This window comes from Blastococcus sp. SYSU DS0619 (genome assembly GCF_054051035.1).
Genome location: NZ_JBJHAM010000007.1, coordinates 57,098 through 112,134, shown reverse-complemented (window position 1 = coordinate 112,134; position 55,037 = coordinate 57,098). Strand labels below are relative to the sequence as shown.

At 75.8% G+C, this 55,037-nt stretch carries 55 protein-coding genes, 1 pseudogene and 1 riboswitch (2 of these 57 running past the window's edge); of the genes and pseudogenes, 27 read left to right on the top strand and 29 right to left on the bottom strand.

The genetic code is table 11. The features are described 5' to 3' along the window. On the bottom strand, positions 1 to 1,003 hold the 5' portion of the coding sequence (locus ACI79T_RS11215) for an AAA family ATPase (RefSeq protein ID WP_456610142.1). It extends 35 nt beyond the left edge of the window; 1,003 of the gene's 1,038 nt are visible here — the first part of the coding sequence; the start codon lies at positions 1,001 to 1,003; its stop codon lies off the left edge, out of view. Positions 1,004 to 1,056: 53 nt separating this feature from the next. Further along, complete coding sequence (locus tag ACI79T_RS11210; RefSeq protein WP_456610141.1) at positions 1,057 to 1,776, bottom strand: DUF5666 domain-containing protein; 720 nt, start codon at positions 1,774 to 1,776, stop codon at positions 1,057 to 1,059. Between the two features lie 246 nt (positions 1,777 to 2,022). On the opposite strand from ACI79T_RS11210, the gene ACI79T_RS11205 reads away from it, so the two are divergent. Further along, on the top strand, positions 2,023 to 2,613 hold the full coding sequence (locus ACI79T_RS11205) for an AAA family ATPase (RefSeq protein ID WP_456610140.1): 591 nt from the start codon (positions 2,023 to 2,025) through the stop codon (positions 2,611 to 2,613). Between the two features lie 109 nt (positions 2,614 to 2,722). Next, entirely contained in the window at positions 2,723 to 3,751 is a 1,029-nt protein-coding gene (locus tag ACI79T_RS11200) for an LLM class flavin-dependent oxidoreductase (protein ID WP_456610139.1), read from the top strand. 58 nt (positions 3,752 to 3,809) lie between these two features. Here ACI79T_RS11200 and ACI79T_RS11195 read toward each other — a convergent pair whose 3' ends face one another. Beyond that, positions 3,810 to 4,028 carry a hypothetical protein gene (locus ACI79T_RS11195; protein WP_456610138.1) on the bottom strand — a complete coding sequence of 73 codons (219 nt, stop codon included), beginning with the start codon at positions 4,026 to 4,028 and terminating at the stop codon, positions 3,810 to 3,812. Between the two features lie 145 nt (positions 4,029 to 4,173). Here ACI79T_RS11195 and ACI79T_RS11190 point away from each other — a divergent pair, with 145 nt between their 5' ends. After that, positions 4,174 to 5,007: an HpcH/HpaI aldolase/citrate lyase family protein gene (locus ACI79T_RS11190; RefSeq protein WP_456610137.1), complete on the top strand. Its 834-nt coding sequence runs from the start codon at positions 4,174 to 4,176 to the stop codon at positions 5,005 to 5,007. A 62-nt stretch (positions 5,008 to 5,069) separates the two neighbouring features. Next, positions 5,070 to 6,224 carry a hypothetical protein gene (locus ACI79T_RS11185; RefSeq protein WP_456610136.1) on the top strand — a complete coding sequence of 385 codons (1,155 nt, stop codon included), beginning with the start codon at positions 5,070 to 5,072 and terminating at the stop codon, positions 6,222 to 6,224. A 57-nt stretch (positions 6,225 to 6,281) separates the two neighbouring features. On the opposite strand, the gene ACI79T_RS11180 is transcribed toward ACI79T_RS11185, so the two are convergent. Both ACI79T_RS11180 and ACI79T_RS11175 read right to left on the bottom strand, forming a co-directional pair. Then, positions 6,282 to 6,746 carry a pyridoxamine 5'-phosphate oxidase family protein gene (locus ACI79T_RS11180; RefSeq protein WP_456610135.1) on the bottom strand — a complete coding sequence of 155 codons (465 nt, stop codon included), beginning with the start codon at positions 6,744 to 6,746 and terminating at the stop codon, positions 6,282 to 6,284. A 121-nt stretch (positions 6,747 to 6,867) separates the two neighbouring features. Continuing rightward, positions 6,868 to 8,499 carry a glycoside hydrolase family 13 protein gene (locus ACI79T_RS11175; RefSeq protein WP_456610134.1) on the bottom strand — a complete coding sequence of 544 codons (1,632 nt, stop codon included), beginning with the start codon at positions 8,497 to 8,499 and terminating at the stop codon, positions 6,868 to 6,870. A 181-nt stretch (positions 8,500 to 8,680) separates the two neighbouring features. Between ACI79T_RS11175 and ACI79T_RS11170 the strand changes: the two genes are divergently transcribed. The 4 genes from ACI79T_RS11170 (at position 8,681) to ACI79T_RS11155 (ending at position 13,720) form a co-directional block, all read left to right on the top strand. Then, positions 8,681 to 9,910 (top strand): saccharopine dehydrogenase family protein, encoded by a 1,230-nt coding sequence (locus tag ACI79T_RS11170; protein WP_456610133.1) that lies wholly within the window; start codon positions 8,681 to 8,683, stop codon positions 9,908 to 9,910. A gap of 49 nt (positions 9,911 to 9,959) precedes the next feature. Continuing rightward, complete coding sequence (locus tag ACI79T_RS11165; protein WP_456610132.1) at positions 9,960 to 10,556, top strand: DNA-directed RNA polymerase subunit alpha C-terminal domain-containing protein; 597 nt, start codon at positions 9,960 to 9,962, stop codon at positions 10,554 to 10,556. Positions 10,557 to 10,600: 44 nt separating this feature from the next. Then, positions 10,601 to 12,265, top strand: a complete 1,665-nt coding sequence (locus ACI79T_RS11160) for a bifunctional 3'-5' exonuclease/DNA polymerase (RefSeq protein ID WP_456610131.1) — start codon at positions 10,601 to 10,603, stop codon at positions 12,263 to 12,265. A gap of 168 nt (positions 12,266 to 12,433) precedes the next feature. Next, positions 12,434 to 12,579: riboswitch (cyclic di-AMP (ydaO/yuaA leader) on the top strand. Between the two features lie 271 nt (positions 12,580 to 12,850). After that, a complete protein-coding gene (locus tag ACI79T_RS11155) occupies positions 12,851 to 13,720 on the top strand; it encodes a hypothetical protein (protein ID WP_456610130.1) in 870 nt (289 codons plus the stop codon). Between the two features lie 56 nt (positions 13,721 to 13,776). Here ACI79T_RS11155 and ACI79T_RS11150 read toward each other — a convergent pair whose 3' ends face one another. Further along, positions 13,777 to 14,109, bottom strand: a complete 333-nt coding sequence (locus ACI79T_RS11150; RefSeq protein WP_456610129.1) for a hypothetical protein — start codon at positions 14,107 to 14,109, stop codon at positions 13,777 to 13,779. Positions 14,110 to 14,230: 121 nt separating this feature from the next. On the opposite strand from ACI79T_RS11150, the gene ACI79T_RS11145 reads away from it, so the two are divergent. Beyond that, on the top strand, positions 14,231 to 16,180 hold the full coding sequence (locus ACI79T_RS11145; RefSeq protein ID WP_456610128.1) for a protein kinase domain-containing protein: 1,950 nt from the start codon (positions 14,231 to 14,233) through the stop codon (positions 16,178 to 16,180). Positions 16,181 to 16,190: 10 nt separating this feature from the next. Here ACI79T_RS11145 and ACI79T_RS11140 read toward each other — a convergent pair whose 3' ends face one another. The 7 genes from ACI79T_RS11140 to ACI79T_RS11110 all read right to left on the bottom strand — a co-directional run bounded on the left by ACI79T_RS11140 (position 16,191) and on the right by ACI79T_RS11110 (position 22,887). Beyond that, positions 16,191 to 17,162 (bottom strand): NADPH:quinone oxidoreductase family protein, encoded by a 972-nt coding sequence (locus tag ACI79T_RS11140; RefSeq protein ID WP_456610127.1) that lies wholly within the window; start codon positions 17,160 to 17,162, stop codon positions 16,191 to 16,193. Positions 17,163 to 17,277: 115 nt separating this feature from the next. Continuing rightward, on the bottom strand, positions 17,278 to 17,433 hold the full coding sequence (locus tag ACI79T_RS11135; protein ID WP_456610126.1) for a hypothetical protein: 156 nt from the start codon (positions 17,431 to 17,433) through the stop codon (positions 17,278 to 17,280). A 59-nt stretch (positions 17,434 to 17,492) separates the two neighbouring features. Then, positions 17,493 to 18,956: a protein adenylyltransferase SelO gene (locus ACI79T_RS11130; protein ID WP_456610125.1), complete on the bottom strand. Its 1,464-nt coding sequence runs from the start codon at positions 18,954 to 18,956 to the stop codon at positions 17,493 to 17,495. Positions 18,957 to 19,038: 82 nt separating this feature from the next. Continuing rightward, the gene (locus ACI79T_RS11125) at positions 19,039 to 19,944 is read right to left on the bottom strand and encodes an acyl-CoA thioesterase (protein WP_456610124.1); all 906 of its coding nucleotides are present in this window, start codon (positions 19,942 to 19,944) and stop codon (positions 19,039 to 19,041) included. 109 nt (positions 19,945 to 20,053) lie between these two features. After that, positions 20,054 to 20,467 carry a WhiB family transcriptional regulator gene (locus tag ACI79T_RS11120; RefSeq protein WP_456610123.1) on the bottom strand — a complete coding sequence of 138 codons (414 nt, stop codon included), beginning with the start codon at positions 20,465 to 20,467 and terminating at the stop codon, positions 20,054 to 20,056. Positions 20,468 to 20,703: 236 nt separating this feature from the next. Next, entirely contained in the window at positions 20,704 to 20,994 is a 291-nt protein-coding gene (locus tag ACI79T_RS11115; RefSeq protein WP_456610122.1) for a hypothetical protein, read from the bottom strand. Positions 20,995 to 21,081: 87 nt separating this feature from the next. Beyond that, positions 21,082 to 22,887 (bottom strand): helicase-related protein, encoded by a 1,806-nt coding sequence (locus ACI79T_RS11110; protein WP_456610121.1) that lies wholly within the window; start codon positions 22,885 to 22,887, stop codon positions 21,082 to 21,084. Positions 22,888 to 23,053: 166 nt separating this feature from the next. Between ACI79T_RS11110 and ACI79T_RS11105 the strand changes: the two genes are divergently transcribed. Next, the gene (locus tag ACI79T_RS11105; protein ID WP_456610120.1) at positions 23,054 to 23,932 is read left to right on the top strand and encodes a mechanosensitive ion channel family protein; all 879 of its coding nucleotides are present in this window, start codon (positions 23,054 to 23,056) and stop codon (positions 23,930 to 23,932) included. A gap of 90 nt (positions 23,933 to 24,022) precedes the next feature. On the opposite strand, the gene ACI79T_RS11100 is transcribed toward ACI79T_RS11105, so the two are convergent. The 5 genes from ACI79T_RS11100 to ACI79T_RS11080 all read right to left on the bottom strand — a co-directional run bounded on the left by ACI79T_RS11100 (position 24,023) and on the right by ACI79T_RS11080 (position 28,981). Further along, the gene (locus tag ACI79T_RS11100; protein WP_456610119.1) at positions 24,023 to 26,218 is read right to left on the bottom strand and encodes an MMPL family transporter; all 2,196 of its coding nucleotides are present in this window, start codon (positions 26,216 to 26,218) and stop codon (positions 24,023 to 24,025) included. 6 nt (positions 26,219 to 26,224) lie between these two features. Further along, positions 26,225 to 26,824, bottom strand: a complete 600-nt coding sequence (locus ACI79T_RS11095; RefSeq protein WP_456610118.1) for a TetR/AcrR family transcriptional regulator — start codon at positions 26,822 to 26,824, stop codon at positions 26,225 to 26,227. A gap of 147 nt (positions 26,825 to 26,971) precedes the next feature. Next, entirely contained in the window at positions 26,972 to 27,361 is a 390-nt protein-coding gene (locus tag ACI79T_RS11090; RefSeq protein ID WP_456610117.1) for a universal stress protein, read from the bottom strand. 139 nt (positions 27,362 to 27,500) lie between these two features. After that, entirely contained in the window at positions 27,501 to 27,971 is a 471-nt protein-coding gene (locus ACI79T_RS11085) for a heme-degrading domain-containing protein (RefSeq protein ID WP_456610116.1), read from the bottom strand. Positions 27,972 to 28,117: 146 nt separating this feature from the next. Continuing rightward, positions 28,118 to 28,981, bottom strand: coding sequence for a polysaccharide deacetylase family protein (locus tag ACI79T_RS11080; protein ID WP_456610115.1), 864 nt, complete (start codon positions 28,979 to 28,981; stop codon positions 28,118 to 28,120). A 134-nt stretch (positions 28,982 to 29,115) separates the two neighbouring features. On the opposite strand from ACI79T_RS11080, the gene ACI79T_RS11075 reads away from it, so the two are divergent. Both ACI79T_RS11075 and ACI79T_RS11070 read left to right on the top strand, forming a co-directional pair. Beyond that, positions 29,116 to 30,615, top strand: coding sequence for a class I adenylate-forming enzyme family protein (locus ACI79T_RS11075; RefSeq protein ID WP_456610114.1), 1,500 nt, complete (start codon positions 29,116 to 29,118; stop codon positions 30,613 to 30,615). 61 nt (positions 30,616 to 30,676) lie between these two features. Further along, the gene (locus ACI79T_RS11070; RefSeq protein ID WP_456610113.1) at positions 30,677 to 31,657 is read left to right on the top strand and encodes a phosphotriesterase family protein; all 981 of its coding nucleotides are present in this window, start codon (positions 30,677 to 30,679) and stop codon (positions 31,655 to 31,657) included. Between the two features lie 54 nt (positions 31,658 to 31,711). Here the strand turns inward: ACI79T_RS11070 and ACI79T_RS11065 are convergent, their stop codons facing one another. Continuing rightward, a complete protein-coding gene (locus ACI79T_RS11065; RefSeq protein ID WP_456610112.1) occupies positions 31,712 to 32,650 on the bottom strand; it encodes a hypothetical protein in 939 nt (312 codons plus the stop codon). 188 nt (positions 32,651 to 32,838) lie between these two features. On the opposite strand from ACI79T_RS11065, the gene ACI79T_RS11060 reads away from it, so the two are divergent. The 4 genes and pseudogenes from ACI79T_RS11060 (at position 32,839) to ACI79T_RS11045 (ending at position 36,132) form a co-directional block, all read left to right on the top strand. Further along, positions 32,839 to 33,069 carry a hypothetical protein gene (locus ACI79T_RS11060; RefSeq protein WP_456610111.1) on the top strand — a complete coding sequence of 77 codons (231 nt, stop codon included), beginning with the start codon at positions 32,839 to 32,841 and terminating at the stop codon, positions 33,067 to 33,069. A gap of 54 nt (positions 33,070 to 33,123) precedes the next feature. Further along, positions 33,124 to 34,518, top strand: a complete 1,395-nt coding sequence (locus tag ACI79T_RS11055; RefSeq protein ID WP_456610110.1) for a thioredoxin family protein — start codon at positions 33,124 to 33,126, stop codon at positions 34,516 to 34,518. Continuing rightward, positions 34,515 to 35,033, top strand: a pseudogene (locus ACI79T_RS11050) (UGSC family (seleno)protein). Before ACI79T_RS11055 ends, ACI79T_RS11050 begins: the two are co-directional and overlap by 4 nt. A gap of 25 nt (positions 35,034 to 35,058) precedes the next feature. Further along, positions 35,059 to 36,132: a YihY/virulence factor BrkB family protein gene (locus ACI79T_RS11045; protein ID WP_456610109.1), complete on the top strand. Its 1,074-nt coding sequence runs from the start codon at positions 35,059 to 35,061 to the stop codon at positions 36,130 to 36,132. On the opposite strand, the gene ACI79T_RS11040 is transcribed toward ACI79T_RS11045, so the two are convergent. After that, positions 36,123 to 37,664, bottom strand: coding sequence for a DUF2252 family protein (locus tag ACI79T_RS11040; protein WP_456610108.1), 1,542 nt, complete (start codon positions 37,662 to 37,664; stop codon positions 36,123 to 36,125). The two genes, ACI79T_RS11045 and ACI79T_RS11040, sit on opposite strands and share 10 nt — an antisense overlap. Positions 37,665 to 37,824: 160 nt before the next feature. Here ACI79T_RS11040 and ggt point away from each other — a divergent pair, with 160 nt between their 5' ends. Then, positions 37,825 to 39,687 carry a gamma-glutamyltransferase gene (gene ggt / locus ACI79T_RS11035; RefSeq protein WP_456610107.1) on the top strand — a complete coding sequence of 621 codons (1,863 nt, stop codon included), beginning with the start codon at positions 37,825 to 37,827 and terminating at the stop codon, positions 39,685 to 39,687. Positions 39,688 to 39,690: 3 nt separating this feature from the next. Here the strand turns inward: ggt and ACI79T_RS11030 are convergent, their stop codons facing one another. Both ACI79T_RS11030 and ACI79T_RS11025 read right to left on the bottom strand, forming a co-directional pair. Beyond that, positions 39,691 to 40,554, bottom strand: a complete 864-nt coding sequence (locus ACI79T_RS11030; protein WP_456610106.1) for a siderophore-interacting protein — start codon at positions 40,552 to 40,554, stop codon at positions 39,691 to 39,693. A gap of 249 nt (positions 40,555 to 40,803) precedes the next feature. Beyond that, a complete protein-coding gene (locus tag ACI79T_RS11025; protein ID WP_456610105.1) occupies positions 40,804 to 41,379 on the bottom strand; it encodes a GAF domain-containing protein in 576 nt (191 codons plus the stop codon). A 205-nt stretch (positions 41,380 to 41,584) separates the two neighbouring features. Between ACI79T_RS11025 and ACI79T_RS11020 the strand changes: the two genes are divergently transcribed. The 5 genes from ACI79T_RS11020 (at position 41,585) to serA (ending at position 46,733) form a co-directional block, all read left to right on the top strand. Further along, complete coding sequence (locus tag ACI79T_RS11020) at positions 41,585 to 42,421, top strand: acyl-CoA thioesterase (protein ID WP_456610104.1); 837 nt, start codon at positions 41,585 to 41,587, stop codon at positions 42,419 to 42,421. A 126-nt stretch (positions 42,422 to 42,547) separates the two neighbouring features. Next, the gene (locus ACI79T_RS11015; RefSeq protein ID WP_456610103.1) at positions 42,548 to 43,576 is read left to right on the top strand and encodes an ATP-dependent 6-phosphofructokinase; all 1,029 of its coding nucleotides are present in this window, start codon (positions 42,548 to 42,550) and stop codon (positions 43,574 to 43,576) included. A 136-nt stretch (positions 43,577 to 43,712) separates the two neighbouring features. Next, positions 43,713 to 44,525, top strand: a complete 813-nt coding sequence (locus tag ACI79T_RS11010; protein WP_456610102.1) for a crotonase/enoyl-CoA hydratase family protein — start codon at positions 43,713 to 43,715, stop codon at positions 44,523 to 44,525. A gap of 67 nt (positions 44,526 to 44,592) precedes the next feature. Next, positions 44,593 to 45,417, top strand: coding sequence for a sulfite exporter TauE/SafE family protein (locus ACI79T_RS11005; RefSeq protein ID WP_456610101.1), 825 nt, complete (start codon positions 44,593 to 44,595; stop codon positions 45,415 to 45,417). A 107-nt stretch (positions 45,418 to 45,524) separates the two neighbouring features. Continuing rightward, entirely contained in the window at positions 45,525 to 46,733 is a 1,209-nt protein-coding gene (gene serA, locus ACI79T_RS11000; protein WP_456610100.1) for a phosphoglycerate dehydrogenase, read from the top strand. Positions 46,734 to 46,767: 34 nt separating this feature from the next. Here the strand turns inward: serA and ACI79T_RS10995 are convergent, their stop codons facing one another. The 4 genes from ACI79T_RS10995 to ACI79T_RS10980 are packed head-to-tail and all read right to left on the bottom strand — an operon-like array spanning position 46,768 to position 49,735. Further along, positions 46,768 to 47,277 (bottom strand): phosphohydrolase, encoded by a 510-nt coding sequence (locus ACI79T_RS10995; RefSeq protein WP_456610099.1) that lies wholly within the window; start codon positions 47,275 to 47,277, stop codon positions 46,768 to 46,770. A 10-nt stretch (positions 47,278 to 47,287) separates the two neighbouring features. Beyond that, positions 47,288 to 47,803: a hypothetical protein gene (locus ACI79T_RS10990; RefSeq protein ID WP_456610098.1), complete on the bottom strand. Its 516-nt coding sequence runs from the start codon at positions 47,801 to 47,803 to the stop codon at positions 47,288 to 47,290. Between the two features lie 16 nt (positions 47,804 to 47,819). Next, positions 47,820 to 48,710: a polysaccharide deacetylase family protein gene (locus tag ACI79T_RS10985; RefSeq protein ID WP_456610097.1), complete on the bottom strand. Its 891-nt coding sequence runs from the start codon at positions 48,708 to 48,710 to the stop codon at positions 47,820 to 47,822. After that, positions 48,707 to 49,735, bottom strand: coding sequence for an asparaginase (locus ACI79T_RS10980; RefSeq protein ID WP_456610096.1), 1,029 nt, complete (start codon positions 49,733 to 49,735; stop codon positions 48,707 to 48,709). The genes ACI79T_RS10985 and ACI79T_RS10980 overlap by 4 nt, the downstream gene beginning before the upstream one ends. Positions 49,736 to 49,881: 146 nt before the next feature. On the opposite strand from ACI79T_RS10980, the gene ACI79T_RS10975 reads away from it, so the two are divergent. Together ACI79T_RS10975 and ACI79T_RS10970 are read left to right on the top strand one after the other, a co-directional pair. Continuing rightward, a complete protein-coding gene (locus ACI79T_RS10975; RefSeq protein ID WP_456610095.1) occupies positions 49,882 to 50,496 on the top strand; it encodes a peroxidase-related enzyme in 615 nt (204 codons plus the stop codon). 20 nt (positions 50,497 to 50,516) lie between these two features. Then, a complete protein-coding gene (locus tag ACI79T_RS10970; protein ID WP_456610094.1) occupies positions 50,517 to 51,344 on the top strand; it encodes an SMP-30/gluconolactonase/LRE family protein in 828 nt (275 codons plus the stop codon). A gap of 22 nt (positions 51,345 to 51,366) precedes the next feature. Here the strand turns inward: ACI79T_RS10970 and ACI79T_RS10965 are convergent, their stop codons facing one another. Together ACI79T_RS10965 and ACI79T_RS10960 are read right to left on the bottom strand one after the other, a co-directional pair. Then, positions 51,367 to 52,296: a zinc-binding dehydrogenase gene (locus tag ACI79T_RS10965; protein WP_456610093.1), complete on the bottom strand. Its 930-nt coding sequence runs from the start codon at positions 52,294 to 52,296 to the stop codon at positions 51,367 to 51,369. An 82-nt stretch (positions 52,297 to 52,378) separates the two neighbouring features. Beyond that, on the bottom strand, positions 52,379 to 52,549 hold the full coding sequence (locus ACI79T_RS10960; RefSeq protein WP_456610092.1) for a hypothetical protein: 171 nt from the start codon (positions 52,547 to 52,549) through the stop codon (positions 52,379 to 52,381). Between the two features lie 105 nt (positions 52,550 to 52,654). Between ACI79T_RS10960 and ACI79T_RS10955 the strand changes: the two genes are divergently transcribed. From ACI79T_RS10955 to ACI79T_RS10945, 3 genes are read left to right on the top strand one after another with little or no spacing between them, the layout of a single operon-like run. Further along, positions 52,655 to 53,530 (top strand): patatin-like phospholipase family protein, encoded by an 876-nt coding sequence (locus ACI79T_RS10955; protein WP_456610091.1) that lies wholly within the window; start codon positions 52,655 to 52,657, stop codon positions 53,528 to 53,530. Position 53,531: 1 nt separating this feature from the next. Next, positions 53,532 to 54,593, top strand: coding sequence for a lysophospholipid acyltransferase family protein (locus ACI79T_RS10950; RefSeq protein ID WP_456610090.1), 1,062 nt, complete (start codon positions 53,532 to 53,534; stop codon positions 54,591 to 54,593). 58 nt (positions 54,594 to 54,651) lie between these two features. Then, positions 54,652 to 54,912, top strand: coding sequence for a hypothetical protein (locus ACI79T_RS10945; protein ID WP_456610089.1), 261 nt, complete (start codon positions 54,652 to 54,654; stop codon positions 54,910 to 54,912). Between the two features lie 13 nt (positions 54,913 to 54,925). Here ACI79T_RS10945 and ACI79T_RS10940 read toward each other — a convergent pair whose 3' ends face one another. After that, positions 54,926 to 55,037, bottom strand: the final stretch of a protein-coding gene (locus tag ACI79T_RS10940; RefSeq protein ID WP_456610088.1) for an MsnO8 family LLM class oxidoreductase. 878 nt of this gene lie beyond the right edge of the window; only the last 112 of its 990 coding nucleotides appear in the window; its start codon lies beyond the right edge, outside the window — the gene reads right to left on this strand; the stop codon is at positions 54,926 to 54,928.

Genomic DNA, 55,037 nt, shown 5'->3' with positions numbered 1-55,037 from the left:
CGGTGTGCTGGGAGGGGGCCACCGTCGGCTGCGGCATGGTGGCCAGCACCCGGCCGACGACCTCCTCCGCGGTCACGCCGTCGGCCAGCGCCTCGTAGGAGAGCACCAGCCGGTGGGCCAGGACGTCCACGGCGAGGTCGGCGACGTCCTCCGGGACGACGTAGTCGCGCCCGCGCAGCAGGGCCAGCGCACGCGCCGCGCGGACCAGGCCCAGGCTGCCGCGCGGCGAGGCGCCGACCCCGATCAGGCGCTCGAGCTCCGGCAGCCGCCACGTCGCCGGCTCGCGGGTCGCCATGACCAGGGCCACGGCGTACTCGGCGATGGCGTGGTGCACGAACACCGCCTCGGCGGCGTCCTGCAGCGCCACGAGCTGCCCGAGCGTCAGCGCCTGCTCGGCCCGCGGCGGGCGCACCGACATCCGGCGGACGATCTCCATCTCCTCCGACATCGTCGGGTGCGGCACGACCACCTTCATGAGGAAGCGGTCGCGCTGCGCCTCGGGCAGCGGGTAGACGCCCTCGCTCTCGATCGGGTTCTGCGTGGCCAGCACGAGGAACGGGTCGGGCAGCGGGTGGGTGACGCCGCCGATGGAGACCTGCCGCTCGGCCATGACCTCCAGCAGCGCCGACTGCACCTTGGCCGGCGCGCGGTTGATCTCGTCGGCCAGCACCAGGTTGGCGAACACCGGCCCGAGCTCGACGTCGAAGCGCTCCTGCGAGGGCCGGTAGACGCGGGTGCCGACGATGTCGCTCGGCACCAGGTCGGGGGTGAACTGCAGCCGCACAGAGCTGCCGCCGACCGTCCGGGCCAGCGTCTCGACGGCCAGGCTCTTCGCGACGCCGGGCACGCCCTCCAGCAGGCAGTGCCCGCGGGCCAGCAGCGCGACGGCGATCCGCTCGACCATCCGGTCCTGGCCGACGACGACCTTCTTCACCTCCATCAGGGCGTGCTCGAGCAGGGCGCCGGGCGCCGGGGGAGTGGGCAGGGAGCGGGTGTCGGACACGGGTCCTCCTGGGATCGTGGGAGTGCGGGGGTCGTGGGAGTGCGGGGGCGGGGTCAGGCGTCCTGGGTGGGCACCTCGGTCTCGGTCTCGGTCTCGGTGCCGGTGTCGCCGCCGGGCGCGGTCGGGGCGCGGCCGCCGGGGGCGCCGCCGCCGGCCGGGCGGATGGTCGCCGCGGTGGCCGTGCCGCCCTCGACGACGCCTTCGACCAGGACGGCGTCGCCCACCTGCAGGGCGTCGAGGCCGCCACCGGCGACGCGGGTCGCCGCGGTCACCGCGTAGGTGCGGGAGAACCCGTCGGAGCTCTCGACGGTCACGGAGGCGCTGTCCAGGGCGGTCACCGTGCCGCCCTGGACGGCGATGGTGAGCGTGCTGCCGTCGGGCTGCTGCACCTCGCGCTCCTCGTGCAGGGCCGACCACGGGGCGGTCGCCGTCCCCGTGGTGGTCTCCTCCTCCGGCGCGGCGGCGTCGTCGTCGGACTGGCCGGGAACGGTCGGGAGCTGCCTGGACGGCCGGTCCTGCGCCGCGCTCTGGTCCAGGGGGGCGGCGGCCGTCGCAACCGCCGCCGGCTGCGGCTCCGCCGGGGCGCCGAGGGCCGCGGCGGCGCCGGCCCCGATGCCGAGCACGGCGAGCGCGGCGGCGCCGGCCACCGCCCAGCGGCGGCGCCGGCCCGGCCGGGCGGCCGGCGCAGCGGGGGCGGCCGTCTCGTCGGCCGGTGGCGTGCCGGGGGAGCGCGGGGTGCGCGCGCCGTCCCGGTCGAAGACCCAGTCCTGCACGGGAGTGCTCCTCGTCTGCGGGCCGCGGCCGACCCCCTCGTGGGGCGCCGCGGCGTCGTCGTCGGGTCCCACCGTGGGTCCGCGGCCTGGGACTGCGCTGACGGTGAGGTGGGGGGCGGCTGTGAGTTCGCGCCGACCGCGTCCCGCCCGCCGGAGGACGCACAGCCGGTTCCCAGCTTCTGCACACGTCGGCGGGAGGGGCGGCGCGCACGGTGGGCCCGAGAAGCGGAGGAGGAGCGCATGGTGATGACACCGATACCGGTCCGGCCCGGCCCGGGACGCGGCAGCGCACCGGCTCCCGCGCGCGGCCTCGTCGTGATCGCGGGGCTGCCCGGCAGCGGCAAGACGACGCTGCTGCGCCGGCTGGTCGCCGCGGGGCGCGGGCCGGCCGGCCTGGACTCCGAGCAGGTCGCCGACCGGCTGCGGGAGGCCGGGGTCCGCGTCCCCTACCGGCTGCTGCGCCCGTGGGTGCACCTGGCGCACCGCCGGCGCGTGCTGCGCCGGATCGCCGGAGCGGCGCCCGTCGTCGTCCTCACCGACCCCTGGACCAGCCGGGTGTGGCGCGGGACGGTGCTGCGGGCGGCCCGCCGGGCCGGCCGGCCGGTGCGGCTGGTGCTCCTGGACGTGCCGCCCGAGGTGGCCGTGGGCGGTCAGCTGGCCCGCGGACGGCGGATCTCCGCCCGCCGCATGCGGCGGCACGCCGCACGGTGGGCGGAGCTGGTGCGGACCCTCGACCGCACGGGCGGCGGCCCGGCCGTCGCGCAGGTGTCCGTGGTCGACCGGGGGACGGCGGGCCGGCTCACCCTCCCCGAGCTCCTCGGCACGTCCGGCACCTGACGCGCCCGGCGCCGGCCGGCACCGGGGGGAATCACCTGGCCCGTCCGGCGTTGACTGCCGCGAGGACCGGTCGCCCGACCGCCCGCACCCGAATCCCTGGAGGACGGCCATGCACCTCGGCGTCGACAGCTTCGTCTCGGCCGTCACCGATCCCCGCACCGAGCGGGTGGTCGGCCCGCAGGAGCGGATGGCGCACCTGCTCGAGGAGATCGAGCTCGCCGACCGGGTCGGGCTGTACTCCTTCGGCATCGGCGAGCACCACCGCCCGGAGTACTACGACTCGGCGCCGCCGGTGATCCTCGCCGCCGCGGCCGCCCGCACCTCCCGCATCCGGCTGGGCAGCGCGGTCGCGGTGCTCAGCGCCGCGGACCCGGTCCGGGTGTTCCAGCAGTTCGCCACCCTCGACCTGATCAGCGGTGGCCGCATCGACCTGGTGGTCGGCCGGGGCTCGTTCACGGAGGCGTTCCCGCTCTTCGGCCTGAGCCTGGGCGACTACGACGAGCTGTTCACCGAGAAGCTCGACCTGCTGCTGCGCATCCGGGAGTCCGAGCACGTCACCTGGTCGGGGACGCACCGCCCCGCGCTCACCGGCCAGGGGGTCTACCCACGCCCGGTCCAGGACCCGCTGCCGATCTGGGTCGGGGTGGGCGGGACGCCGGAGTCGTTCGTCCGGGCCGGGCTGCTCGGCCTGCCGCTCATGGTGGCGATCATCGGCGGCGAGCCCCGGCAGTTCGCCCCGCTCATCGATCTCTACCGGCGGGCCGGTGCGCACGCCGGCCACGCGCCGGAGAAGCTGCAGGTGGGGCTGCACGTGTTCGGCTTCGTCGCCGACAGCACGCAGGCCGCCGCCGACACGATCTACCCCGGATGGCACGAGCTGTTCAGCAAGGTCTCCCGGGAGCGCGGCTTCGCCGCACCGACCCGGGCGCAGTTCGACGCGACCAGCGGGCCCGACGGCGCCTTCTTCATGGGTGATCCCGAGAGCGTCGCCGAGAAGCTGGTCCGGATCTCCGGGCAGCTCGGCGGCGTCGACCGCGTGTCGATCCAGATGACCAACCCGCGGCTGGCGCACGAGGACCTGCTGCGCGGCATCGAGCTGCTCGGCACCGAGGTCGTGCCGCGGGTGGCAGCGGGCTGAGCCGGGGCGACGGGCCCCGGCTCAGCCGCGCGCTGCCGGGAGGGTCAGGCCGGACGGGTCAGGCCAGCCCCTCGTTGTGCGGCTCGATGCTCGCCGAGGGGTCCACGCCCTCGTCGGCTGCCGGCTGGACGGGGCCCTCGCCGGGCTCGGACCCGGTGCCTGCCGCGGTGTTGCGGGAGGACCGCTCCGGGTCGGTCACGTCCGTCGTCGTCGGCGCCTGCCCGATCCGCTTCGCGGCCTCGCCGGTCCCCGTCTCCTCGAGTTCGCGCTCGGTCATGACCACTCCTCTCGTCGTCGGACGTGCTGGCGCGACCGCCGTACCCGGGAACGGTCGGCTGACGCACACGTCACATGATCGACATGGGTCCGGCGGAGCGCGCCGGGGGGTGCGGTGCGGCGATCCGTACGAGGATGGGGGAGTGGTGAATCGAAGGAAGGTCGGTCCCGAGGACGCGCGCTCCTGGCTGCTGGTGAACGGCGCCCGCACGGAGCTGTTCGACGTGGCGCACGAGTCGAGGGCGGATTCGGTGGTGCTCGACATCGAGGACGCCGTCGACCCCGCGCGCAAGGCGGAGGCACGCGAGGGCGTCGCCCGGTGGCTCTCCCAGGAGGGCCGCAGCGCCTGGGTGCGGATCAACGACCACTCCACGCCCTACTGGGCCGATGACATGGCCGGGCTGGCCGGGGTGCCGGGGCTGCTCGGCGTCATGCTCGCCAAGGCCGAGGCCGCCGAGCACGTGACCGAGACGTTCGACCGGCTCGGTGGCGCCACGCCCGTCCTGGCGCTGGTCGAGTCGGCCCTCGGCATCGAGGAGGCGGTGAACATCGCCCGCGCCCGCGGGGCCTTCCGGCTCGCGTTCGGCAGCGGCGACTACCGCCGCGACACCGGCACCAGCGCCGACGAGCTGGCCATGTCCTACCCGCGGACCCGCCTGGTGCTGGCCAGCCGCATCGGTGGACTCCCCGGTCCGATCGACGGGCCGACGGTGAGCAGCAGCCTCCCGGTGCTGCGGGAGCAGAGCGCCGTCACCGTCTCCCTCGGCCTGACCGGGAAGCTCTGCCTGGACATGGACCAGCTGCCGGTCATCAACGAGGTCATCAGCCCGGCGCCCTCCGACGTCGCCTGGGCGCGGGACTTCCTCGCCGACTTCGACGCCCGCGGGCAGGTGATCCGCGACGGCAGCGACCTGCCCCGGCTGGGGCGGGCGCGCAAGATCGAGCGCCTGGCCGGGATCTTCGGCGTCGAGCCCGTCTGACCTCCGGACGGCGATTGCCGTCGGGCACCCCGGGCGCCCACGGACGGACGAGGGAGGCGGGCATGGCCGGCGCGGACGGGCGGGACGGCGTCCTGCTGTCGCTCAACGTGGGGTCCTCGTCGCTCAAGGCGGCGGTGCGTGACCCGGAGCTGCGCCTGCACGTCGACCTCGCCGGTCTGGACGGGCCCGACGCCCGGCTGACCGTCACCGTGCCGGGCGTCGCGCCGGAGACGGCGGGGTGCCCGGGCGGGTGGCCGCGGGCGCTGGACGAGGTCGCCGGCGCCCTCGCCCGGCACGGTCTGCGCCCCACCGCCGTCGCGCACCGCATCGTGCACGGCAGCCCGGCCCTGGACTCGGCGCGCGTCGCCGACGACGCGCTGCTGGAGCGGCTGGGCGGGGAGGCCGACCGCGATCCGCTGCACCTGCCGCGCCAGCTGCAGGTGGTCGCCGACGCCCGGGCGCACTGGCCCCGCTGCGCGGAGGTGCTCGTCCCCGACGGCGGCTTCCACCGCGACCTGCCAGACGAGGCGACCACCCTGCCCCTGCCCGCGGCGGACCGGGCGGCCGGCCTGCGCCGCTGGGGGTTCCACGGGCTGGCCGTGCAGAGCGTCGTCGAGCTGGTCCCCGACCTGGGCGCCGGGGTCGTGGTGCACCTCGGCAGCGGGTGCAGCGTGACCGCCGTCGAGGACGGCCGGCCCCGGTCCACCACGATGGCCCTCAGCCCGGCCGGCGGCGTGCCCTCGCTGACCCGCAGCGGCGACCTCGACCCGGAGGTGGTGCTGCAGCTGCTCGCCGAGCATGACGGCTCGGTGCCGGCGGTGCGCGAGCTGCTCAACCGGCGCTCGGGGGTGGCGGGGCTGAGCGGCGGGAGCACCGACGTCCGGGTCCTGCTGGCCGACGACGGGGACGCCGCCGACCTGGCGCTGCGGGTGTTCGTCCGTCAGGTGGCCATGGCCGTCGGGGCAGCGGTGACCACGCTGGACGGGTGGGACACCGTCGTCTTCACCGGCGGGATCGGCCGGCACTCCACGGAGATCCGGGAGCGGGTGTGCGCCCGGCTGCTCCCGCTGCGGCCCGGCGCCGCGGCGGCGCCGGGCCCGCCCAGCGCGCGGCTGGCCGCCGCCGGGATCCGGGTGCTGGCCGTGCCCGTCGACGAGGAGGCGGTCATGGACCGGCTCGCCCGCGCGGCCCTCTCCGATCGGGGCGCCGGGCGTTGAACCGGCTCAGGTCCGGGTCCGGTCCCGCGGCCCCGGCAGGTCCGCCGGCGTCCGGGCTCACGCCTCCGTGGCGTGCCCGGGGAGCGCCGGGGCCGCGGGCGCCCGGGTGGCCGGCAGCCGCGTCCGCCAGCCGCGGAGCAGCCCGATCTGGACGGCGATGTAGCAGCGCCCCGGCCCGGACGGCGGGGTGAGGAGGCCCAGCCGGTCGTGCTCGAGGACGAGGGCGGGGTCGCTGACGACCCGGGACGGCCCGACCACGGTCACGCCCCACCCGGCGCCTGACCCGCCGTCGTAGGCGTCCACCCCCAGGGCGACCACCGTCCGGCGGACGGCGTCGACGACGCTGTTGCCGAGCCGGCCGGGGATCAGCACGCTGCCCTCGTGCAGGGCGAAGCTGACCGGCACGAGGGCCGGGAGGGCCCCGTCGGTGAAGCCGAGCCGCCCGATCGAGGCCGTACCGAGCAGGCGACGGCACTCCGCCTCGTCCAGGACGTCGACCTGGTCCTCATCGGTGGTGGGCACGGGCACTCCTCGTCGTGGGCGGGCCGGGACCCGGCCTCCCCACTGTCGGTCGCGCGCGACCGGTTGCCGCAGGGCCCTAGGTCCCGAACGGCGCGCCGCTCGTCCCGGACCCGCCCGCGGCTCAGCCCTCGGCGAGCCAGATCGCGGTGTGCGGCGGCAGCGCCACGGTGGCCGACGACCGGCGCACGCTGGTGTTCGAGGCCAGCAGCACGGTGCCGCGGGAGCGGACCAGCGAGGTCCCCGAGCCCATGTTGACCACGCACCGCACCACGCTGCCGTCCGGCGCGGTGCACCGCACCGTGAGGACGTCGCCCCGCGTGCTGACCGTCGCCTCGCCCGAGCCGAGCGCCGGGTGCGCCTCGCGCAGGGCGAGCGCCCGGCGGTAGAGGGTCAGCATGGAGCCGCCGTCGCGGGACTGGCGGGAGACCGCGTAGCGGTCCCACCCGTCGGGGATCGGCAGCCAGGGCTCGGCGTCGCCGGTGGAGAAGCCGACGCCGGCCGTGGGGTTCCAGGGCATCGGCACCCGGCAGCCGTCGCGGCCCGACCGCGCCCCACCGCTGCGGAAGAAGATCGGGTCGCGCTTGGCCGCGTCGGGGACGACGGCCTGCGGCAGGCCCAGCTCGTCGCCGGCGTAGACGTACGCCGAGCCGGGCAGCGCCAGCATCAGCAGCGCCGCCGCCCGGGCGCGGGCGGTGCCCACCGCGCCCCCGCCGAACCGGGTCACCTGCCGGTCCTTGTCGTGGTTGCCGAGGACCCAGGAGACCGGGGCGCCCACCTCGCCGAACGCGTCGAGCGCGGTGCGCACGCCGTCGGCGAAGGACTCGACCGACCAGGGGGACTTCAGCAGCCGGAAGGAGAACGACTGGTGCATCTCGTCGGGGCGCGAGTAGAGCGCGACCTCCCGCGGGTCGGCCAGGCAGACCTCGCCGACCAGCATGGTGTCCGGGTACTCGTCGCAGACCGAGCGCCACCGGCGCCAGACGTCGTGCACCTCGGGCTGGTTCCAGGTCATCGCCTGCTCGGGGCCGTGGCCGAAGAGCGTGGGGGAGTAGGCCCCGGGGTTGTCCCGCAGGCCGGCGTCCTTGAACAGGCCGTAGGCGACGTCGACGCGGAAGCCGCTGACCCCGCGGTCGAGCCAGAAGCGCAGGGTCCGCTCGAAGTCGGCGGCGACAGCGGGGTCGCGCCAGTTGAGGTCGGGCTGCTCGGGGGCGAACAGGTGCAGGTACCAGCGGCCGTCGGGGGTGCGCGACCAGGCCGGCCCGCCGAAGAGCGACTGCCAGTTGTTCGGCGGCTCCTCCGACGGCGGCGCGAAGTGGTAGCGGGCCGCCTCGGGGGAGTCCGGGTCGGCGAGCGCGGCCTGGAACCAGGGGTGCCGGTCCGAGGTGTGGTTGGGGACGACGTCGAGCACGACCCGCAGACCGAGGGCGCGGGCCTCCGCGACCAGGGCCTCCAGGTCGGCCACGTCCCCGTACTCGGGGTCGACCGCGCGGTAGTCGACGATGTCGTAGCCGCCGTCGGCGCCGCCGGAGGGGTAGTGCGGGTTGATCCACACCGCGTCGACGCCCAGCCACGCCAGGTAGGGCAGCCGGGAGCGGAGGCCGGCCAGGTCGCCGATCCCGTCCCCGTTCCCGTCGGCGAACGAGCGCAGGTAGACCTGGTAGACCACCGCCGATCGCCACCAGGGGGACGACGACGTCTGAGCCGCGACCTCTTCACGGGTCGCGGTCCGCACCGTTGCGAGCCGCACTGCCATGCGACCTCCATCGGCACGGTGCCGCCGGTGCTTGCGTCCCCTGGGCGGGAAGGTGCCCGTGGTGCATCCCGTGACCACTCCGTGAGGTGAGACCGCGCCGCCCGGGGGAGGAGAGGCCGTGCGGCCGCCGGGCCCGGGGGCGCGGGCTGCCGACGTCGCCGGGGCGGGCCAGGATGGCCGCATGGCAGATGGCGCACGGACCCACGACCTGGTCGTCTACGGGGCCACCGGCTTCGTCGGGCGGCTGCTCGCGGCCTACCTGGCCGAGCACGCCCCGGAGGGCACCCGGATCGCGCTGGCCGGGCGGTCCCGGCACCGGCTGGAGGAGGTGCGCGACGCCCTGCCGGCCGGCGGCCGCGACTGGGCGCTGGTGGAGGCCGACTCCACCGACGAGGCGTCCCTGGCTGCCCTGGCCGGCAGCACCCGCGTCCTGGTGACCACCGTGGGTCCCTACGCCCGCTACGGCCTGCCGGTGGTCGAGGCGTGCGCCCGCGCCGGCACGCACTACGCCGACCTGACCGGCGAGGTGCTGTTCGTGCGGGAGGCCATCGAGCGCTGCGACGCCGTCGCGAAGGAGACCGGCGCGCGGATCGTCCACGCCTGCGGCTACGACTCCATCCCCTCCGACCTGAGCGTGTTCCTGCTGGCGCAGCAGGCTGCCGCCGACGGGGCGGGCGGGCTCCGCGACGTCCAGCTGGTCGCCACGCTCCGGGGCGGGTTCAGCGGCGGGACGATCGACTCGATGCGCGCGCAGGTGGAGGCGTTGCAGAAGGACCCCGCGCTGCGCCGCGTGGTGGCCGACCCGTTCGCGCTGAGCCCGGACCGGACCGCGGAGCCGGACACCCTCCAGCCGCGGGACGCCGGAATGCCCTCCCGGACACCCGACGGGCGGTGGACGGCGCCCTTCGTGATGGCGCCGTTCAACATCCGCATCGTGCGGCGGAGCAACGCGCTGCAGGACTGGGCGTACGGGCGGTCCATGCGCTACGGCGAGGTCATGGGGGTCGGCCGCGGACCGCTGGGTGCGGTGACCGCGGCCGGGGTCAGCGCCGGGCTGGTCGCCACCGTGTCCGCCATGAGCCTGGCCCCGACCCGCGCGCTGCTCGACCGCGTGCTGCCGGCCCCCGGCAGCGGCCCGAGCGAGGCGGTCCGGCGGAAGGGGTGGTTCCGCATGGTCGTCGACGCCGGCACCGAGGACGGCCGCCGGTACCGGGCGACCGCCGCCGGGAAGGGGGACCCGGGCTACGCGGCGACGGCGGTGATGCTCGGGGAGAGCGCCCTCGCGCTCGCCCTCGACGGCGACCGGCTGCCCGAGCGGTCCGGCTCGCTCACCCCGGCCACGGCGATGGGCGAGGTGCTCGTCGAGCGGCTGCGCGCGGTCGGGCACACCTACGAGGTGACCGCGCTCTGAACGGCCGTGCGTCGGCGGCGCCGGAGCGGCGTCGCTAGGGTTGGCGGACATGCCGACCAGCTCGACGGACCTGCCCGTGGGGACGATCCAGGACCTCGGCCTGCCCGGACGGGCGGTGACCGCGCTGACCCGTGCGGGGATCACCGACGTCGCGGCGCTGGCCGCGCTCACCCGACGGGACCTGACCGCCGTCGCCGGGCTCGGACCGGGCCTGGTGGCCGCCATCCGGGCGGTGGTGCCCGAACCACCCGCCCGGCTGCCCGGGGCGGACGGATCGCCCGCTCGTGGCGCCGGCGACCGCTCCGCCGGTGCGGCCGACGGGGAGCGCGCGGCGGAGGAGGCGGAGTCCCCGGCCGCGCCGGCCATCCCGTCGTTCGCCTCACTGCGCGGTCCCCGCCGCCGGTCGGCGGTCGACCTGCTGCTGCCGGACGCCCCGGCCGCGCAGGAGCCCGAGCCGGAGCCGGCCGGCGAGCCGCCGGCCCGTCCGGCGCCCGCCCGTCCGGCGCCCGCCCGGACTGCGTCCACCGGACCGGCCGACGCGGCGGTGCGGCCTCCTGACTACGCCGATCTCCTCCGGCTCGGCATGCACGTCGCCCGGGCGGTCCTGACCGCACCCGCCCGCTGCCTGCGCCGGCTGCTCGGCTAGGGGCCGCACCCGGCGGCGCCGGTCCCGTCGGCGACACTGCGGGGGTGCTGCGGCTCCTGCTCCGGCGCCGCGAGTCCGCGATCGAGGTCGCCGAGCTCGCCGACGACGGGACGACGTCCCCGGTCACCGCTGTCCCGGCCGACGAGCTGCCCGCGCTCGTCGCGGAGCGGGAGTCCGCGCCCGCGGCCGTGCGCTGGGTGTGGGACGACACCACCCGCTGGTACCCGGCGCTGCTGGCGGCCGGGGTGCGGGTGGAGCGCTGCACCGACCTCCGGCTGACGCACGCCGTCCTGCGCCGGTCCCCGTTCGCCGACCAGGCGCTCCTCGCGGGCGCGGACACCGCCGGCTGGGACGCGCTGCAGCCGGTGACGGCGCCCGACCCGGCGCTCTTCCCGCCCGCCGATCCCGCCGACCTGCTCGACCCGGCGGCCGAGCACCGGCGCCAGCAGGGAGTCCTCGCCGCCTCGCCCCGGCGCGACGGGCTGGCGCTGCTGCTCGCGGCGGAGTCCTCCGGTGCCCTGGTGGCCGCCGAGATGACGCACGCCGGCCTGCCGTGGCGGGCCGATGTGCACGAGCGCCTGCTGACCGGGCTGCTCGGGCCGCGCCCGGTGGGCGGCGGGCGACCCGCGGTCCTCGAGCGGCTGCTCGGGGAGATCCGCACCGCGCTGGACGCCCCCGGGCTCAACCCGGACTCACCCGCCGAGCTGCTGCGCGCGCTCCAGCAGGCCGGTCTCCCGGTGGCCGACACCCGCTCGTGGACCCTCGAGCAGCTCGACCACCCGGGCGTCCCGGCCCTGCTCGAGTACAAGAAGCTCATGCGGCTGCTCACGGCCAACGGCTGGAGCTGGCTGGAGGCCTGGGTGCGGGACGGGCGGTTCCGCTCCTCGTTCCTGCCCGGTGGGGTCGTCACGGGGCGGTGGGCGTCCACCGGCGGCGGCGCCCTGTCGGTGCCCACGCTGATCCGCCCGGCGGCGGTGGCGGACGACGGGTGGCGGTTCGTCGTCGCGGACGTGGCCCAGCTGGAACCGCGGGTGCTCGCCGGGATGAGCGGCGACGGCGCGATGGCGGAGGCGGCGCGTGCCTCGGACCTCTACGAGGGCATGGTCGCCGGTGGGGCGGTGGCCACGCGGGCGGAGGCGAAGCTCGGCATCCTCGGGGCGATGTACGGCGGCACCCGCGGCGAGAGCGGCCGGATGATGCCCCGGCTGACCCGCCGTTACCCGCAGGCCATCGGCCTGGTCGAGGCGGCCGCCCGGGCGGGGGAGCGCGGGGAGGTGGTGCACACGCTGCTGGGCCGGGGATCGCCGCCGCCCGCCGGGGCGTGGGCGCAGCGCGCGGTCGATCTCGGCGAGCCCGCGGAGCAGCCCGGCTCGCGGGACGAGCGCGACCGGGCCCGCCGCGCCTGGGGCCGGTTCACCCGCAACTTCGTGGTCCAGGGCACCGGCGCGGAGTGGGCGCTGTGCTGGCTGGCAGACCTCCGCAACCGGCTGTGGCGGCTGGGCGGCGACGGCCCCTTGGAGAGCCGACCGCACCTGGTGTTCTTCCTGCACGACGAGGTCGTCGTGCACGCGCCCGAGCAGCTCGCCGACGAGGTGGTGACGGCGGTGCGGGCCGCGGCGTCCACCGCCGGGCGCCTGCTGTTCGGCGGCTTCCCGGTGGACTTCCCGCTCGACGTCGCCGTGGTCCGGTCGTGGGCCGACGCCGGCTGACCGGATGCGGCCCTTACACCGCCGATGGGCCCGGAGCCGGCACGCGACACACCTCACGCCGTGGAAATAGCCCGCTCCTCGTTGTCACGGATGCATAACGGCGGTTACCGTGGCCAGGTCCGATCGGTCGCCACGTCCCCATCCGGGGAGTCCGGTCGGACGCCGCCGAGTCGCCCGCTGCCATCGCGCCGCGGGTGAGCCGGGGACCCACCGCAGCACTGGGGTGAATCGCGCGCCGAGCACGTCGGCGCGGGTAGGGCGACTTCCACGCCCGAATCCGTCAGCTAACCCGGTAGGCGGCAACGGAAGAAACGGAGAGCCGCCGCATGGCGCGCCCTTGCACCACCGCACGCCTCAGCTCCCGCCGGCACCGCCGCACCCGGGTGCGTCCGCGGAGCTGATCGCACCGCGCACCCGGCGTCCCGCCCGCTGTCCGGCCACCTCCGAGCACTTCCCGCTCGACCGGCTCCTCGCCGTCTCCCGGTGGCCCGCCCAGCCGGCCCGACGCCGGCGCCCCGCTGCCCGCACCCCCGCCGCGGCCCGCCCTCCGGCCGGCCGCGTGACACCTTCGGAGCTCCCGCACCCATGAACCCCCGCACCACCACGTCCGGCCGCCGCCGGCCCCCCGCGCACGTCCGCCGCCCGGCCATGTACCTGGCGGTCGCCGCAGCCGGCGCCGTCCTGGTCAACACCCTCGTCGGCGTCGAGCCGGCCGCGCAGGCCGTGGCGGAGACGCCGCAGTCGGTCAGCGTCGCCCAGGAGCTGGGGCTCACCGCCTCCTCCGGTCCCATCGACGTCACCGAGGACCTCGCGCCGCTGCAGGACCTCGCCGCCAGCCGCAGCACCCGCGACGCCGAGCAGGCCGCGGCTCAGCAGGCGCAGGCCGCCGCCGACCAGGCGGAGCTCGACCGGCAGCAGGCCGAGGCCGAGGCCGCCGCCCGCGCCGAGGCCGAGGCGAAGGCCAAGGCGGAGGCGGAGGCCGCTGCCGCCGCCGCGTCGGCGGCAGCCCCCGCGCCGGCGGCCGCGGCCGCGAGCCCCAGCCAGCAGGCCCGCGCCGCCGCGACGGCGGCCGCATCGGTGGTCGCGTCGGCGGTCGCCAAGATCAGCAACACCGCGGGCAGCCACCGGCCGGTGGTGCAGGCGGCGGCCGACGCCGTGGTCAGCAACGTGCCCGGCGCCGCCGGCATCACGCTCGGCGGCACCCGCGCGAGCGCGGCCGACCCGGGTGGCCACCCGTCCGGGCTGGCGCTGGACTACATGGTGATGTCGAACGCGGCGCTCGGTGACGCGATCGTCGAGTACCACCGGGCGCACTGGGACGAGCTGGGCGTGGACTACCTGATCTGGGAGCAGCGGATGCTGTCCTCGGCCGGGGGGTCCTGGAAGGCCATGGAGAACCGCGGCAGCGCCACGGCCAACCACTTCGACCACGTGCACGTGAACTACCAGGGCTGAGCGCCGTCACCCCGGGCCCGTGGGGTCCGGGGTGCGGCCGGTCCCGCGGGCCCGGGTCAGTCCGGACGGGCGGCGAGGAGTGGGCCGTCCTCGTCCAGGGCCCGCGCCAGCTCCGGTGAGTGGCGCACCGGGAGCGGGCGGCCCGTGCGTGCGACCGCGGCGTCCAGGTGGTCGAGCAGCAGCAGCCGCCCGGCGGACGACAGCCCGGTGACCGATCCGGCGTCGACGGCGTCCACCCGCACCGGTTCGCCGCCGTAGCGGTGCAGGAACGCGGCGACGGCGGCGTCGTCGACCTCCCCGGCCAGGCACAGGACCCGGCCCGCGGCGGTGTTGAGCAGCCGGACCACGCCGCGGACCTGGGCGAACGGCCGGGGCGGGGGCGAAGGCACGACACCAGTGTGACTCCCCGGGCGTGGCGGGGGTTCAGCTCGGGTCTCGACGGGCACTCCACAGGGCGCGGGACCGACGGGTGGGGACCATCTCGCGGCGACGAGCACGAGGGGATCGGGAGTGACCACGGCCGACACCAGCCGGCAGATCCTCGGCGACCGCTACGAGCTGCTCGACCTGATCGCCGTCGGCGGGATGGGCGAGGTGTGGCGCGGGCGCGACGTGCTGCTCGACCGCCCGGTGGCCGTGAAGGTGCTTCGCAGCGAGTACGCCGACAACCCGCTGTTCGTCGCGCGGTTCCGCTCCGAGGCCCGGAACGCGGCGAGCCTGAGCCACCCCAACATCGCCGCCGTCCTCGACTACGGCGAGTCGACCGCGGACCGCACCGGGGAGCACCTGGCCTACCTGGTCATGGAGCTCGTCGAGGGGCCGCCGCTCTCGGCATGGCTGGCCGAGGACGGCTCGCTCGGCACCGGCGCCGCGCTGGCGATCCTCCAGCAGGCGGCGGCCGGGCTCGCCGCGGCCCACCAGGCCGGCGTGGTGCATCGCGACGTGAAGCCGGCCAACATCCTGCTCACCCCCGACGGCACCGTGAAGCTCACCGACTTCGGCATCTCCTGGTCGGCGGGGAGCGTGCCCCTGACCCAGACCGGCCAGGTGATCGGCACCGCGCAGTACATGTCGCCGGAGCAGGCCCGGGGTGAGCACGTGGGCCCGGCGGGTGACGTCTACGCGCTGGGGCTGGTCGGTTACGAGTCGCTGGCCGGGCACGCGGCCTTCGAGGGCGACAACCCGGTGACCGTCGCGCTCAAGCAGGTGCAGGAGCACCCCGAGCCGTTGCCGGCCGAGCTGCCGCAGGACGTCCGCGCCCTGATCGACGCCGCGCTGGTGAAGGACCCGGAGGACCGCCTGCCCGACGGGACCGCGTTCCTGCACGCGGTCGAGGAGACGATGCACGGCCCGCTGGACACGGCGTCGGTCACCCGGCCGGTGGCCGTCGTGGCGGCGTCCCGCGGCACGGGCTCCCGGCGCGGCACCGGCGCGCACCGCGGGCCCGGCACTGCCGGGGCCGGCGCCGCGGGGGCCGCCACCTCGGGGGCCGGTACTTCCGGCGGCAGGGCCGATTCCAAGGGCGCCGGCGCCCGGCGGGTCTCCGGTCCCATCGCGGAGCGGTCCGCGGCGCGCCGTCCGGCGCTGCGGGTCGTGCTCCCGGTGGTGGCCTTCCTCCTGCTCGGCGGTGGCACGGCCGCGGTGATCGGGGCTGCCGGCTCCGATCCCGGGGGGTCGGCCGGCGCCGCCGAGTCGCAGCCGATCGCGGTGGTCGACCTGGTGGCCGCGGACTACGTCGGGCGACCGGTCGAGGAGGTCGTCGCCGAGCTCAGCGCGCTCGGCCTGACGGTCCGGCTGGAGCAGGACGCCACCCCGGGCGGCGTCGCGGGGACCGTGACCGCTCTGCAGGCCGCCGGTCCGCAGCTCCTCCCCGGTGACGAAGTGGTCGTCCTGGTCGCGGCCCCGCCGGCCGCACCGGGCACGCCGTCGCCCGTCGACGAGGAAGCACCGGTCCCGGCGGCCCCGCCTGCGCCCCGGCCCGCGCCGGCGACGACGCCGACGACGACGGCGCCGGAGTCGTCGGCCGCCGAGGAGCCGGCGCCCGGCACGTCCGCGCCCAGCAGCCCGGGCGACGACACGGCCGCCCCGGGGACCGCGACGCCGACGACCCCGCCGGCGGAGGACACCGGGACGCCCACGACCCCGCCGGTCGAGGACACCGGGACGCCGACGACCCCGCCGGCGGAGGACACCGGGACGCCGACGACCCCGCCGGCGGAGGACACCGGGACGCCGACGACCCCGCCGGCGGAGGACACCGGGACGCCGACCACCCCGCCGGTCGAGGACACCGGGACGCCGACCACCCCGCCGGTCGAGGACACCGGGACGCCGACCACCCCGCCGGCGGAGGACACCGGGACGCCCACCACCCCGCCGGCCGACGAGACCGACGCGCCGACGACCCCGACGGTGACCCCGGAGGACGAGACGGACGGCGGGACCGACCCCCGGGTCTGATCCCGGCCGGTCAGGCGCGGACGCGGATCAGCACCTTGCCGGTGGCGCGGCGCTCGTCGAGCTCGGCGACGGCCGCGGCGGCGTCGGCCAGCTCGTGCACGGACCCCAGGGGTGGCTCGAGCCGTCCCTGCTCGAGCAGCGGAGCCAGCTCCTGCCACTGCTCCTCCGGGTAGCCGGGCTCGCCGCCGGACCAGAACGCACCCCAGCCGACGCCGACGACCGACACGTTGTTGAGCAGCAGCCGGTTCACCTTCACCGTCGGGATCTCCCCACCGGTGAAGCCCAGCACGAGCAGCCGGCCCTCCCGGCCCAGGCTGCGGAGCGAGTCGGTGAACCGGTCCCCGCCGACGGGATCGACGACGACGTCCACCCCGCGGCCGCCGGTGAGCTCCTTGACGCGCTCGCGGAAACCCTCGGCCAGGACGACCTCGTCGGCGCCGGCGGCGCGGGCGACCTCGCCCTTGGCCTCGGTCGAGACCACGGCGAGGACGCGGGCACCGGCGGCGCGGGCGAGCTGGATGCCGGCCGTCCCGAGGCCACCGGCCGCCCCGTGCACCAGCACGGTCTCGCCCTCGGCCAGCCGACCCCGGCGGTGCAGCGCGAAGTGCATCGTCAGGTAGTTCATCGGGAGGGCGGCGCCCTGCTCGAAGCTGGTGCGGTCGGGCAGGGGGAAGACCAGCGACGGGTGGACGGCGACGACCTCGGCGAAGCCGCCGAACGCGGGGAAGGCGGCCACCCGCTGCCCGGGCTGCAGCCCGCTGCCCTCGGGGGCGCTGCGCACCGTGCCGGCGACCTCGCTGCCCGGGACGAACGGCAGCTCCGGCTTCAGCTGGTACTCGCCGCGGCTGAGGAGCACCTCCGGGAAGGTCACCCCGGCGACGTGCACGTCGACGAGGACCTTCCCGTCGGCGGCGGGCTCGGGGACGTCGACGACCCGCAGGGCGCGGGGGCCGTCGAGGGAGCTGATCTGGGCGGCGCGCACAGGTCCTCCTGCTCGGTGGGACGAAGGCCGAAGGGACGCGTCGTCACGACGGCCGGGTGCCACCGAGCTTGTCAGACGGGCGCGGAGGCGGTCCGGGGGACGCGGGCCGGGCGGCTCAGAGCAGCCGGTCGAGGTCGTCGGGACCCGGCCCGGTGCCGCCGGAGTCGGCCACGGGGGAGGTCTCGGGGACGTCGTCGTCCGGTGGCTCGGGGGCCACCGGCCCCTCGGCGTAGAGGGTGTCGGGGTCCTTGGGGTCCATCTCGCGCGGCACCGGCTCGCACTACCCGGGCGGGCCGCCGCCAACCCGGCACCGTCCGGCGCCGGCGCGGCTCAGGTGCCGCAGAAGGTGCGGTAGGCGCCGAAGTCCTGCGGAGCCGGCCCGGCGTAGCGCTCGAGGCCCGGTCGCTCGTCGAACGGCGCGGTCACGGCCCCGAGGAGCTGCCCGAGGGGAGCGAGGTCCCCCTCGGTCGCGGCGTCGAGGGCCTCCTCGACCAGGTGGTTGCGGGGGATGTAGACCGGGTTGACCCGGTCCATCCCCGCGGCGTCGGGGGCCAGGGCCCGCCAGCGCGCCAGCCAGCCGTCGATCCCGGCGAGGTCGAGGAAGAGCAGCCGCACCGGCTCCGCGTTGCCGCGCGCGGCCCCACCGAGGGCGCGGAAGAGCGACGTCAGGTCGACGTGGTCCTGCCGGAGCAGGGTCAGCAGGTCCTCGGCCAGGGCGCGCACCACCGCGTCCTCCAGCCCGTCCGGCAGCCCCAGCTTCGCCCGCACCCCGGCGGTCCAGGCGGCCTCGTACTGCGGCGCGAACCGGTGGAGGGACTCCACGGCCAGGGGGACGGCCTGCTCCTCGTCCTCGTGCAGGAGGGGGAGGAGGGCCTCGGCGAGCCGGGCCAGGTTCCACTGGGCCACCACCGGCTGGTTGCCGTAGGCGTAGCGCCCGCCGGTGTCGATGGAGCTGTAGACGGTTGCCGGGTCGTAGGCGTCGAGGAAGGCGCACGGGCCGTAGTCGATGGTCTCGCCGGAGATCGTCGTGTTGTCGGTGTTCATGACCCCGTGGACGAAGCCGACGAGCATCCACTGCGCGATCAGCGACGCCTGGGCGGCCACGACCGCGTCGAACAGCGCGCGGTAGGGCTGCTCGGCCGCCGCGGCGGCGGGGTGGTGCCGGTCGATCGCGTGGTCGGCCAGCCGGCGCAGCAGCTCGACGTCGCCGGTGGCCCGCGCGTACTGGAAGCTGCCGACGCGCAGGTGGCTGCTCGCCACCCGGGCGAGGACGGCGCCGGGGAGGAGGGTCTCCCGGCGCACGGCGCGGCCGGTCGCGACGACGGCCAGCGAGCGGGTGGTCGGGATGCCCAGGGCGTGCATCGCCTCGCTGATCACGTACTCGCGCAGCATCGGGCCGACCGCGGCCAGGCCGTCGCCGCCGCGGGCGAACGGCGTCCGGCCGGAGCCCTTCAGGTGCAGGTCCCGGACGACGCCGTCGGCCCCGGTGAGCTCGCCCAGCAGGAGCGCGCGCCCGTCACCGAGACGCGGGTTGAAGCCGCCGAACTGGTGCCCCGAGTAGGCCTGCGCCACCGGGGCGGCGCCCTCGGGGACGTGCGTGCCCACCAGCAACCGCAGGCCGTCGGCCGTGCGCAGTGACGCCGGGTCGAGACCGAGCTCGGCGGCCAGCGGCTCGTTGAGCACGAGCAGGCGGGGATCCGGCGACTCCTCCGCCTGCCAGGGGAGGGCCATCTCCGGGAGCTCGCGGGCGAAACGGTCCCCGAGGACGACGGTCGGGAGGGGGGCGACGCTCACCGGATCGAGGGTACGTGGACATCGGCGGTGCCCGCCCGGTCGCGGCAGGAACCCGGGGGAGGGCAGCCCTGCCGCGGTGCGCTCAGCGGAGGCGCCGGATCATGCCTTCCTGCGCCACGGAGGCGACGAGCCGGCCCGACCGGTCGAACAGCCGGCCGCGGCAGAGCGTCCGGCCGCCCCCGGCCCAGGTGCTCTCCTGGTCGTAGAGCAGCCACTGGTCGACGCGGACCGGCTCGTGGAACCACACCGCGTGGTCCAGGCTCGCCGCGGCGACGCCGGGGGCGCCGATCATGGTCCCGTGCGGCGCGAGCGCGGTGCCGAGGAGCAGCATGTCGGAGGCGTAGGCGAGGCCGCAGCTGTGCGTCAGCTGCTCGTCGGGGAGCGGGGCCCGGCTGCGCAGCCAGAACTGCTGGCGCGGGGCCGCGCGCTCCCCGCGCAGCGCGGCCAGCCGGGGGAGCTCACCGGCGAACCGGAAGTCGAAGGCGTGCCGCTCGACGAGCCAGTGCAGCCACTCCCGGGCCGGGCCCTCGGACGAGCCGGTCACCTCCTCGAGCGTCGGGAGGTCCTCGGGAGGCCGGGCGTCGAGTTCCGGCAGCTGGTGCCGCCAGCTCTCCTCGCTCGCCTGGAACGACGCGGTCAGCGAGAAGACCGCCCGGCCGTGCTGCTCGGCGACCACGGAGCGGGTGGAGTAGCTCCCGCCGTCCCGGACCGGGGTGACGGAGAAGTCGGTGGGCGCGGTGACGTCGCCGGGCCGCAGGAAGTGACCGTGGATCGAGTGCGCGGCCCGCTCGGAGGGCACCGTGCGGCCGGCGGCGGCGAGGGCCTGCGCAGCCACGGCGCCGCCGAAGGCGTGCCCGGGGACGGCGCTGCGGGGGCCGGCCCGGAACAGCCCCGGCTCGACGACGGCGAGGTCGAGCAGGTCGGCCAGCCCACCCGGCCCGGCGGCGGTGCGGCTCGCGGGTTCCGGCGCATCGTCGTCGATCCGCATGTCGTGGTCTGCCTCTTCCCGCCGGGGCCCGGAACGCAGTCGATCGAAGCATGCGCGGATCGGAGCCCATCGGCCGCGATGCGGGGCGCCGCGCGCCCGGCGGGACGGGTCAGGCGCTGATCGAGCTGCGGCGCTGGAGGCGCAGCCGGCGGCGCTCGCGCTCGGAGAGGCCGCCCCAGATGCCGAACCGCTCGTCGTTGGTGAGGGCGAACTCCAGGCACTGGGCGCGCACGGGGCAGCCGGTGCAGACGCGCTTGGCCTCGCGGGTCGACCCACCCTTGTCCGGGAAGAACGCCTCGGGGTCGGTCTCCGCGCACAGCGCGTCCAGCCGCCAGGCGTCCTCGCCCGCCGGGTCCTCGGTCCACACCGGCGTCTGGGGCCACGGGGATCCGGCGCCGGGCTGCGGCGCGGCCTCCCACTCCGGGGCGGCGGCCCACTCGGGGGCGGGGTGGGTGCCCCAGCCGGTGACGGGGCCGTCGACGTCGTGGACGAGGGTCAGGGCGGGGCGGGAGAAGGAAGACACGGGAAGCTCCTCGGTGGTCGCGGATGACGACGGGTGACGGACCGGTACCGGTCGGCTGCTGTCAGTGACGTTACGGACCCCGCAGACGTTCGGCACCGGCAAGAACCGGACGAAAGCGTCCCCGACCCTTGGTGACATCTGCCCCCTCCTGCCGGGCCGGCGACGGCGTCGGCGCGGCTTCCGCGGTCGGGCGTCCCGTCGGGGCCCCGGGAAGCGGCAGCGCGGCACTCGCCGGGCTACCCGGCGGTGACCGGCTGGACGTCGACGGACGACGCGCCGAACCACACACCCGGGACCGACGGGTAGGGCTGGGCACCCAGCACGAAGGCGACGCTGGCCTCGGGCCCGGGAGCGACCTCCTCGGCCTCGGCCTCCCCGGCAGGGGCCTCGGTGGAACCGCCGTCGTCCTCGGCGCGGATCGCCCACCCGCCGGCGGACGCCGCCCACGCCGCCGCGCCCGCCCGGAGCAGCGCGTCCCGGTCCTCGACCTCGATCGTGTAGGTCACCACCACCCGATAGCTCGTCACGCCGCGATCCTGGCATCCGCCCGGCCCGTCACCTCACGGCGACGACCCATCCGGCATCCCGGAGCGGGGGAGGCGAGGGCCGGGTGGTCAGCCCCGGCGGGTCCGTCCGCGGGGGCCGCCCTGGCGCCCCGCCACCGCGCGGCCGGCCGCCCGGCCCGCCGTCCGCCGGCTCGCGCCGCCGGGGCGGCGGTCCCGCGCGCCGCCCTGCCGACCGGCGGGGGCGCTGCACGGCCGGCAGGTGGTGAACCAGGGGGCGATCGCGCTGCCGCACTCGACGCACTTGCCCGACCGGCCCAGCGCGATGGCGTCGGGGAGCAGCTCGTTGATCATCTCGGCGCACTCCTCCTCGACCCACGCGGCGTCGTCGCTGTCCAGACCGGCGACCCCGGGGAACTGGCGGAGCAGCGTCTGCGCGTCGCGGGCGGCGGCCGCGGCCTGCTCGAACTCCTCGACGCTGCCGCCGCGCGGGACGTCGGGCAGCACGGTCTCCGGCTGGACGGGCAGCCCGACGGCGTGCTGCAGAGCGGCCTCGGCGAGGGTGAGCCAGCGGGTGCGCCGCGGCGGGTTGTAGTCGATCGCCAGGTTGACCAGCCGCCACACGGTGTCCAGGTCGCCGGCCGCCCCGAGCGGGCCGCGCAGCAGCGGCAGCAGGGCGTGCACCCGCAGGATCAGGCTGGTCACGTCGTCGGGGGTCATCGCGTGGTCGCGGGTGGCGGCGCGCGCCCATGCCATCCAGCGGGTCAGCGCCTCCGGCAGGTCGACGGCCTCCATGGCGCCGAGGTCGGCCAGCTCCGGCCGCAGCCGCGGCGCGCGCTTGGGCAGGTCGCTCATCGCGTCGCCGCGGGCGACCGCCGCGCCGGTGGCCAGGACGCCCGGGTCGGGCCGCAGGCCGGTGACGCCGGCGAGGACCCCGACCGTGCCGTGCCCGGTCAGGCCGTAGCGCCCGGCGCGGCCGGCGATCTGGGCGGTCTCCCAGCTCCGCAGCGGCCGCACCTGGGCACCGTCGAACTTCGTGGTCTCGGCGAACAGCACCGTGGTGGCCGGCACGTTGATGCCGTGCCCGATGACGTCGGTGGTGACCAGGACGTCCACCTCGCCCTGGGTGAACCGCTCGATCACCTCGCGCCGGGTGGCCGGGGGCAGCGCGCCGTACAGGACGCCGACCTTGCCCGGCCGGTGCTGGTCGAGCTCGGCCGCGGCGGCGTAGACGGTCTTGCGGGAGAACGCGACGACCAGGGTCTGCGGCCGGACGTCGGCCGGGCGCACCGGCGTGCGCAGGACGTCGAGCCGGGACAGCCGCTTGTGGTTGACGACCGTGACGTGCTCGGCGTCGGAGACCAGCGGCTTGAGCAGCAGGTAGGCCTCGGCAGCCGAGATCAGGTGCATCTCCCGGTACTCGCCGGTGAGCAGCAGCCGCGCCCAGTGGTGCCCCCGGTCGGGGTCGGCGATCCAGTGCGACTCGTCCAGGACGAGCAGGTCGCCGCGCATCGGGGCCTTCTCGACCGTGCAGCAGACGATGGGGGCGAAGGGGTCGATCTCCTCCTCGCCGGTGGACAGGCCCACCGTGCCCGGCGGCAGCCCCGCGGAGAGCTTGGCGTAGGCCTCGTGGGCGAGCTGGCGCAGCGGGGCGGCGTAGACGCCGGATCCGTTGGCGGCGAGGGCCTGCAGCGACTCGTAGGTCTTGCCGGAGTTCGTCGGGCCGAGGTGGAACACGACCTCGGCCGGTCGCGTCGTCCGGATGGGCAGCGCCGGGGCGGCGCCCTCGACCCAGCTCTCCTGGGCCCGCCGCTCCTCGCGGGCAGCGGCGCGGTCGGGGCGGCCCTCCGGCCGGCGGGTGGCCGAGCGCTCGCGGCGGCGCGAGGTGGCGGCGGGCTGTGGGTCGTGCTGGGGCAAGCGACGTCCTTCGGTGGGGAAATCTGGCGGTGGTCGACGTCCCCGCGGGGACGGACCGTCACACAGCCAACACCGACGGGTGCCGGTTCATGCCCGCGGGGTCGCCCGCGCGTCACCCGGGACCGGCCGGACTGCGGGCGGGACCGCCACTGCCTAGCCTCCGGAGGTGCCCGGAGCCCCTCGCCTGACCTCCCTCCTCGCGGCCGACGAGGAACCGCTGGTCGCCGACCCCATCACCTGGCAGGAAGCCGCGCTGGCGCTGGCGGTCTTCCTCCTGGGCCTGGTGGCCGCGGTCGTCGTGCGCCGGGTGATGGTCCGGGCGATCGACCGCGAGGGCAGTCGCCACGTCGGCCTCGTGGTCGGGCGCTTCGTCAGCGTGGTCGTCGCGGCGGTCGCGGCCGTCTACGCCCTGGACCTGCTCGGGGTGAGCATCGGCCCGCTGGTGGGGGCGCTCGGCGTGGGCGGCATCGCGATCGCCTTCGCCGCCCAGGACATCCTGCAGAACTTCGTCGCGGGGGTCCTGCTGCAGATCCGGCGCCCGTTCCGCGTCGGTGAGCAGATCGGCAGCGGCGACCACGAGGGGGTGGTCGAGGACGTCAACCTCCGCACCACGGTGCTCAGCACCTACGACGGGCTCGTCGTGTACCTGCCGAACGCCGAGGTGCTGAAGAACCCGATCACCAACTACACGCGGACGCCGGTGAGCCGCACGTCGCTCACCGTGGGGCTGCCCTACGACGCGGATCTGGAGCGGGCCCGGCAGGTGCTCCTCCAGGCCTGCGCGGCGGCCGAGGGCGTCCAGTCGAGCCCCCCGCCGGAGGTCTGGGTGGAGGAGTTCGGCGAATCCTCCATCAACGTGGCCGTGCGCTACTGGCACCCGGCCGACATCGCCAGCCGCTGGCGGGTGCGCAGCGCGGTCGCCATCTCCCTGAAGGGGGCGCTGGACACGGCCGGCATCGAGATCCCCTTCCCCCAGCGGGTCCTGTGGTTCCCCCGCGACCGCGACGCCGGCGCACCCGAGGCCGACGGCGGCGGGGCGCGCTGAGCCCGCCCCCGACCGGTCGCCGGGTGGAACGGCGCACGGCCCGCCCCCCGGGAGGGACGGGCCGTGCTGCGGTGCGGTGCGGTGGCTGGCTCAGCGGCGGGTGGCGCCCACCGGCTCGCGGTCCCCGGCGGGGCTGGCCCCCTTCTCCAGGGCGGCGCCCTCGACGTCCAGGACGGGCAGCCACTGCAGCCAGCGCGGCAGCCACCAGGCCCGCTCGCCGAGCAGCGCCAGCGCGGCCGGCACGAGCACCATCCGGACGACGAAGGCGTCGAACAGGATGCCCGCCGCGAGGGCGAACGCGATCGACTTGATCGTGGCCTCACCCGCGGGCACGAAGCCGGCGAACACCGAGAACATGATCAGCGCCGCGGCGACGACGACCGGGGCCGCCTGGCCGAAGCCGGTGCGGATCGCGTCCAGCGGGCGGGTGCCGTGGCTGTGCGCCTCGTGCATCCGGGACACCAGGAAGATCTGGTAGTCCATCGCCAGACCGAACAGGATGCCGATCACCAGGATCGGCGTGAGGCTGATCAGCGGGCCGGTGCTGTCGAGGTTGACCGCGTCGGCCAGCCAGCCCCACTGGAACACCGCGACGGTGGCGCCGAGGGCGGCGCCGATGGTGAGCAGGAAGCCCAGCACGCCGACCAGCGGCACCAGCAGCGAGCGGAACACCAGCACCAGCAGCACCAGCGCCAGGCCCACCACGAGCGCCAGGTAGACCGGCAGCGCCTCGTCCAGGCTCTGCGCCACGTCCACGCTCACCGCCGTCTGGCCGGTGACGTAGGCGTCGATGCCCTCCAGGCCGGCGAGCTGGTTGCGCAGATCGGCGACGAGCTGCTCGGTCGCCGGGTCGGTCGGGCCCGACTCCGGGATGACGGTGAGCAGCGCGGCCGTGTCGTCGGCGTTGGGCACCGGCGGGGTGACCAGCGCGACGTCGTCGATTCCCCCGATCGGGGCGGCGGCCTGGCCGGCGGCGGCGGAGGCTCCCTCGCCCTCGAACAGGATGGTGATCGGGCCGTTGAAGCCCGCGCCGAAGCCCTCGGACAGCAGCTCCTGCGCGCGCGCCTGGGTGGAGTCCTCGGGCGGGGTCTGCACGAGCGTCGTCTGCATCGAGAAGAACGGGATGGCGATCGCGCCCAAGACCACGACGGTCAGGAGCAGGGAGAGCGCGCGGCGGCGGGTGACCGTGGTGGCCCACCCGGCGAGGAAGCTCCGTCCGGCGGCCGGTGCGGCGCCGTCCGGGGTCGCCTCCCGCGCGGCGGCGCGGTGCTTGCGGGGGAGGGCCCGGTAGCCGAGGAAGCCGAGCACGGCCGGCACCAGCGTGAGGGCCACGAGGACGGCGACCACGATGGTCAGCGCGGCGGCCACACCCATCTGCGTCAGGAACGGGATGCCGACGACGAAGAGGCCGGCCAGCGCGATCACCACGGTCAGGCCCGCGGTGACGACCGCGGAGCCCGCGGTGCCGGCCGCGGTGGCGATGGCGGTGCCGACGTCGGAGCCGTGCCGCAGCTCCTGGCGGTAGCGCGTGACGATGAACAGCGCGTAGTCGATGCCGACGGCCAGACCCAGCATCGCGGCCAGGGTCGGGGTGGTCGAGGAGAGCTCGACGAACCCGGTGGCGATGGTGACGCCCAGGACGCCGATGCCCACGCCGACCAGCGCGGTCAGCAGGTTCAGCCCGGCCACGGCCAGTGCGCCGTAGGTGACGGCGAGGACGATCAGGGCGACGACGACACCGATCGCCTCCGTGGGCCCGCCGACGTGCGGGGCCTCCTGGGTCGCCTCGCCGGAGGCCTCGACGGTCCACCCGCCGTCGCGGGCCTCGGCGAGGGTGTCCAGCAGAGCCTCCTGCTGCGCCGGGGTCACCTCGCCGGGTGCGGCGTCGTAGGTGACGGTGCTGTACGCCGTCGTCTGCTGGGCGTTGACCGACGGGGCGGCCGGGTCCAGCGGGTTCGTGGCGGAGGTGACGCCCGGCAGCTCACCCAGCTCGGCGACGAGCTGGCCCAGTGCGGCGGCGTTCTCCGGCGTGGTCAGCGTCTGGCCGTCCGGGGCCTGCACCACGACGCGCGCGGAGGCGCCCTCGCCGCCGGCGCCGAACTCCTCGCCGATCCGGTCGAGGGCGATGGTGGACTCCTGGCCGGGGATGGAGAAGCTGCTCGACGTCTCGCCGCCCAGGGTGACCGCACCCACGCCGCCGCCGACGAGGAGGACCAGCCAGACGGCCACCACGGACAGCCGGTGCCGGTGCGAGAAGGCACCGATCCGGGACAACAACACAGCCATGCGGGATCAGACCTCTACCTGGTGGGGGACGGGAAGCGCAGCGCCGGGCCGGGAGTGGCCGAGCGCGTCGAAGCAGGTGGCGACGATGGCGGCCCGCCAGGTCGCCGGCTCGTCCTGGGCGTGCGCCGCGAGGGTCAGGACGGCGAGCGCGGACAGCGCCCCGATGGCGCGGATGGCTCGCTCGGAGACCGGCGCCTCGGGGACGACCCCGAACGCCTCGAGCGCCGCGGCGCCCGCGGCGTCCATCGCGGGCTCGCCGCAGCCGGGCTCGCCCTGGGTCAGCGGGGTGAGGAGCAGGGCGACCACGCCCGGGTGGTCGAAGGCGATGTCGACGAGGACGTCGATGGCGCGTCGGTCGCGGTCCGGGCCGACGGGCAGGTCACGGACCTGGGCGAGGACCCGCTGCCCAAGCGTGCCGGCCTGGGCCAGCACCGCGTCGTGCAGCGCTTCCTTGCTCGGGAAGTGGTGCAGCAGGCCGGCCTTGGAGAGGCCGACGGCGTCGGCGATGTCCTGGAGCGAGGTCTTGGCGAAGCCGCGGCGGGCGAAGAGTGCGGCGGCGCGGTCGAGGATGTCGTCGTCGGCCTGCTGCCGGAACGGTCGCGCCACGGCGACCAGGGTACGGCCACCCGACCGGATCGGTCGGCTACCCGACCGATCTGGTCGGTGGACGTTCGTCACACCGGGCGCGGAGGGCGCGGCCGCCCGTCTGCCGGACCCGGCCGGCCGCGCGTGGGGCAGCCGGCCGGCGACGGCTCAGGGCTTGACGGCGAGCACCGGGCGGTCGGCGTCCAGCAGGATCCGCTGGGCGCTGCTGCCCATCAGGAGCTTGCCGACGGGGGAGCGCCGGCGCAGGCCGATCACGATCACCGAGGCGTCGACCTCCCGGGCCGCCCGGAGCACCTCGTCCGCGGCGTCGCCGTCGTGCGAGGTCTGACGCAGGTCCAGCGCCACGTCCTCGGCCGCGGCCCGCCGGGTCATCTGCTCCACCGCGTCGTCGGGCGCGACCTCGACGCTGACCGGCGCACCGCTCCGGGCGGTGTTGACCACCACCAGCGGTTCCGAGCGCCGCCGCGCCTCCTGCAGCCCTGCTGTGAAGGCGGCCTCGCCCGCGGGGGTGGGCAGGTATCCGACCAGGACGGTCATCCGTACTCCTCCGTGTCGCCGGGGCGCCCGGCGGGTGCCGCGGGGCGCGGCTGTGCGCATCCGGGACGAGCGCCTCGGGAAGACATACCACCGGCGCGGGCCCGGGAACCGGTGGCCGGGGGTACCGGCGCCGCCCGGCTCAGCGGCCCAGGTGCTCCCGCAGCGCACCGACGACCATGCGGTGGTCGTCCACCTGCGGTAGTCCGGAGACCGTGACGACGCCGACCGGGCCGACGTCGCGCACGAGCAGCGGGAACGCGCCGCCGTGGGCCGCGTACCGGGTGGGGTCCAGGCCGAACTCGGCCTCGAAGGTGGTGCCCCGCTCGATGCTGTCCTGGCGCACGTACAGCGAGCTGTGCCCGAACCGGTGCACCACCCGGGACTTGCGCTCGATCCACGAGGCGTTGTCCGGCGTCGCGCCGGTCAGCGCGACCGCGAACAGCCGGTGGGAGTTGCGGGTGATCTCGACGGCGACCGGTGCGCCGGCCCGGCGCGCGGCGGCGACCAGTGCGGAGCCGAGCTCCCAGGCGTCGTCGTTGGTGAAGGAGGTGAGCTGCAGCTCGGCCTCCTCCGCGGCGAGGTCGGCGAGCGAGGGGAACGTCTCGGGCATGGCTCCTTCCTACCGCCATGCCCGCGGCACCGCCCCCGAGCTCCTCCGCGGCAGAGCTCCGGAGCTTCGCCGCGGTGAAGCTCGCACGGGGTCGGCGGCTGCCGCACCCGGCGGACCGGTCGATCCTGGCGCCGGCGGATGACCGGTCAGAACGCGTCCAGCCGGGCGAGCAGCGTGGGGCCGTCCCACGTCGGCGGCGGCATGATCCGGCGGAGGGTGAGCAGCGGGTACGCCGGGTCCAGCGGATCGGCGAGCTGGAACGCCGCCCGGTAGCCCGCCGCCTCGACCCGGGGCAGCGCCTCGGGGGACCACATGCCGTGCGGATAGGCCAGGACGTCCACCGGGTGACCGAGGATCCCGGCCAGCTCGGCCCGCGGCTGGTCGAGCTGCACCGCCCACTCGTCGCCGGTGAGCCGGTCGACGCGCTGGTGGTCCCAGGTGTGCGCCCCGATGGTCATGCCGGCCCCGTCCAGGTCGCGCAGCTGGTCCGCGCTCAGCCAGTCCGGCTTGCCGAGGACCACGGTCATCGGGAAGAACGCCGCCGGGAAGCCGAACTCCTGGAGCACGGGCAGCGCCACCGAGTGGTGGGTCACCGAGCCGTCGTCGAAGGTGAGGAGGACCGGCCGGTCGGGGAGGGGCGCACCGAACTGCAGGTGGTCCAGCAGCGCGGGGACGCCGATCGGCGTCCGCCCGCCGTCGCGCAGCGCCTGCAGCTGGGCGCGGAAGACCGGTGGCGGGGTGATGAGCGTGCGGGCGTAGGCGCTGTCGTCCGGGCGGAAGTCGCGCAGCTGGTGGAAGCAGAGCACCGGCACGGTGGCGCGGGCCAGCACCTCCTCGGCCGTCGCCGGGGTGGGCGGCGCGCTGGAAGACGGCGGCGTCGACGTGCCGGCCGGAGGCGCGGAGGTGCGGGGGCTGCGGCCGGCCGGGGTGGGCGACGGGTCGGTGGTCGGGCTGGAACAGGCGCCGAGCAGGGCGGTCCCGACGGCGGCGAGGAAGGTCCGTCTCTGCACACCCCCACACTTCCGACCGGACGCCGTCGGGGCAAGGACGGGTACCGCGTGCCGGATCCGCTGATGGACACCCGGGCCGCGCGCCGACAGACTGCCGGGGCAACCCCGACAGCGCCGTCAGCGGGAGGCCGCAGATGCCGTACCCCTTCGACCGGAGCGGGACCGAGGTCGGGCCCGACGGTGTCCGCCGCTACACCGGCCTGCCGCAGAACCTGGTGCAGCTGCTGCGCGCAGCGGTCGAGGCGTCCCCGGACGCCGAGGCGCTGGTCGAGCTGGGCGGGGACCGGATCACCTACCGACAGCTGTGGGACCGCGCGTCCCGGGTGGCCGGCGGGCTCCGGGCCGCGGGCGTGGCGCCGGGTGACCGGGTGGCCGACCGGCTGCCCAACGGCACCGACTGGGTGCTCGCGTTCTGGGGGACCCTGCTCGCCGGGGCCGTCGTCGTCCCGGTGAACACCCGCTTCGCCGAGCCCGAGGCGCGCTACGTCGTCGAGGACTCCGGAGCGGCGTACGTCGTCGAACCGGGCGCGCCGCTGCCCGACGGGGAGCCGCTGGCCGTCACCGACCAGGCGCACACCGACCTGGCCGGGATCTTCTACACGAGCGGGACGACCGGCTTCCCCAAGGGGGCGATGACCACCCACGAGAACTTCCTGTCCAACGTCGAGACCTGCCTGCGCTGCCTCGGGCTGCCCCGCGGGGAGCCGCTGTCCACGCTCATCTCGGTGCCGCTCTTCCACGTGACCGGGTGCAACTCGCAGCTGCTGGTGGTCACCGCGGTCGCCGGGACGGCGGTGGTCATGCCGGCGTTCGAGGTGGGCGCGTTCCTGCGGGCGATCGCCGACGAGCGCATCTCGGTGCTCACCACGGTGCCGGCCATCTACTGGCTGGCGCTGCAGCAGCCGGGCTTCGCCGACGTCGACACCTCCTCGGTGCGGGCGCTGAGCTACGGGGGAGCGCCGATCGCGCCGGACCTGGTGCACCGGCTGCAGGCGGCCTTCCCCACGGCGCGGGTGGGCAACGGCTTCGGGCTCACCGAGACCTCGTCGGTGTCGACCTTCCTCCCCGACGAGTACGCGGCCGCGCACGCCGACTCGGTGGGGTTCGCCGCGCCGGTCGTCGACCTCGACGTGGCGGACCCGGACCCGGCGACCGGCGTCGGCGAGCTGCTGATCCGCGGCCCGAACGTGGTGGCCGGCTACTGGCGCAAGCCCGAGCAGACGGCGGAGACGTTCGTCGACGGCTGGCTGCACACCGGCGATCTGGCCCGCATCGACGACGAGGGGCTGGTCTTCGTCGTCGACCGCAAGAAGGACATGATCAACCGCGGCGGCGAGAACGTGTACTGCGTCGAGGTCGAGAACGCCCTGGCCGCGCACCCCGCCGTCGGCGAGGTGGCGGTCGTCGGCGTGCCCGACGCGATGATGGGCGAGAAGGTCGGCGCCGTCGTCGTCCCGCTGCCCGGTCGCGCGCTCGACCCGGCCGACCTGCTGGCCTTCGCCCGGGAGCAGCTCGCCGACTTCAAGGTCCCTCAGTTCGTCTCCGTGCGCGCCGATCCGCTGCCACGGAACCCCGGCGGCAAGGTCCTCAAGCCGTCGCTGCGCCAGGAGACCGACTGGCAGCCCGTCCGCTGACCCGGCGGCACCGCCCGACCGACGCCCGTCCCCGTCCGACCGATCCCCTGGAGGCCCCGCAGTGCCCACCGTCGAGACCGTCCGTGGCCCCGTCGACACCGCCGACCTCGGCGCGACGCTCATGCACGAGCACGTGTTCGTCCTCTCCACCGAGCACGTGCAGAACTACGGCACCGGCGACTGGTGGGACGAGGACGAGCGGGTCGCCGACGCCGTGCGGCAGCTGAACGAGCTCAAGGCGCTCGGCGTCGACACGATCGTCGATCCGACCGTGTGGGGTCTCGGGCGCTACATCCCCCGGGTCCAGCGGGTCGCCGAGCAGACCGACATCAACATCATCGTGGCCACCGGGCTGTACACCTACGACGAGATCCCGCACCAGTACGAGCACCGCGGCCCCGGCCTGCTGCTCGACCTGCCCCGTGACCCGATGGTCGACGACTTCACCGGCGACATCCGCGACGGCATCGCGGGGACCGGTGTGAAGGCCGCGTTCCTCAAGTGCGTCATCGAGGCCAAGGGCCTCACGCCCGGCGTCGAGCGGACCGTGCGCGCCGTCGCCGCGACCCACCGCGAGACCGGCGCGCCGATCACCGTGCACACCTCGTCGCACACCGGGGCCGGGCGGGTGGCCGTCCAGGTCTTCGGCGAGGAGGGCGTCGACCTGACCAAGGTGGTCATCGGCCACGCCGGCGACAGCAACGACCTGGACTACCTGAGCGAGCTGGCCGAGGCCGGCTGCCTCCTGGGCATGGACCGGTTCGGCCTGGACATCTACAACCCGACCGCGTCGCGGGTGGACACCATCGTGGCGCTGGCCGAGCGCGGCTACGCCGACCGGATGGTGCTCGCGCACGACGCCAGCTGCTACATCGACTACTTCCCGGGCGCCGAGGGGCAGGCGGCCAAGCAGCAGATCGCACCGAACTGGAACTACACCCACATCAGCAGGGACGTGCTGCCGATGCTCCGCGAGCGGGGGATGACCGAGGAGCAGCTCCGGCAGATGCTCGTGGAGGCGCCGCGGCGCTACTTCGAGTAGCCGTCGCCCGGCAGCTCGGTGCTGCTGCCGGATCGACCGCAGCCGGGTCGACCGTCAGCGGGCCCGGGTGAGGAGGCGGCCGCGAGCCCTCGCCCGCGGCCCCTCCGTCGGGAGCGCGATCGAGCCGGCCGTGCGCCGGAGCTCCGCCTCGAGCGCGGACCGCCGGTGCTCGAGGTCCGTCAGGTCCGCCAGCAGCGCGGCACGGCGGTCCTCGGCTGCGCGGTCCAGCCGCTCCCGCTCGGCCGCCGCGGCGGCATCCGCGCGCCGGCGCTCCTCCCGGCCGGCCGCCAGCATCCGGACCACCTCGTCCCGGCCCTGCAGGCGGAGGTGGGCGATGTCGGCCGCGGCCTGCTGCGCGAGCAGCGTGGCGTGGTCGGTGGCGGCCTGCTCCACCGCCCGCGCCTGCGCGATGCGGGCCGCGGCCTCGTCTGCGGCGTCGCGGCGGGTCTGCTCGGCGTCGTCGAGCACCCGGCCGGCCGCGGCGACGATCGCGTCCGCCTCCGCCGCCGCGGCGGCGACCGTCTCCCGGGCCCGGCTGCCCGCCTCGGCGAGCTCCGCCGCGGCACGGGCCCGCAGCTCCTCGGCGGCCGCCTGCGCCGCGGCCCGCACGGCCTCGGCCTCGGCCGTGATGCTCTCGGCCTGGTCGGCGGCGGCGGCGAGCATGGCCCCCATCCGCTCCGACAGGCGGAGGAACTCGCCGCCGCCGGCCGAGTGGTCGAGCAGCTCCCGGGCCTCGGCGAGGGCCGACTGGCTGTCCAGGCAGCGGGCCAGCAGGTGCTCGCGCTCGCGCTCCGCCGTCGCCAGCTCGTCCTCCGCCCACCGGACGTAGGTGTCGACCTGGAAGCGGTCGTAGCCGGCCAGTGCGCGGGCGAACATCGGCTCGGCGCGGAACAGGGTCGGCAGATCGCCCGAGACGTTCGGCCGGGCGTGATCGATCGGCGGGCCGTCGACGGTGAGCCGGGCCGGGCTCTCGTGCTGGATCGCGGTGCTCATCCGTCGACGCTAAGGCGGCGGAACCGCGGCGCGCCCACGATCGCGGCGCCCCGTCACCCGGCCGGGTGGGATGGGCACCCGGCCCGGTCGCGCCGCCATCGATGGTCGCCCTGGGTGACGTCCCACATCTGGGTGAGTGACGGCGCGCGGAGGATCCATCCGCAGTCAGCCGGGGCACACCCTTGTGCATGGCCCCGCCCTCCGCACCGGCTCCCGGCAACCTGACGGTCCCTCCGCTGTTCGACTGGCACGTGCTCGCCTCCGTCGTGCTCGTCGCGGCGGTGCTGGCCGTGGTGGCGGTGATCGTCCTCTCGGCCCGTGCGGGGGCGAGCGGCCGGGACGAGTGGCAGCAGTGGCTGGCCGGGCGGTCGCGGGCCGGGCACGACCCGGACGACCCGCGCGGCGGCCGCTACAGCTAGCGGGGGCGTGCCGCGCCGGTGGTCGGGGGAGCGGCACCTGGGTACGGTCCGGGAGTGCGCCTCCCTGACGGCCTCGTCGCCGTGGTCAAGCGCGACTGCCCCACCTGCGTGCTCGTCGAGCCGGTGCTGCGGGGGCTGGGCGCGGCCGTCTGGTGCCAGGACGACGCCGGCTGGTTCCCCGGGGACGACACCGAGCTGGAGCTGTCCTACCGGCTCGGCATCGAGACCGTCCCCACGCTCCTGCGGGTCACCGACGGCGAGGAGACCGCCCGGGTCGTGGGCTGGAGCCGGGAGCAGTGGGAGGAGCTGACCGGCGTCGCCGGCCTCGGCCCGGAGCTGCCCGACCACCGGCCCGGCTGCGGCTCGCTGTCGGTGGACCCGTTCCGGGTCGACGCCCTGGAGGCGCGCTACGGCGGCAGCGGCCTGACCAGCCGGCGGGTCGAGCTGGCCGACCTCGAGGACGAGCACGAGGCGATGTTCGACCGCGGCTGGACCGACGGGCTGCCGGTCGTCCCGCCGACGCCGGAGCGGGTGCTGCGGATGCTGCGCGGCACCTCGCGCGACCCGGCCGAGGTGATCGCGCTCGTGCCGCCGGACCTCGTGGCGTGCACGGTCGAGAAGGTGGCCGTCAACGCGGTGATGGCCGGCTGCCTGCCGGAGCACCTGCCGGTCGTGCTGGCCGCGCTGGAGGCCGCGTCCGCGGAGGAGTTCGCGCTGCACGGTCTCCTGGCGACGACGTACTTCTCCGGCCCGGTCGTCGTGGTGAACGGTCCGGTCGCCGCCCGGATCGGGATGAACAGCGGGGTCAACGCGCTCGGCCAGGGCAACCGCGCGAACGCCACGATCGGCCGCGCGCTGCAGCTGGTGGTGCGCAACGTCGGCGGGGGAGTGCCCGGCGGGATCGACCGGGCGACGCTCGGCAACCCCGGCAAGTACACGTTCTGCTTCGCCGAGCGGGAGGAGACCAGCCCGTTCGCCCCGCTGGCCGCCGACCGCGGTGTCCCCGGCGACGCGGTCACGGTCTTCGCCGGGTCGGGCGTGCAGCCGGTGGTGGACCAGCTCAGCCGCGACCCGGAGTCGCTGGCCCGCACCTTCGCGGCCTGCCTGCGGGTCAACGCGCACCCGAAGCTGCCGATGGCCTTCGACGCGATGCTGGTCGTCTCCCCGGAGCACGGCCGGGTGTTCCGCGAGGCGGGCTGGGACCGGACCCGCCTGCTGGCGGAGCTGGAGGCGTTGCTGACGCTGCCGGCCGAGGAGCTGCTCCGTGGTGCCGGCGGCATGGCCGAGGGCCTCCCCGCCCCGTTCGAGGGCACCGTGCCGAAGTTCCGCCCCGGCGGTCTGCTCGTCGCCTCCGCGGGCGGCGACGCCGGGTTGTTCAGCGCGATCGTCGGCGGCTGGGTGGCCGGTGCGACGGGAAGCGTCCCCGTGACCCGAGAGGTGCGCGCATGAGAACCGTCCTGGACCCGACCGGCGAGCGGCAGGCGTCCGCCCGCGAGCTGCTGCCCCGCCCGGAGTCGCTGCGCGGCCGCAGCGTCGGGCTGCTCGACATCAGCAAGGCCCGTGGCGACGTCGTCCTGGACCGGCTCGAGGAGCTGCTGACCGCGGACGGCGCGCTGGTGCGCCGCTACCGCAAGCCCACGTTCGCCCGCACCGCCCCGGTCGACCTGCGCCACGAGATCGCCGAGCAGTGCGAGGTGGTCATCGAGGCGCTGGCCGATTAGGGCTCCTGCACGTCGTGCAGTGTGCATGACATCGCAGACCTGGAGCGACGCGGCGTGGTGGGGGTGTTCCTCGCCAGCGAGGTGTTCGCCGAGGCCTCCCGCCTGCAGGGTGAGGCGCTCGGCTTCCCGGCGCCGCACGTCCTGGTGCCGCACCCGGTCCAGGACCGCACGGACGCCGAGCTGCGGGCGGTCGCCGAGCAGATCTACCCGGCGGTGCTGGCTGCGCTGACGACGACCGGGTAGCCGCCGACGAGGGAGGGATGCACGCATGGGGGTCACCGACCGGTTCGACGCCTTCCAGGCCCGGCATCCCGCGGTGGCCCTCCCGCTGGCGGTGGTCTACAAGTTCGCCGACGACCGCGGGCCGCACCTCGCCGCGCTGATCACCTACTACGGGTTCGTCTCGCTGTTCCCGTTGCTGCTGATGCTGACCTCGGTGCTCGGCTTCCTCCTGCAGGACGACCCCGGGCTGCAGCAGCGGATCCTGGAGTCCGCGCTGTCGGACTTCCCGCTGCTGGGACCGGTGCTGGTGGACAACATCGGCACCTTCCGAGGGAGCGGTGTCGCGCTGGGGATCGGCATCCTGGGCAGCCTCTACGGCGGGCTGGGCGTCATGCAGGCGGCGCAGGCGGCCCTCAACCGCATCTACGCCGTGCCGCGCTTCGCCCAGCCCAATCCGCTGCTGTCCCGGCTGCGCAGCCTGCTGCTCGTGCTGGCCCTCGGGATCGGGGCGGTGGTGTCGACGGCGCTGACCGCCTTCGTGCAGACCTTCTCCGGCGCCCTGCCGGTGCCGGGCCCGGTGGTCACGGTGACCGCCACGCTGGCGAGCCTGACGATCAACGTCGGGATCTTCCTGGTGGTCTACCAGGTGCTCACCGCGCGCCGGCTGGACTGGCGGAACGTCGCCGTCGGCGCCGTCATCGCGGCGGTCCTCTGGGAGCTGCTGCACGTGCTGGGCACCTACTACTTCGGCACCTACGTGACGCGGTCCAGCGACGTCTACGGGATCTTCGGCGTCATCCTCGGCCTGGTCGTCTGGATCTACCTGCAGGCGCTCGTCGTCGTGCTGGCCGCGGAGATCAACGTCGTCCGGCACCGGCGGCTCTACCCCCGCTCCCTGCTGACCCCGTTCACCGACGACGTGGAACTCACCGCGGCCGACGTCCGGGCCTACACCGGTTACGCGCGCAGCGAGCGCTACAAGGGCTTCCAGCGCGTGGAGGCCTCGTTCCGGAAGGGCGCCCGGCCCCGGCCGGCCGACGCGGAGGGCTTCCCCGGCGACGTCGCGCAGGACCACGCGGGGGGCTCCGTCGAGCGCGCACCGGAGCGCGGTCAGCGGTAGACGACGTCGACGCTCCGGAAGGCGCCCAGGGCGTGGTCGGCGACGAAGTGCTTGTGGTCCCGGCGCACCCGGGCGGCCGCCTCCTCGGCGAACCGCAGGATGTCGTCGACGAACAGGTCCCGGTTGCCGATCGCGTCCAGGATGGCGGGCTCCACGTCGTAGTCGACGTTGCCGATCTCGTCGGACATCGCGTGGGTGTGCGCCAGCACCCGGCCGCAGATCTCCGCGTACTGCTTCCACTCGCCGGTCGAGAGCGAGCCGAGGCTGATGTCGTCGCGGAACGGTGCCCGCTCGCGCACCATGAAGCTCCGGCCGTCGATGTCGACGCTGCCGTAGAAGACGTCCCCGCTGACCAGGTGCACCCGCTGGGCGTGCCGGATGCGGTCGCCCTCGCCGTCCACCTCGTACCCCGACGGGGGCACCAGCCCGGACAGGGCCGAGCGGCGGGCGCGCTTGAACTCCAGGAGGAGGTCGTCGGTCCCGTCGTCGCGCGCCCCGGCGACGAGCACGTAGTACCGGGTCAGGCCCAGCGAGGCGGTGCCGGCGCCGCGTCGCTCGGCGACGTCCTTGACCCGCATCGCGCCGGCCCGCTCGGGCACCGCCACCTCGTTCTCGGCCACGTAGCGGTCGACGAGCTCCTGGAACTCCTGCCGGCGGCTGCTGACCGGCACCAGTTCCTCGTCGGTCCGGAAGCCGCTCCGGGTCTCGTCCAGCAGACCGGCCAGCCAGGCGGCGCGGCTGGTCTCCAGCGTGCCGGCGATCAGCCGCCGGATCAGGGGCGGCGCGTTGTCGAGCCGGAGCTGCTCGGTCTGCTCCCGGCCGTCGGCGGCGTAGGAGGCGATGCCGGCCGCGTAGCCGCGCACGAACCGTTCCGCGATGGCCCGCTGCTTCTTCCGGCCGGAGCCGGACTTCTCGGCCGCGCCCAGCAGGAAGCCGACGGCGCCCCGCTTGAGGTCCCAGGTGAACGGCGCGTAGTAGGCGTCGTCGAAGTCGTTGACGCCGAAGATCGGCACGTTGTCCGAGCTGGGCATCACGCCGAAGTTGCCCGGGTGGACGTCACCGAGCGCGAGCACCGTGGGCAGCCGGGCGTCCTCGCCGACCAGGTCCCGGTAGAAGAGCAGGTTCGTGCCCCGGAAGAAGTGGAAGACCGAGCCGGCGAGCTTGTCGAACTTCGCCCGGGCCTCCAGGTCCCCGTTCGCGATGCGGGTCTCGTGGTCCTCGCGCACGGTCTCCCGCACGTGCACCCGGCGGTCGTTGCCGGTGAGCATGCGGGGGATCAACACCATCTCGCCGGCCGCCCGCGCCTCGGCGAGCCGGCGGAACGCGTCGACCCGGGAGCTGATCTGCTGCCGGTCTGCGCCGGGCTGCTCGGTCTCGTGCAGCGGCTCCGGCGGCTCCGGCTGCTCCCGCTGCCGCAGCTCGGCGACCAACTGCTCCTTGGCCATCCGGCTGCGGCCGGGGATCCCGTGCTCCCGGGCCAGGCGCAGGAGCTCGTCGCGAGAGGCGGTGCTGAGCTGAGTGGGGAAGTCCATGGTCCCCGGCTACCCGTCGGCGCCCCGACCAGGCACGACGGTTGTGTGACGGCTGCCGCCACGTCCCCGTCCCGGGACGAGGACGCCGGACCGCCTGGCGCGCCGGGCTCCGCGGGTGTCCCATGGGTTCCTGCGCAGCGATGACGCCCGAGGAGCCCCCATGCCGCGTCCGCGTACCACCCTCCTGGCCCTGACCGCGCTCGCCGGCGGCGCCCTCGTGGCGGGCGGCCCCGCGAGCGCCGCCCCGCACGACGCTCCGGGCGGCGCGCCCCCGGAGAAGCGCGCGCTGGCCGTGGGCACCGGGGGCGCGGTCGCCACGGTCGACCCCGACGCGACCCGGGTGGGGCTGGACGTCCTGGCCGCCGGTGGCAACGCTGCGGACGCGGCGGTGGCCACGGCCGCCGCGCTGGGCGTCACGGAGCCGTACTCGGCGGGCATCGGCGGGGGCGGCTTCTTCGTCTACTACGACGCCGCCACCGGAGAGGTCACCACGATCGACGGCCGGGAGACCGCACCGCTGGCCATGGGGGCGGACGCCTTCCTCGACGAGGCGGGCGACCCGATCCCGTTCGCCGAGGCCGTCTCGAGCGGTCTGTCGGTGGGCACGCCGGGCACCCCGGCCACCTGGGTGACGGCGTTGGAGGAGTTCGGCACCTGGTCGCTGGCCGACGCGCTCGGCGGTGCGACCCGGCTGGCCGACGAGGGCTTCGTCGTCGACGAGACGTTCCGGCAGCAGACGGCGGAGAACGAGGAGAGGTTCCGCATGTTCGCGCCGACCGCCGAGCTCTTCCTCCCCGGCGGCGCCCTGCCCGAGGTGGGATCGGTGTTCCGCAACCCCGACCTGGCCGACACCTACCGGCTGCTGGCCGGCAAGGGGGTGGACCCGCTCTACACGGGGGAGCTGGCCGAGGAGATCGTGGCGACGGTGCAGGACCCGCCCGAGGCGGAGGGGGTCGCGGAGGTCCGGCCCGGTCTGCTGGAGGCCGTCGACCTCGCGCTCTACGAGGCGCCGCTCCGGGAGCCGACCCGGGTCGGCTACCGGGGGCTCGAGGTCTACGGCATGGCCCCGCCGTCCAGCGGCGGCTCGACCGTCGGTGAGGCGCTGAACATCCTGGAGCCCTTCCCGCTCGCCTCGCTGCCCGAGGTGCCGGTGCTGCACGCCTACCTGGAGGCGAGCGCGCTGGCGTTCGCCGACCGGAACGCCTACGTCGGCGACCCGGCGTACAACCAGGTGCCGCTGGCCGAGCTCCTCTCGGACGGGTTCGCCACGGAGCGGGCCTGCGCCATCGCGCCGGATGCGGTGCTGGCGAAGCCGACCCCCGCGGGCGACCCGGACGGCGAGTACGCCCCGTGCCCGGCCGGCGAGGGTCCGACGGCGGAGGAGGGCGCGGAGGGTCCGTCCACGACCCACCTCACGGTCGGCGACGCCGCCGGCAACATCGCCAGCTACACGCTGACCATCGAGCAGACCGGGGGCAGCGGGATCACGGTGCCCGGCCGCGGGTTCCTGCTGAACAACGAGCTGACCGACTTCACGTTCGCCGCCGCCGACCCCACCCGGCCCGAGCCGAACCTGCCCGCCCCGGGGAAGCGCCCGCGCAGCAGCATGGCGCCGACGATCGTCCTGCACGACGGCGAGCCGGTCCTGGCCCTCGGCTCGCCGGGCGGCAGCACGATCATCACGACCGTCCTGCAGACGCTGGTGAACCGCATCGACCGCAACATGGACCTGGCGGAGGCGATCGCCGCCCCGCGCGCCAGCCAGCGCAACACGGCCGCGGTCAGCGCGGAGCCGGCGTTCGTCGACGCGTACGGCGAGCCGCTCACCGCCCTCGGGCACGAGTTCACCGTCGTGGCGGAGCTCGGCGCGGCCACGGGCATCGAGTACCTGCCCGGCGGCCTCCTGCTGGCCGCCGCGGAGGGAGAGCGCCGCGGCGGCGGGAGCGCCGGGGTGGTGCACCCCGTCGTCGGCGGCGCGGAGGCGACGGCCGCCGCGGAGCTCGCCCCGCCGCTCGGGGACTGACGGTCAGCCGGCGACGGCGTCCTCGGCCTCGATGGCCGCGTTCCACTCCCGCTTGCCCGACTGCCAGCGGTCCTCGGTGTCACCGCGCCGCCAGTACCCGGAGATCGACGTCCAGTCCGGGTCGAGACCCCGCTCGGCCTTCAGGTGCCGGCGCAGCTCCCGCACGGCGTAGGCCTCGCCGTGCACGAAGACGTGCCCGCTGCCGGCCGGCAGCGGGAGCGCCCGCACGGCGTCGACCAGCAGCACGCCCGGCTCGGCGCCGTCGCGGTGCAGCCAGTGCAGCTCCACGCCCGGCCCGACGGCGAGGTCGGTCTGCTCCTCCTCCGGCCCGGCCACCTCGACGAAGACCAGCGCGCGTGCGCCGGCGGGCAGCCGGTCGAGGGTCGCGGCGATCGCGGGCAGCGCGGCCTCGTCGCCGGCGAGCAGGTGCCAGTCGGCGTCCGGCCGGGGTGCGTAGGCGCCGCCCGGCCCCATGAACTGGATGCGGTCGCCAGGGCGCGCCGCGGCGGCCCAGGGCCCGGCGAGCCCCTCGTCGCCGTGGTGCACGAAGTCGATGGTCAGCTCACCGGCCAGCGCGTCCCAGGCCCGCACGGTGTACGTGCGGGTGACCGGCCACTGGTCGGCCGGCAGCTCGGCGCGCACCTGCTCGACGTCGTAGGGGACGGCGTAGGAAGCGTCGACGGGCGGGAACAGGAGCTTCACGTAGCGGTCGGTGAACTCGCCCTCGGGGAAGCCGGCCAGGCCCTCGCCGCCGAGCACGACGCGGACCATGTGCGGGGTGATCCACGAGCTCCGGACGACCTCGCCGATCCGGGGGGTCCGCTTGCGGGGCGGGCGCCCGTCGCCGTTCCGCCGTGGCTCGCTCATCGCTGCTCCGCTCCTGGTCGCGCCGGCGACCGCTGTACCGACCGGTCCGTCGTCCCCGGGGCGTGGGGAGGGCGGGTGCTGCCCGCACGGCGCCCTCCGGGTCCGGCCGGGCGACGCGCGCGGACGACGGTACAGAGCCCGATGATCACCGCTCCCGGTCGGCCCCGTCGGTGGTGCCGGGGTGCCGGTCGACCGGCGCCGGCGCCTCGCGCCGCAGCTCACCGGGCGGGTGGAACCCGCCTGCCCCGGCTAGCTGCCGGACGGCCCGTCGTCGCGCACGCCGTCGACGATGGCCTCGGCGAGCTCCCGGGCGCTCTCGTAGAGGTGCATGTTCTGCAGGGCCACGGCGGCGTAGGACGTGAAGACGCGGGCGGTGTCGCGCGCGTCGTCGTCGAATGCGCCGGCGTCGGTCCCGTAGAGGTTGAGCGCGCCGAACACGGGGTTCCGGACCGGCACCGGCACGGACAGGGAGCTGAGCGAGCCGCGCTCCACGCAGGTGCGGGCGTAGTCGGGCCAGCGGCTCTCCGTGCGGGCGTCGCGGATCTCCAGCGGCTCCTGGCCGACGGCGGCCTCGATGCAGGGACCGTGACCCCGGCCGTACTGCGACTCGTCGAGGTCGAGGGCGAGGGCCCCGGTGAAGGCGGCGGTGCTGGCCTTGTCGTTGGCGACGACGCTGACCGACGCCTCCGCGACGGCCGGGATGACCTGCTTGGACAGCTCCGCGATGCGCTGCAGCATCGCGTCCATCGAGGTGTCCTGGAAGCTCAGCCGGGCCAGCTCCGCGAAGGCGTCACGGGGGTCGAGTGACGAGTACTGCTCGCTCATGGCGGGGGGCGTCGGGTCCGGCCGGCCGGGCGTGCCGCCCGACCCCGGAGTGAGTTCCCCCGCATGAGGGGGGCCCGTGGTCCGCAGGCCGCTGTCCGACCCGAAGAAGCCGCAGGTGGCGGCGTGGTCCCCGGGTTACCCGTCGGTGGGGCGCGGGCCTCGCCCTTTCGCCGGCCGCAGGGGAGCCTGCGGCTACTGTCCCGGCGTGGGAACCGTGGCGGCCGGCACCGGCCAGGACCGAACCGGGGTGGAGCCCAGCGTCCTCGACGTCCTGGCGCTGGAGGAGCTGGACCGGGACCTCTACCGCAGCACGCTGCTGTTCACCGACCCGTTCCCGCTGTACGGCGGGCAGGTGGCCGCGCAGGCGCTGTTCGCCGCCGGCCGGACCGTGGGCGCCGACCGGCTGCCGCACTCACTGCACGGCTACTTCCTGCGCAGCGGTGACGCGGCCCGCCCGACCATCTTCCGCGTCGACCGGGACCGGGACGGCGGCTCGTTCTCGGCCCGCCGGGTGGTCGCCATCCAGGGCGGCGAGGTCATCTTCAGCATGTCCGCCTCCTTCGCGGTCCCTGGAGCCGGTCCCGACCAGCAGGTGCAGGAGACGCCGTCGGTGGAGGCGCCCGACGCGCTGCCCGCGTTCGACCTGCCGCGGCTGTTCTCCATGGCGGCCCGCCGGCCGGCGCAGCCGTTCCCCGCGGCGAACTGGCCCACCCGGTTCTGGGCGCGGGCCACGGTCGCGCTGCCCGACGACCCGCTGGTGCACGCCTGCGTCCTGACCTACCTGTCCGACATCGGCACCGGGCTGTCCGCCCTGCCCGAGGACGAGGCCGCACCGGGCCCGAGCCTGGACCACGCCGTGTGGTTCCACCGGCACGCGCGGCTCGACGACTGGGTGCTCATGGACATGGTCCCGCGCACCGTCTCCGGCGGGCGCGGCTGGTACACCGGCTCGATCACGACCCCCAGCGGGCTGCTGGCCGCCAGCTTCACCCAGGAGACGCTCTTCCGCCCGGGCCGCAACCCGTTCCGCCCCGGCCGCTGACGCTCCGGTCCCGGCGCGCGCCGTGGGCGGCACGGCCGTCCGGCGGGCCCGCGCGTCACCGTGTCGTCTAGACGTCATGACGTATGGTCGACCGTGTCCCGGCCCACGACCGCGAGGAGCCAGCCGGTGCGCATCGGAGTACTGACCGGAGGCGGGGACTGCCCCGGCCTCAACGCCGTGATCCGCTCCGTCGTCCGCACCGCGGGTGCCCACTACGGGAGCGAGGTGGTCGGTTTCCGCGACGGCTGGCGCGGGCTGCTGGAGGACCGGACGACGCCGCTGGACGTCGCCGCCGTCGACGGGCTGCTGACCCGCGGTGGCACCACCCTGGGCTCGGCCCGCGTCGCGCCGGAGAAGCTCAACGCCGGCATCGACGAGATGATCGGCACCCTGGACGAGCACCGGATCGACGTGCTCATCCCGATCGGCGGCGAGGGCACCCTGACCGCGGCCCACCTGCTGTCGGAGGCGGGGGTCCCGGTGGTGGGCATCCCCAAGACCATCGACAACGACATCGACGGCACCGACCTGACCTTCGGCTTCGACACCGCGGTCAGCATCGCCACCGAGCTCATCGACCGGCTGCACACCACCGCCGAGTCCCACCAGCGGGTGCTGCTGGTCGAGGTCATGGGCCGGCACGCCGGGTGGATCGCGCTGCACGCGGGCCTGGCCGCCGGGGCGCACCTCACCCTGGTGCCCGAGCAGCCCTTCGACGTCGACGACGTCGTCTCGCTGGTGTGCGAGCGGTTCGCACGTGGGGACTCGCACGTCATCGGTGTCGTCGCCGAGGGCGCCGAGCCGCTGCCCGGGCAGATGGCCTTCCGGCGGGGCGGCGTCGACGAGTTCGGCCACCGCCGCTTCACCGGCGTCACCCAGCAGTTGGGGGAGGAGCTCGAGCGGCGGACCGGCAAGGAGGTGCGGGCCACCGTGCTGGGCCACGTCCAGCGCGGCGGGACGCCGACCTCCTTCGACCGGGTGCTGGCCACCCGCTTCGGCCTGCACGCGACGATCGCCGCGCACGAGGGGCACACCGGCCAGATGGTCGCCCTGCGCGGCACCGAGATCGAGCTGGTGCCGCTGGCCCGCGCCGTCGCCCGGCTCAAGACGGTCACCCCGGCCCGGCTGGCCGAGATCCGCGCGTTCACCGGCTGACCGGGCGCGGGGCGGGTGCCCGGCCGTGGCGGACGGGTGCGCCGCTGTGGCGGGACGGGTGCCCCGCTGTGACGTGGCCCTCACTAGCATGCCTCCCGGCCGCGACGCAGCGGTCGAGGACTTCCCGGAGGCAGCCGTGAGCGACCAGGACCGACGCGTGACCCTCGACGTGGCCGACGGGGTCGCCTCCGTGCGGCTCGACCGGCCGGAGAAGCTCAACGCGCTCGACCCGGCCATGTTCGAGGCGCTCGTGGCCGTGGGGACCGAGCTCATGACGCGCGACGACGTCGGCGCCGTGGTGCTCGCCGGGAACGGCCGCGCCTTCTGCGCCGGCCTGGACTTCGCGCAGTTCGCCGCGATGGGCGACGGCCGCCGGTCGGGGGCTGCCGCGCCCCGGGAGCCGCTCGGAGCGGCCCGGGCGCTGGCCCAGCAGGCGGTGCACGTGTGGTCGCTCGTGCCGGCCCCTGTCATCGCCGCGGTGCACGGCGTGGCGCTGGGCGGCGGGCTGCAGATCGCCCTCGGGGCCGACCTCCGGATCGTCGCCCCGGACGCCCGGCTGGCGGTGATGGAGGTCCACTGGGGGCTGGTGCCGGACATGATGGGCACCCAGCTCCTCCCGGAGCTCGTCGGCCGCGACGTCGCCAAGGACCTGGCGCTGACCGGCCGGAAGGTCGACGGCGCGGAGGCGGTGCGCCTCGGCCTGGCCACGCGGCTGGCCGACGACCCGCTCGCGGCGGCCGAAACGCTGGCCCGGGAGATCGCCGGGCACAGCCGTACCGCCACCCGGCACGTCAAGCGGCTCGTCGACCTCGCGGGCCGGGTGGACCTGGCCGAGGGGCTGCAGGCCGAGCAGGAGGCGATCGGTGAGCTGATCGGCTCGCCGGAGCAGGTCGAGGTGGTCAACCGGCGCCTCGCCGCGTCCCGGGGGACCGGGTCCGCGCGCGCCTGACCCCAGGCCCTACCGTTCTGCGTCAGGCGCCCGGCCCCGGGCGGGGGACGAGGAGGTCGTCGGCGGAATGCTGGACGCCGTCCCGGCCGACCTGCTGCCCGAAGGGCTGACCCCGGGCATCCTGCTGCTGCTCCTGCTCGCCGCGCTGACGGCCGGCTGGATCGACGCCGTCGTGGGCGGCGGCGGGCTCGTCCAGCTCCCCGCGCTGCTGCTCGTGCCGGGGATGAGCCCGGTGCAGGCGCTGGCCGCCAACAAGCTGGCCTCGATCTTCGGCACCACGACCAGCGCGGTCACCTACTACCGCCGGGTGCACCCCGACCTGCGCACCGCGCTGCCCATGGCCGCGATCGCGCTGGTCGGCAGCTTCGCCGGGGCGTCGGTCGCGGCGGCGCTGCCGGCGTCGGTGTTCAAGCCGGTCATCGTCGTCGCGTTGATCGCCATCGCCACCTTCACCCTGCTGCGGCCGTCCCTGGGGGAGGTGACGGCGCTGCGGCACAGCGGGCGCCGGCACCACGTCGTCGCGGGGCTGGTCGGGGCGGTGATCGGGTTCTACGACGGCATCCTCGGCCCCGGGACCGGGTCGTTCCTGGTCTTCGCGATGGTCTCGCTGCTGGGCTACGACTTCCTCAACGCCAGCGCGAAGGCCAAGATCGTGAACGTCGCCACGAACCTGGGCGCGCTGCTGTTCTTCGCCCCCCACGGCGCGGTCTTCTGGGGGCTGGGGATCGTCCTGGGCGCGGCGAACATGCTCGGCGGCTACCTCGGCTCCCGGACGGCGACCGCCCGGGGGAGCGGCTTCATCCGGGTGGTCTTCCTCGTGGTGGTCACCGCGCTGATCGGCCGGGTCGGCTGGGACGTGTGGACGGAGAACGTCCGTCCGCTGCTGGACTGATCCCCGGCCGGTCGGCGCGCAGGGCGAGCAGGCATGCTGGTGACCGTCCCGCACGGCCGGCGGGGCAGGCGCCGTGGACGTCGGTGCGGAGGAGCAGGGGAGAACGCGTGAACGACCTGAAGGCACTGCTGGTCGAGGGGATCCACCCGGTTGCGGCCGAGGTGCTCGACATCTCCGGCATCGAGGTCGAGCGGGAGGCCCGGGCCCTCGGCGGCGCGGAGCTGGCCGCCCGCCTGGCCGGCGTGCAGGTGCTCGGCCTGCGCTCGGGCACGCACGTCACCGCCGAGGTGCTCGAGCAGGCCCCCGACCTCCGGGTGATCGGTGCCTTCTGCATCGGCACCAACCAGATCGACCTCAAGGCCGCCACCGAGCGCGGGATCGCGGTCTTCAACGCGCCGTTCTCCAACACCCGCAGCGTGGTCGAGCTCGCGGTCGCGGAGATCATCGCGCTGACCCGCCGGCTCACCGTCCAGGACGACGCCATGCACGCCGGGCAGTGGCGCAAGTCCGCCAAGGGCAGCCACGAGCTGCGCGGCCGGCGGCTGGGCATCGTCGGGTACGGGAAGATCGGCAGCCAGCTCTCGGTGCTGGCCGAGGCGCTCGGCATGCACGTGCGCTTCTTCGACACCGCCGACCGGCTGGCGCTGGGCAACGCCCGCCGCTGCGCCACCCTCGAGGAGCTGCTCGCCGACTCCGACGTCGTCTCGCTGCACGTCGACGGCCGCCCGGGCAACAGCGGCATGTTCGGGGACACCCAGTTCGGGCTGATGCCGCGGGGCACGATCTTCCTCAACCTCTCCCGCGGCTTCCTGGTCGACCACGGGGCGCTGCGGGAGCGCATCGTCAGCGGTCACCTGGCCGGCGCGGCCGTCGACGTCTTCCCGAAGGAGCCGGCCGGCCCCGGGGACCCGTTCGAGTCCGAGCTGCGCGGGCTGCCCAACGTCATCCTCACCCCGCACATCGGCGGCTCCACCGAGGAGGCGCAGCAGGACATCGGTGACTTCGTCGCCGGCAAGCTGGTCGGCTACCTGCGGGCCGGGGTCACCGGGCTGTCGGTGAACCTCCCCGAGGTGCAGCTGCCCCGGCTGGACGGCGCCACCCGCCTGCTGCTGCTGCACCGCAACCAGCCCGGCGCCCTCGCCCACCTGGCCGGGGTGCTCGCCGAGGGCGGGCTGAACGTCGAGCAGCAGCTGCTCACCACGACCGGCACGGTCGGGTACGCGGTCACCGACGTGCGGGGGACGCTCGGCTCGGACGTGACCGACCGGCTCCGCGGCCTGCCCGAGACCATCCGGCTGGACGTCATCCCCGGCTGATCCCCGGGCCCGGAACCGGGCCGTCGCGTCGGCGTCAGACGAGGACGCGGCACCCGTGCTGCCGGTCGGCGGCCTCGGCGGCGAGCAGGATCCGGCGCGCCGGGCGGTAGCGGCCCTCGCGCAGGGTGCGGGCCTTGTCCGGATCGGTCGCGGCCAGCGCGGCGCCGGCGGCGAGGTCACGGCTGTTGCCGACCAGCATGACCAGCCGGCCGAGGGGATGGCCGGCGGCCCGTCGGACCAGCCCGGACATGTAGGGCTCGCCGGGGCGCCGGGTGACCGCGTCCACCGCCTCGACGACGACTTCCGGGACGCCCAGGGCGCGCAGCCGGTCGAGGTCGTAGCGGCGGGCGGGATCGGGGTGGTCGCGGGTGGACCCGACGATGTCGGAGAGCAGGCCGGCCATCTCGGCCTCCGGACCGTACGGGCGCAGCGCCGCGCCGAGCGGCCGCAGGTGGGAGAGGTAGTGGTCGTCCCCGTGCTCGTCGACCTGCCCGTCGTGCGCGTCGAGCGCGAGCAGGTGCGCGTCGGGAACGGTGAAACCCACGTCTGCGAGGCTAGGCGCCGTTCCGGCCGGACGCGTCCGATGCGACGGACGACGGCGCGGGCGGGCAGGCCGCCGGGCCGGCCCCCGACGCGAAGGCGAGCAGGCCGGCGAGCGCCCGGCCGGGATCGGGCGCGCGGACGCCGATCCGGTCGCTCGGCCCGTCGGGCAGGGCGGTGCCGGTCACCTCGCCGCTGCGGACGGCCGCGGAGAGCCAGACCACAGCGGCCTGGAGGTCCCACCCGGGCGGGAGCGCGGCCCAGGCCCACCCGGCGCCGGCGGCGGCGCGTCCGGGCGCCGCGCGCGGCAGCCCGACGGCGTCCCACAGCTGGTCGAGGTCCGCGGCCACCCGGGCCCGCCCGGTCGCGGCCGTGACCAGGTAGCCGCCGCGCCAGGTCGAGACCCGCACCTGCCGGCCGGTCAGCAGGCGGCCGGCCGCCGCCGCGCGCGCGGCCCGCTGCGCCGGGCCGGCCCCGGCGAGCAGGTCCTCCGCGGACGCGACCGCGGCGGTGCCGCAGGCGCCGCACATCAGGCGCGCCCCGGCCTCACGAACCCCCGCCCGTCCGGGGACGGCGCCGGAGGAAGTCCTGCGCGATCTGGTCGAAGGTGGCCCAGGTGACGCCGTCGTGGGTGTTGATGTGCTCGATGAGCCGTTCCAGCGCCAGGAGCACCTGCGGCCGCCCGGACACGTCGGGGTGGATCGTCATCGTGTAGACGGCGTAGTCCTGCTCGCGGTACACCCAGTTGAACTGGTCCCGCCACGACTGCTCGATGTCCCGGGGGCTGACGAACCCGTGGCTGTTCGGGCTGGACTTGATGAACATCATCGGCGGCAGGTCGTCCAGGTACCAGTTCGCCGGGATCTCGACGAGGTCGGTCTCCTCGCCGCGCACCAGGGGCTTCATCCAGCTCTCCGCCGGCTGCGAGTAGTCGATCTTCGTCCAGCTGTCGCCCACCCGCACGTAGTAGGGCTCGAAGTCCCGGTGCATCAGCGAGTGGTCGTAGGTGATGCCGCGGTCGAGCAGCAGCTCGTTGGTGACCCGGCTGAACTCCCACCACGGCGCCACGTACCCGGTGGGACGGCGCCCGGCGCGCTCCTCGATGAGGCCGATGCAGCGGTCGAGCACCGCCTGCTCCTGCTCCCGGCTCATCGCGATCGGGTTCTCGTGGCTGTAGCCGTGCACCCCGATCTCGTGGCCGGCGGCGACGCAGGCGTCGAACTGCTCCGGGAAGGTCTCGATGGAGTGCCCAGGCCAGAAGAAGGTCTGGGTGAGCCCGTGGCGCCGGAACAGCTCGAGGATGCGGGGCACGCCGACCTCGCCGGCGAACAGCCCGCGCGAGATGTCGTCGGGCGAGTCCTCCCCGCCGTAGGACCCCAGCCAGCCGGCGACCGCGTCGATGTCGACGCCGAACGCCACGAAGATCTCCTTGGTCATCGGTGCTCGTTCCTCTCCTGCCGGCCGCGCGCGGCCTGGGACGTGGGCGGATCGGTGCCGGGCGGGAGCCGGTCGGCCAGCAGCCGCTGCGGCTTCCGGGGGTCGAGGCCGAGTGCTGCGGCCAGCAGCAGCCGGCCCTGCCACGGGCTCAGGTCGCCGCCGAACAGGGCACCGGCGCGGGCCAGCCCGGCGCCGCCGCCGGCGTAGAGCGGGGCGACCGGCCCGGAGGGCACCCGGGAGCAGACGAGCACCGGGATGCCGCGGGCGAGGAGCCGGCCGGCCTCCGCCGCGACGTCGGGCGGGACGTTCCCCGCACCGAAGGCCTCGAGCACGACGCCCTGCGCGCCGGCGGCGACGGCGGCGCGCAGCAGCGCGGCGTCGGCTCCCAGGTAGCACGGGACGACGTCGACGCGCGGCAGCTCCCGGTCGAGGTCGAGCGGCAATGGCGCCGGCCGCACCGGGCGCCCCAGCAGGACCGGGGGGCCGTCCGCCACCTGCAGCACCGGGCCCCTTCCGGGCGCGCCGAAGGCGGCGCTGCGCAGCGTCTCGACCTTCCGCACCCCGCGGGCCGGGAAGACCAGCCCGTCGAAGCAGAGCAGCACGCCCAGGTCCCGGGCCACCGGCGCGGCGGCCACCCGCAGGGCCGCGGCCAGGTTGGCCGGCCCGTCGGGAGCGGGGGAGTCGAACGGGCGCTGGGCGCCGGTGAACACCACCGGGCGCGGGTCGTCGTGGACCAGGTCGGCGAGGTACGCCGACTCCTCCATCGTGTCGGTGCCGTGGGTGACGACGACGCCGTCGACCTCGTCGGTCAGGCACCGGCGCACCTCCGCGACCAGCCGCCGGAGGTCGGCGCCCGACAGCGCGTAGCTGCCGACGGTGGTCAGGTCGCTCGCGGTGACCTCGACGCCGTCCGGGCACCCGGACGCGGCGAGCAGCTCGGCGGCGGGAGTGGTGGCCGCGAGGCCGTCCGGGCCCTGCCGGCTCGCGATGGTGCCGCCCGTCGCCACGAGATGGACCCGTCGCACGTGACCTCCCCGGTCCGCCGGCGCGCCGGGCGTGGCCGGCGCGGGGTGCCGCTCCTGGCGTCCAGATCACCACGGGGACGGGGCGTGCGCACGTCGACGGCGCGCGGGACGGTGCGCAACGGGGGCGCCGCTGCCAGAGTGGGGCGGTGACCCAGATCCCGATCAGCCGCTTCCCCCTCCGGCCGGCGGCCGAGCTGCCGGCCGACCTCGCCGAGCGCTACGCGGAGGTCCAGGAGAAGTCGGGCTTCCTGCCCAACGTCTTCGCCGCCCTGGCCTGGCGTCCGGACGAGGCACGGGCGTTCTTCGCGATGCACGACGCGCTGATGGACAAGGACACGCCCGGGCTGTCCAAGGCCGACCGGGAGCTGATCGTGGTCGCCACCAGCGCCGGCAACAGCTGCCTGTACTGCGTCGTCGCGCACGGTGCGGTCGCCCGCATCCGCACCAAGGACCCGCACATCGCCGACCACGTCGCCGTCGACTGGCGGAAGGCGCCGCTGTCACCGCGGATGCACGCGGTCCTCGCGGTGGCCACCCGGCTGGCCGCCGACCCGGCTGCCCTGACCGCGGACGACCTGGCCGAGCTCGCCGGGCACGGCCTCACCGAGGACGACGTCTGGGACGTCGGCATGATCACCTCGTTCTTCGCCCTGTCCAACCGGCTGGCGCACTTCGCCGGGATCGCACCGAACCCCGAGTTCTTCCTGATGGGGCGGCTGCCCCGTCCCGCCGAGCCGGCGCCGGACGCCGCCGTCGGGTGAGCCCGGCTACGGTGCGTCGGGTGACGACGACCACCGTCCTCGCCGACGACCTCGGCTTCCCCGAGGCGCCCCGCTGGCACGAGGGCCGGCTCTGGTTCTCCGACTTCCACGACCGCGTGGTGCGCCGGCTCGCTCCGGACGGCGGGCTGTCGGTGGCCTTGGAGCTGGACGACAGCCCGTCCGGGCTCGGCTGGCTGCCCGGCGGCGACCTGCTGGTGGTCTCCATGGTCCGGCGGGCCCTGCTGCGGGTGGGGGAGGACGTGCCCCGGCTGCACGCCGACCTCACCGGCTCGACCCGCTCCCGGGCCAACGACCTGCTGGTCGACGCCGCCGGCCGGGCCTACGTCAGCAGCTTCGGCTTCGACCTCGAGGGCGGTGCGGCCCCGGAGCCGACTGCGCTGCTGCGGGTGGACCCCGACGGCTCGGTGCACGTGGCCGCCGAGGACGTCGTCTTCCCCAACGGGATGGTGCTGAGCCCCGACGGTCGCACGCTCGTGGTCGCCGAGACCTACGCGGCCCGGCTGACCGCTTTCGACGTCGCCGCGGACGGGTCGCTGTCCGGGCGGCGGGTGTTCGCCGACCTCCCCGGTGTCGCCCCCGACGGGATCTGCCTCGACGCCGAGGGGCAGGTGTGGGTCGCGACCGCCCGCACGCCCGAGGTGCTGCGCGTCCGGGACGGCGGCGAGGTGACCGGCCGGGTGGCCGTGGGCAGCGGATCGCTGTCCTACGCCTGCGCGCTCGGTGGCGACGACGGCCGGACCCTGTTCGTCTGCACCGCGCCGAGCTGGCGCCCGGGCCCGCGCGCGGGGCGGATCGAGGTCGCGACCGTGGTCGTCGGCGCCGCCTGAGCCCGGGCGGCACCGGCGGCCGTCACCCCAGGTCGAGCGCGATCTTGTACTGGCCGGGGCGGGGCTGGACGGCCTGGGCGAACGCGGCCTGGACGTCGTCGACGGGGTGCACGTCGGTCACGTAGGCATCCCGGAGCGCGGGGTGCTCGGCGAGGTAGCTCCCGGCGTCCCGGAGCACCCGGCGCCGCTCCAGCGTGACCCCGGCGCGCAGGACCAGGCTCTTCCGCAGGAACGTCAGCATGTCCAGCGGGTAGACCGGGTCGTCGGGAATGCCGAAGTAGAGCACCTGCCCACCCGGGGCGGCGCACTGCAGGCAGTCCTCGAGCGTGGTCACCTGGTGGCCCACCGCCTCGACGACGGCGGAGGGGCGGTCGGCCTCGGCCAGGGTCGCCGCCCACATGGTGGCGCTCGCGGTGACGGTCTCGTCCACGCCGAAGGTCGCCGCGGCGGCGCTGCGGTCGACCCGGTCCACCCCGATGACGTGCCCGGCGCCGCGCGCCTTGAGCACGTGGCTGAACAGCAGCCCGATGGGCCCCTGGCCGATGACCGCGACCGTCCGGCCGCGCACGTCGCCGAGCTGCTCGACCGCGTACAGCACGCAGGCCAGCGGCTGCAGCATCACCGCGGTGGTCGGCGCCATGGCGGTGTCGTAGCCGGCCAGGCCCTCGCCGTCGGTCACCACCAGCTCCGCCAGCCCGTCGAAGGACGACGCCCAGCCGACGACGAGGTCGCCCGCCGAGTGCGCCGGGTGCCGGCTGGCGACGACCTCGCCGACGACCTCGTGCAGCGGGAACCCGGGAGCCGGGGACGTCGGGGTCCCCCGGCTGGCGGCGTGCACGAACGGCGCGCCCTTGAAGAAGGGCAGGTCGCTGCCGCAGATGCCGCCGGCCCGCGGGGCGAGGATGACCTGCCCGTCGGGGAGCCGGTCGGTGCGCGGGGCGTCGATCTCCACCCGTTCGAAGCTGAAGGGTCCGCTCAGCCGCTGGGCCCACATGTGCGTCGTCTCCCGTCTCGCTCGTCCGCCCGGCGCGGCGTCAGGCCGGCTCGGGCACGCCGCCGGGATCGCCGCCGGGATCGTCCGGCGTCGTCTCGATGGGCGGGGGCGGCAGGGTCTCGGGGGTGTCGGGGAGCAGCTCGCCGGGATCGTCGGGGACGGGCTGCTCCGGATCGAGTTCCGGGGTGGGCTCCGGCAGTGGTTCGACCATCCGTCGAGTCAACCAGCGCACGCCCGCCGGCGCAGCGCCTCGGGCACCGTCGCCCAGGTCGCTGCCCGGTCCGCCGGTGCCGGCACGGGTTGGCACGATGTGCCCATGACGTCGACAGGAGAGCCGCGCCGACGCGGGGGCACGGCGTTCGTCCTCGGTGGTGGGGGCGTGCTGGGTGCGGCCGAGGTCGGCATGCTCGGGGCCCTGTTCGAGCGCGGGATCCGGCCCGACCTGGTCGTGGGCACGTCCGTGGGCGCCATCAACGGGGCGCTGGTCGCCGCCGATCCGACGCCCGGAGGAGTGGCGCGGTTGCGGGAGGTGTGGGCCGACCTCACCTCCCGCGGTGTCTTCGCCGGATCGATGCTGTCCCGCGTCGGCACCCTGGTGCGCACCCGGACGCACGTGCACGCGCGGGAGCCCCTGCGGGACCTGCTCGCCGAGCACCTGCCGGTGCACACCTTCGGTGAGCTGGAGGTGCCGTTCCAGTGCGTGGCGGCCAGCATCGAGCGGGCCGCCGAGCACTGGTTCACCGACGGTGCGCTGGTCGAGGCGGTGCTCGCGTCCTGCGCGGTGCCCGGGCTGCTGCCGCCGGTGGAGCTCGACGGCGAGCACTACCTCGACGGGGGCCTAGTGCACAGCATCCCGGTCGGCCGGGCCGTGGCGCTGGGAGCCGACACGATCTACGTGCTGCACGTCGGGCGGATCGACCGCCCGCTGCGTCCGCCGACCCGGCCGTGGGAGGTCGCGCTGGTCGCCTTCGAGATCGCCCGGCGGCACCGGTTCGCCGCCGACCTGGCCGCGCTGCCCGAGGGGGTGACCGTGCACGTGCTGCCCTCCGGCGAGCAGGCCGAGCCGTCCGCCGGCGACCTGCGGAGCCTGCGCTACCGCGACTTCTCGGGCGTGACCGACCGGATCGACCGGGCGCACGCCGCCGCGGGCGCGCACCTGGACCGGCCCGGCGCGGCCGAGAGCGGGGCGTGAGGTGCTGCCGCCCCGGCGCGTGCGCCGGCTCACCGGACCGCTCCTGATCGGTGCGCTGGTGGGCGCGGTCGCCCTGCTGCCGGTGCTGGTGCTCGTGGCGGCCGTCGTCTCCGCCTGGCTGCCGGGGCGCTGGCAGGCGCTCCGGCTGCTGTGCTTCACGCTGGTCTACCTGGTGCTGCAGGTCACGGGGCTCGCCGCGGCCGGGGTGCTGTGGGTGTTCGCCGGCTTCGGCCGCCGGGCGCACACCGCGGCGTACCGGGCGGCCCACTACACCGTGCTGCGGCTGCTGCTGGACGTGCTGATGCGGGCGGCGCGGCGGCTGTTCGCGCTGCGGCTGGTCACCGACGGCGCGTCCTGGTCGCCCCTGGACGACGGGCAGCCGGGCTCGACGAACGCCATGGTGGTGCTGTCCCGGCACGCGGGGCCCGGGGACTCGTTCCTGCTGGTCCACACGCTCATGGACCGCGACCACCTGCGCCGGCCGCGGATCGTGCTGAAGGACGTGCTGCAGCTGGACCCGCTGCTCGACGTCTACCTCAACCGGCTGCCCAACCACTTCGTGACGGCGGGGGCGGGCTCGACCGAGGCGATCGCGGACCTCGCCCGCGACCTGGGGGAGGAGGACGCGCTGCTCATCTTCCCGGAGGGGGCGAACGCCACCCCGCGCCGCCGGGTGCGGGCGATCCAGCGGCTCCGCGACCGGGGGCTGCTGCAGGCGGTGCGCCGGGCGGAGGCCATGCAGCACGTCCTGCCGCCGCGCCCGGCCGGGGTGGGGGCGGCGCTGCGCGCGGCTCCGCACGCCGACGTGGTCTTCGTGGCGCACACCGGGCTGGAGCACCTCAGCACGGTGCGGGACCTGTGGCGGCACCTCCCGACGGACAAGACCCTGCACCTGCGCTGGTGGTTCGTCCCCGCCGCCGAGGTGCCGCGCGGGGAGACCGAGCGCACCGAGTGGCTGTACTCCTGGTGGCAGACCATCGACGAGTGGATCGCGGTCACGCAGCGGCAGGAGGACGACCGCGCGACAGCGGACCGGGGCGCTCGACGCCGGCGCCGGCCCTGACGGCGGGCCGCGCGGCGCGGGCTTGCAGCCCGGGCGGCGACGGCGCAGTCTCGGGGGCATGACCCACGGCGGCACCACCTTCGGCACGGTGGTCCGGTGGGACGACGACCGCCGCGGTGCGCTCATCGAGGCCCCGGAGCTGCCGGGCGGCTGCTGGGCCGATGCGGCGGTGGTCGAGCCGGGCACCTCGGCATCGGGTGAGCTCCGGGCCGGCCAGACCGTCGAGCTCGACTGGGCCGAGCCGGGAGCCGAGGGGCTGCCCTTCCGGGCGCTGCGGGTGGCGCCGCGCGGTGACCTGCAGCAGACCGTCGGCGGCTGACCCCCGGATCGGGCTAGCCCCGGCCGAACAGCGCGGCCAGCGCCGCGTCCGAGGCGGCCAGCGCGGTCCGGTCGAAGGTGCTGCTGCTGGCGACCAGCTCCGCGGCCCCGGTGCGCTCGAGCAGC

Excerpts from the sequence above, each read along its gene's own strand:
- ACI79T_RS11205 (WP_456610140.1), top strand. The coding sequence starts at position 2,023 with ATGACACCGATACCGGTCCGGCCCGGCCCGGGACGCGGCAGCGCACCG.
- ACI79T_RS11200 (WP_456610139.1), top strand. The coding sequence starts at position 2,723 with ATGCACCTCGGCGTCGACAGCTTCGTCTCGGCCGTCACCGATCCCCGC.
- ACI79T_RS11195 (WP_456610138.1), bottom strand. The coding sequence starts at position 4,028 with ATGACCGAGCGCGAACTCGAGGAGACGGGGACCGGCGAGGCCGCGAAG.
- ACI79T_RS11185 (WP_456610136.1), top strand. The coding sequence starts at position 5,070 with ATGGCCGGCGCGGACGGGCGGGACGGCGTCCTGCTGTCGCTCAACGTG.
- ACI79T_RS11175 (WP_456610134.1), bottom strand. The coding sequence starts at position 8,499 with ATGGCAGTGCGGCTCGCAACGGTGCGGACCGCGACCCGTGAAGAGGTC.
- ACI79T_RS11170 (WP_456610133.1), top strand. The coding sequence starts at position 8,681 with ATGGCAGATGGCGCACGGACCCACGACCTGGTCGTCTACGGGGCCACC.
- ACI79T_RS11165 (WP_456610132.1), top strand. The coding sequence starts at position 9,960 with ATGCCGACCAGCTCGACGGACCTGCCCGTGGGGACGATCCAGGACCTC.
- ACI79T_RS11155 (WP_456610130.1), top strand. The coding sequence starts at position 12,851 with ATGAACCCCCGCACCACCACGTCCGGCCGCCGCCGGCCCCCCGCGCAC.
- ACI79T_RS11125 (WP_456610124.1), bottom strand. The coding sequence starts at position 19,944 with ATGCGGATCGACGACGATGCGCCGGAACCCGCGAGCCGCACCGCCGCC.
- ACI79T_RS11100 (WP_456610119.1), bottom strand. The coding sequence starts at position 26,218 with ATGGCTGTGTTGTTGTCCCGGATCGGTGCCTTCTCGCACCGGCACCGG.
- ACI79T_RS11090 (WP_456610117.1), bottom strand. The coding sequence starts at position 27,361 with ATGACCGTCCTGGTCGGATACCTGCCCACCCCCGCGGGCGAGGCCGCC.
- ACI79T_RS11085 (WP_456610116.1), bottom strand. The coding sequence starts at position 27,971 with ATGCCCGAGACGTTCCCCTCGCTCGCCGACCTCGCCGCGGAGGAGGCC.
- ACI79T_RS11075 (WP_456610114.1), top strand. The coding sequence starts at position 29,116 with ATGCCGTACCCCTTCGACCGGAGCGGGACCGAGGTCGGGCCCGACGGT.
- ACI79T_RS11065 (WP_456610112.1), bottom strand. The coding sequence starts at position 32,650 with ATGAGCACCGCGATCCAGCACGAGAGCCCGGCCCGGCTCACCGTCGAC.
- ACI79T_RS11060 (WP_456610111.1), top strand. The coding sequence starts at position 32,839 with ATGGCCCCGCCCTCCGCACCGGCTCCCGGCAACCTGACGGTCCCTCCG.
- ACI79T_RS11045 (WP_456610109.1), top strand. The coding sequence starts at position 35,059 with ATGGGGGTCACCGACCGGTTCGACGCCTTCCAGGCCCGGCATCCCGCG.
- ACI79T_RS11040 (WP_456610108.1), bottom strand. The coding sequence starts at position 37,664 with ATGGACTTCCCCACTCAGCTCAGCACCGCCTCTCGCGACGAGCTCCTG.
- ggt (WP_456610107.1), top strand. The coding sequence starts at position 37,825 with ATGCCGCGTCCGCGTACCACCCTCCTGGCCCTGACCGCGCTCGCCGGC.
- ACI79T_RS11030 (WP_456610106.1), bottom strand. The coding sequence starts at position 40,554 with ATGAGCGAGCCACGGCGGAACGGCGACGGGCGCCCGCCCCGCAAGCGG.
- ACI79T_RS11025 (WP_456610105.1), bottom strand. The coding sequence starts at position 41,379 with ATGAGCGAGCAGTACTCGTCACTCGACCCCCGTGACGCCTTCGCGGAG.
- ACI79T_RS11005 (WP_456610101.1), top strand. The coding sequence starts at position 44,593 with ATGCTGGACGCCGTCCCGGCCGACCTGCTGCCCGAAGGGCTGACCCCG.
- ACI79T_RS10990 (WP_456610098.1), bottom strand. The coding sequence starts at position 47,803 with ATGTGCGGCGCCTGCGGCACCGCCGCGGTCGCGTCCGCGGAGGACCTG.
- ACI79T_RS10985 (WP_456610097.1), bottom strand. The coding sequence starts at position 48,710 with ATGACCAAGGAGATCTTCGTGGCGTTCGGCGTCGACATCGACGCGGTC.
- ACI79T_RS10960 (WP_456610092.1), bottom strand. The coding sequence starts at position 52,549 with ATGGTCGAACCACTGCCGGAGCCCACCCCGGAACTCGATCCGGAGCAG.
- ACI79T_RS10955 (WP_456610091.1), top strand. The coding sequence starts at position 52,655 with ATGACGTCGACAGGAGAGCCGCGCCGACGCGGGGGCACGGCGTTCGTC.
- ACI79T_RS10945 (WP_456610089.1), top strand. The coding sequence starts at position 54,652 with ATGACCCACGGCGGCACCACCTTCGGCACGGTGGTCCGGTGGGACGAC.